Here is a 57,671-nt window from a genome sequence, read left to right on the forward strand (position 1 = left end):
GCTCCGACTAGAAGCTTATACCGAACGTGATCGGTATGAACTGCGTGGTTGCGTCGGACATGATGTGATGGAATCTCGCCTCGACGAACGTATTGAAGCCGCTCAACGGGAACGAGGCGCCGATACCGCCGTTGAAACCGAAATCGGTGATGTTCTTGGCACCGCTTACATCAGGCTTCTGCCCATAGATGCCAGCGCCACCAATGAGATACGGGCGCATGCCAGTTCCCGGGAGAGCGTAAACGATGTTCGCATTCGCGCCGATGATCCTGTAGTCAGGACGTGAGCTCGTGAGATCATCGCGGCCGGAGAAGTTGTTGAACATCCCGTCAATTCGGAATCCGAGGGGCATACCAACCGAATTCAGACCGAGCGAGACGGTACCGTTATATCCGGTCTTGTAAACGTCCCCGAAATCACCGGTCGGGATCGCTGCGCCGAGCGAGACGCCCAGGCTGACCGGCTTCGTGGACTGTGCTGAGCTCGTTGTGCCGAAGACTGCGACGGCGGCTACCGCTGTGAGCGCCAAGGAAATTCGTTTCATGGTGTCTTGCTCCTGCATAAGGTACTGGTTGATCGGGTTAGCCCGATGCTCATGAGCATCCATGAGTACCCGTGATCAGGGCAATTGTTGCACCTGTGGCCGAGTTGGATGATATCTTTTAATTATCCTTTATTGATAGGATAATTTGACGTGCGAGCCTATACCGTTGCGGCTACAGCTGTTACCCTGAAGACGTCTCCCAAATGGGTGGACAACATTTTGTCCCACCACACTGTTCCCGGTGTTTCCAGGGCCCGGCAGGGAGTAATGCGTCGGCTTACCCCTCGTGCCGTCACGACCCTCGAGATCGCTTTGCGGATAGCCCGGTCACTCGCTCTCCCTATGCACCGGGCGCTCTCGATCGCCGGTAACCTGATCGAAACGGGCGGATCCGACGCAAGCCTTCAACTCTCGCCGACAATCCGCGTCGTCGTGAACGTCGACGCGATCATCTCGGAGACCATGGCTCGCCTGGATGAAGCGGTGGAAGTTACGCCCGTGCCCAAGAGGGGACGTCCACGCCGATAAACAAAGAAGGACGCCCCTCGGCGCCCTTCCCATGCTGTAAATCGTGCAACCCTCGCCTCAGCCGCTTTTCGTGACGTTCTCAGCGGCTGGACCCTTCTGTCCTTCCACGATGTCGAACTCCACCGTATCACCTTCGGCGAGAGACTTGAATCCGTTTCCGGAGATCGCGCTGTAATGCACGAAGCAGTCCTTCTGTCCGTTGTCAGGGGTGATGAAGCCAAAGCCCTTCGCATCGTTGAACCACTTTACCTTGCCGGTCGTACGCATTCCTGCTCCTGGTAAAAAATCCCGGTGACGGATAACCCATTACCGAGACAACTGGTGGCGCCGCCCCACTGTGGACCGTCGCCGGTTGAAGCACTCGAGGATCCCTGACAGGGCTCCCAAGGCCGGGTTACTTGGCGAAAGCATACAACGGTCAGGAAATACGGTCAATAGAAGATTGTTCAAGGCTCAACCATCCGCACATTTGTGATGTAATACTCGGTCTCCCCGAAGCACGATGTCGGTACTCCGCGGTGCTGAGCAAATGACAAAGACACCCGCTTGCCGAGGTTGATCTCGAGAATTTTCGCGATCGAATCATTCCGCACGCTGAATCTGAAAATCTCGGGCATTGTTCCAGGAAGGTTCGCCATCGCCAGCTCACCTTCCCACGTCTTGCACAGCCAGCCTTTCTGAGAAAGCTTCTGCGCATATCCCGCTCGCTCTCCCGTCGAGTACGAATAGTTCAACGTTACCCACGTCCAGCCAGCCAACAGCAGCGCCGGAAAGATCAACACCGTGAGGAACGTAAGCAGTTGCCAGTGCCGCCTTTTCCAGGAGGGCGACGATGGTGCGGATGTCTCAGGCATTCAGATGCTCCGTTGAGCCGGTTATCGAACGTGGGCAGCGAGCCGATGCTCACAACTGCATGGCCAGAGCCGCCGAATTAGCTTTATCAGCAGCCCCCTAAGATAACAAGTGACATTCAGCCCACGCAGAAAAACAGTCTCCGTCTCCGTTGGCGGAGTACCCGTCGGATCCTCCCACGCCGTTGTCGTGCAGTCCATGACGAACACCGATACGGCCGACGCAGCCGGCACTGCCGCCCAGGTGGCGCAACTCGCCGCGGCAGGATCCCAGCTCGTCCGGATCACCGTCAATAACGAAGAGGCGGCCGCCGCCGTCCCTGAGATCGCCAGTCGTCTTGCTGACACCGGCGTCGCCGTCCCGCTTATCGGCGACTTTCACTACAACGGGCATCTGCTGCTCGCCAATTATCCCGATTGCGCGCGAATTCTCGCCAAGTACCGCATCAATCCCGGGAACGTCGGAAGCAAGAGGCGGGACGAGAACTTCAGCATCATCGCGCGTATCGCCGCCGAAAACCAGAAGCCCGTGCGCATCGGAGTTAACTGGGGGTCTCTCGACCAGGATCTGCTCACACGAATGATGGACGCCAACGCAGCGAGCGCATATCCGCGTCCGGCGAAGGACGTCTACATAGAAGCCATGCTGGAGAGCGCTCTGCGCTCGGCCGATCTTGCCGAGGAGTGCGGCGTCGCGCACGACGCCATCATAATCTCCGCCAAGGTCTCCGGCGTGCCGGATCTCGTAGAGGTCTACCGCCGGCTTGCTTCCCGCTGCGACTTTCCGCTTCACCTCGGACTCACCGAAGCAGGGATGGGAAGCAAGGGCGTCGTGTCGAGCGCCGCGGCTCTCTCAATCCTTCTCTCCGAAGGAATCGGTGACACCATTCGCGTCTCGCTCACGCCGAAGCCCAGCGGCGATCGCACGGAAGAAGTGCAGATCGCCCAGCAAATCCTGCAATCGCTGGAGCTCAGGCGATTCAATCCGCAGGTGACAGCATGCCCTGGCTGCGGCAGAACAACGTCGACGTTTTTCCAGCACATGGCCGAGGATATCCAGACCTATCTGCGCGAGCAGATGCCGGTGTGGCGCGAGCGCTACCCTGAAGTCACGGATCTCAAGGTCGCCGTCATGGGATGCGTGGTAAACGGCCCTGGAGAATCCAAGCACGCCAACATCGGGATATCTCTGCCTGGAACTTTCGAGGAGCCCAAGGCGCCGGTGTACGTGGATGGCAGGCTCATGGTCACATTGAAGGGCGACAACATAGTTCCCGAGTTCCTGCAGATTCTCGAGGAGTACGTGGCCCGCAAATACGCGGTTCCACTCGAGCCAGTGCCTGCCTAGGGCCGACTCTCGAGATCCGAGACTGCCGCACGGAGCTCGTCCACGATTGGCGCATCGAAGCCAATCTCGTCCAGACGGCTCACAACCCTGCGATACCACTCCACTATTCCCGCCCTTCTTCCGGTAAAGCGTGACCACACCGAGTTTGAATCGATGGTCCGTCGCAGATCGGAGAGAATAGAGTTCGCGTTATGCACGTTGTCCGCCGCGCACACCCAGAGCGCGGATTCGTTCGCGACGCTGAGCCGCTCCAGGTAGTCGTTCTTCCTCTCGTCAGAGGAAAGCTCGACACCGTCGTCGTCCACTCGTCGATAAGTCACACCGAGCACGCTTTCCAGCACGTCGTCGCCGAATTTCTCTCCGATTCTCTGCTCGAGCATGTCACGCGTGTAACCGTCCCGGACACAATCCTCCACGGCATCGTGAAGAATCCCCGCAACTACAGTTTTCTCATCGCGTCCATAGCGCGTCAGGATGATCGCGACGTTTGCCGGATGGGTGAGGTAGGGAAGCCTGGTCCCCTTGCGAACCTGCCGGTCGTGATGTTTTGCGGCGAACGCAAAGGCGTGGTTGATCGTGTCGGAGTATCCGGCCTGCGTCGCCTTCATCCTGCTTTCCTGAACCATTGCATCACTCGCTCGAGGCCTGTGCGATCCTCTTCGGTGAACGCAGACGGCTGTTCAGAGTCGATGTCGAGCACCGCGATCAGCTCTCTGCTTCGGTCGAACACCGGCACCACAATCTCCGATCGCGAGCGCGCATCGCAGGCTATGTGCCCGGGGAAGGCGAACACGTCACCCACGATTATCGTCTTTCCGTCGGCTGCCGCTGTACCGCATACGCCGCGTCCGAATTCGATCTCCATACATCCCAGCGTTCCCTGATACGGGCCGACACGAAGCTTTCGACCCGGCTCCACCACCCTGTAGAATCCGGTCCACAGATGACCGAATCCGTAGTGGATGAGAGCGCTGATAGTCGCCATGGCGGCGACCGGATCGTCTATTCCCTCGAGGACGGCTTCAATTTGTCCATGCAGCTCGTCATATGCTTCAGCGAGCGGCAGCCCACGCAAATCGATTGTCGTTTCAGCCATCTGGTCGTCAGCGAACCCCTGCCAGGTTGGACGCGTCGGAGCTTCTCGCACGACGCGGCTCGTCGGGCTCATCGTGCGCCTCGATCACGGGTAGCTCGTCATCCCAAAGGACGAGACCATGAATCCGAAGATCGAGCGCGCGCAGGCTATCCACTGCCTCGCGCAGACGAGTGATCTTCGTGCGCGTTACCCGTGCACACAATACTACATCCGGACCGGGAATGATGCTCGCTGGCCCCCGCTGGACATAGGCCGTCGGAGCAGCGATCACGATCAGATCATAGCGCCGCTCCATTCTCGCGAAATCGCCCCGGATTCGCTCCGCTATCGCTGCATCGGGCGCACCAGCCCGCCGTGTTCCGCTCGGAAGAACGTCAAGTGCCCGGTCGCGCCCGATTGTCGTCTGCACGACCGAGCCGGCCCAATCTGATTTTCCGGCAATGATTCCCGCCAAGCCGGGATTCGATGCGATGCGGAAGATCTTCGAGATCGTGGACGTCGTCGGATCCACGTCCACCAGCAGCGTGCTCCGCGCCTCATATGCCGCTGCCGCTGCAATGTTCGCCGCTACTGTCGCGACAATGCCCGCATCGTCGCCCGCCACCGTCACGATCGGCACGTTGGCCTCGGTTGCCACAAGATGCAGATACAGGCGGCGATAGCTATCCGATACGACGTCGATCAAAGGCGGTCCCGAGACGTCTGCCTGACGCCTGCTGCGTTCTGCCAGCACTTCCGTCGGCTCTATCACCGACAATACCCGTACCCCCGTCACCTGCTCGGCCTCACGGGCATCGGCAACGCTCGGCTTTCTCAGCTCAAGAAACAACGATGCAGCAAAACCAAGGGTGAGAGCCAGCACGAACGCGGCCGCCAGCATCGCCAGTGGCGGCGCACCGACGTTTGCAAGCTCCCTCGCACGGGAGCTCTCGCGGTCGATACGATCGTTCGCCGCCTTGACCTGCGACAACGCCTGCACCGCACTGGCGTATTCCTGCTGTGCAGCCGCCCTTTGCGCGAGATATCGGGCGGTATCCACACGCACTTGCGCCACGGGTAGCGCTGCTGCAGGACGCAGCAACACAAGTTGCTGGCGCGCTGTGGCTCTCTTCGATTCGGCGATCTCCTGAATCGCTCGGCCAAGTGCAGTTGCCCGCGATGTCAGTGCGACGTAGACCGGGTCGACTCCTCCCACGGTTCCGAACGCGTCGCGCTCCCGCTCGATGTCCACAAGCGAGTCGAGCAGAGCGCGGACAGTCGGGTCATTGATGAGCGTCGGTGCCTGCGCGAACGCACGGTACGACGCGGGGAGAGGCGCGTTGTCCGCACGCTCGATCAGCCGATTGAGCGTGGCGACTTCCTCGGCCAGCACCTGGCGTTGCGCGACCATCTCCGGAGGGAAAGTGTCAGCAACCGGCGCAGGTGCAGGAGCCATCGTACGTCGCGCCACATCGAGCATGAAATCAGCCGATGCGATCAACGCCGTGGCGCGATTTCGGACGGATACCGTTCGATTCGAATCCGGGCGCTCTTCGAGCGTAGCCGATACACGAATCGCTGCCTTGGTGGCCTGACGCGGGACGAGCACGAATGCAATCAGGGCGGCTATGAACACGAGGCCCCCGACGATTCCCATCACAGCGAAGCGACGCGATGCATTTCGCGATCGCGCCGACATCCACCAGTAGCTCGCACCGCTGAATGGCCTGCTCATGCGGCCGACCGGACTCCTGTTCGGATGATGACGTGGATAATGCGCATCGTATATGAATGGTATACCCTGCTACCGACGTAAAGGGAGGAGCCAGGATCATGAAAAGCGGTGCATTCGCCTTACATGCAAGGTGAGCGCCTCTCTCACGCCTGTCTCGGACTCAAAAAAGCGGGGGCATCTTTAGAGGCCCCCGCTTCCACGTCTCAGCTTTCCGTTGACTACTGAACCGTGATCTCGCCCTTCATGCCGAGAGCAAGGTGCGGGGTACAGTGGAAGGGGTACTTGCCAGGCTTGATGTTCGCGAAGGATATCGTGACCGACTCGCCGGCGTTCATCTTAAGAGCGCTGGAAAGCTGGCCCATCTTCTCGGGGATATTGGCATCGAGCTGTGGCTGAACATCGGTCGGGATAGTTGCAGGATCGAACGCGACGTTGTGCGGGCCGCCGCTGATCGTGGTGAACTTGATGCCGTCGCCAGCCTTGACGATGATGTTAGCGGGCTCGAAGCGGTAGCCTGTCGCATCACCAAGCATCTTCACTTCGTGAATCGTGCCGGTGACCGGCGCCATCGTGGCCGTGCCGGCGGCGGCTGGCGTGGTGGTAGCTGCAGGAGCTGACGCGGCAGGCGCCGCGGTGTCCATAGCGACTGCCGTAGTGTCGCCGGCGCTCTTGTCACCACCGGCGCACGCGCCGAGAACCGCCGCGCTCGCTGCGAGCGCAATTCCATAAAACCGCATTTTTCTAGAGGCCTCCAGTGCCGTACTAGTTACAAACTGGTTGAGGGCTTTGGCGCTCACGAGGGCCCTCGTGAGATGTTGTGAATTTATTCACAAAGCGCGGGGAAATCAACGAGAAACAGCGGCCGCGTAGTGGGTCAGTTTCGAGTTGGCAGGATGGAGGCGAGCCGCCCGGCGTGCCACGGAGACACGAAGACACGGTGAAAAACGCCTCAATCTTCGTATGTCGATTCCAGCAATCCCGGTCCAGGATGCCGATGCACTTCTATCGCAGCGCCGATAATACGTTCCGTGAGGCTCTCAGTCTCCTTATGGCTCAGGCTCATGCTCAATGGAGGCCCTCAGCACCGCACTATGCGTGGTCCCGCAGTTCCCCCAACAACCGTTTTCCTCCGTGTGCTTCGTGTCTTGTGGCAAGTGCAGAGACATGGCTAAACTGACCCACTACCCAGCGGCCATGCGTCACGATCTGTGAATCCGTAACTTCGCGGGCTAGAACAACGTGATCAGGTCCCGCCGAAGCCGTGATGGATCGCCGACGTAGGCAAATCGGATTCCTTTCATGTACCTCCGCGCCACGCGACGGACTGCTTCCGGCGTGACACTTCTCAGCTCGTCGACGAACTTCTCCGCAAGCCTGTAATCGCCGCGATACAGTTGCGCTCGCGCCAGAAAGCTGGCCTGGGCATCGTTAGTCTCGTTGTCCAGGAAATACTCGGTCAGAAACTGCTGCTCGAGCCGTTCCAGTCCGCCGGGATCGAGCAAACCCTCCTGGAGCTCACGCACAGCGCTGTACATGAGCTTGAGCGTCGTGTCAGGTACGGTTGTCGAAACGTAAAGGCCGCCCGCGCTCGCCGCGCGATCGAGGAAAGGTGCGTGAACATCGTACGTCAGGTTCTGTCTCGTGCGAATCTCGGAGAACATTCTCCCCGTCAACACAGACGTCGCGATTCGCAGCGCCTGGTAATCCTCGCTGTTGGCAAGCGGACCGCTGTAGTAGCCGACGATGTAGTTCGTTGGCAGGACCCGCTGCTCGACTACGACAGCTGCCTTTCCTTCCGGAAGGCGCGGCGGTGGCGTCCATATGTAGCTCCCCTGCGGCATGGTTGACAGCGTTCCCCGCACGAGTTTTTCGACATGCGCGCGATCGATGTTGCCGACCACCACCAGAAGCATCCGTGATTTCACGAACTGGCTCGTGTGATATTCACGCAGGGATCTGGCGTCGAGCGAAGAGATCGACGCCTCTGTTCCAATGACGGGAATTCCGTAGGGATGTCCGGTAAAAGCGATGCTGTCGGCCAGGTATTCGGCGAGCGCGTCGGGGTCGTCGCGCCTCTGCCGGATCCCGGAGACGAACTGGGTCTTGATGAGCGCGACGTCTTCCGGAGCCAGTGTCGGCCGCATCACCCTGTCGGCGAAAACTGCCCAGGTCGAGTCAAGCACTTCACTGGTGCCGCGAAGACCGAACATCGTCCAGTCGTCGCCTGGCACTGTCACGATCTCGCTCCCGAGCCGGGACATCTTCCGGCGCAGCTCAGCTCTCGGATAGTTCTTCGTGCCGCGATCGGACACCTCAAGCAGCAGTGCCTCGATCCCGGCGTTCGAAGCTGTGACCTGCCGTGAACCGCCGAGCAGATACAGGTTCGCCGCCACTACATTGTTAGCGTCGCTCTGTCTGAGAATGACCTTGATTCCGCCGACGTCAAAGCTCGTCGTCAGGATTGTTATCGCGACGGCCAGTGGGAGAAGCATCATTCTGTTCCCTCGCGCATCAGCTCCATCGTCGTCAGGTTGATCTGCTGCCTCGCGGCGGGGTCAATCAGCACGCCGGTGATGCGCGGCTTCCCTACTATGTATCTTCTCGCATAAGCGCGAAGATCGGCTGTCGTCTGCTTCGCCATGTTGTCCACGTATCCCATGTAATATTCGAGGTCGGCCACGCTCCACCAGAACCCGAGCGTGTGCGCAAAGCCCGACGCGCGCTCCCGGTCAAATGCCGAGGTAACGGCGCGATGCGCTTTCACGGCCTCCAGCTCGCCTGCATCGAAATAGCCGGGATCGTTGAACTTCCTGATCTCCGCTTCCAGGGCGGCAATCGCTTTCCTCAGATTCCCCGGCGACGTCTGGCCACTGATCGTAATCGGCCCGACATTGTTGAGCGTGTAATAGTTGACACCCATGCTTTGCCAGAGCCCGCTGTCCACGAGCCGTTGCTGGAAGTTCGACCCGGGATCGTTCAGTACATCCGAGAAGACGTCGGCTGCGTAGGTCGACTTCGGATCTTTGCCAACGCTCGGCCCCTGCCACTGAAGGAACACGGTAACAGCGCCAACGCCCGCCTCGACGACAACGGCCTCGTTCTTCGTCAGCGCCGGGATCGGAGGAACTGGGTCTGCGACGAATGGATCTGGTCCTCTCTTCCACCCGTTCAGCTCTCGCTCAGCCGTGGCGAATACCCGCGAGGCATCCACGTCACCTGAAACGATCAGCGCAGAGTTGTTCGGTACATAGTACTTACGTTGTATCGCCCGCATCTTTTCCGGCGTCGTCGTTAGAATGACCTGACGGTCTCCGATGATGTTCTTCCGGCTGAAGTTGCCTGGGTAGAGCAGCCTGTCCATCTCCTGGTTCAGCTGAAAGAACGGGCTCGATTCGTTGCGATCGTATTCGCCTATCACGACCTGGCGCTCTCGCTCGAGCTCGTCCTGCCGGAAGAGCGGCGAGAGGAGCGCCGCCGAGAGAAAACGGATGCCCGCATCGAGGCTGTCCGTGGACACCGTCAGGTAGTAGTTGACTCGCTCTTCGGCAGTGGTTCCGTTGAAGACCGCCCCCAGGTCACCGGCCTGCCCGACGAAGGCTTCCGGATCGGGATACTTCGAGTTCGCGCGGAAGAACATGTGCTCGTACATGTGCGCGAGTCCGGCATACTCCGGAGTCTGCGTAAACGAGCCGTTCCTGACGTCCACTTCGATCGTCGCGAGCGGAACTCCGTGGTTCTCCACGACTATGACCTCGAGTCCGTTGGAAAGAACCTTTCGCTTGATGATTTTCTCGAGCTCCGCCCGCTGAGCCGTGAGCAGTGACGGCACAAGGAGCGAGCCCAGAATCATCAGCAGAGTGGCGAGCCGGGCACGAGTGCGATTTCTTTGTGACATGTTGGTCAACAAGGGTCTCGATGATTGATGCTTACGAAATATTAGCCGCTCGGCTGAAGCAGTCACAGCTCAGCCGGGATGAGCCGTTAGCCCAATACACCACTTTCCGTATTGGCGGTCCGGCCGATCTCTTCTATTTCACTCAAACTGCCGAAGATCTCGCCACCGCTGTTCTCGCAGCACGTGAACTGTCCGTCCCCTGGTTTGTGCTCGGCCTCGGCGCGAACATACTCATCGGCGACAAGGGGTTCCGCGGACTGATCATCCGGAATCAGGCTGGCCACTTCACGTTTTCCGATGACGGTATGCTGTGGGTAGAGAGCGGGGCCGTCGTGGCCGACCTGATACCCGAAGCCGTAGAGCGTGGCTGGTCGGGCCTCGAGCATTACGTCGGAATTCCGAGCACAGTCGGTGGTGCCGTCTGGCAGAATCTGCACTTCCTCGAGCCCGAGCCGGAACGTAAGAGAACCATGTTTATCGCTGACGTATTCAGCTCGTGCGACCTGCTGACCGAGGAAGGCGAGCGGAAGACCGTGGACAGCGAATACATGCAGTTCGGCTACGACACGAGCGTTCTGCACCACCGGAGGGACGTCGCGCTTGCCGTCACTTTCCAGCTTCAACGCGGGGACACGGCAGTGATGCACCGCATCATGCAGGAAAACCTGAGCTGGCGCGGCGCACGCCATCCCTGGCTCCAGTTCCATCCCAGCGCCGGATCCATATTCAAAAAGATCGAAGGGATGGGTGCCGGCCGTCTGATAGACCAGTGCGGGCTCAAGGGACTTCGTCAGGGCGATGCCCAGATCTCGCACATTCATGCCAACATCATGGTCAACCTGGGCAAGGCGACAGCACGGGATGTGCGAGAGCTGATCACGATTGCACAGGATGCGGTGGAAGGAAAATTCGGAGTGCGACTGGAGCCGGAGATCAGCTTTATCGGCGAGTTCTAACGAGCGGACGAGGCAGACGCCTCGACTGCTTCCGTAGCTACCGTCCATTCCTCGATAGCCTGATCCAGCCTGCTCTTGAGCCGCTCCAGCTCACTGCCGGACTTAAGCGCGCGCCGTTGTCCATCATCTGTAGTGTAGAGTTCCGGGTTGGCGAGAGTCGAGCTCAGTGCTGCAATTTTCGCTTCGAGCTCGGCGACCGTGCGTTCAGCATCGTCGGCCCTTTTTCTGGCATTACGGGTGGCGTTCCGCTGCTTGTTCTTGTCGTCGTCCCGGCGCTTGGTCTTCTGCCTCTCGTGCACGCGGCGGAGCGCTTCCTCCTCAGCCGCATTGACCGCCGCGGCATGAGCGCGTTCCTGGCTCACAATTTCCCATTCAGCGAATGTCCCCGGGAAGTCGGTGATGCGGCGATCATGCAGGACCCATACACGATCTACCAGCACACGTAGCAGCTCGCGGTCGTGGCTCACCAGCAGAACCGTCCCGTCGTAGTCCTGGAGCGCGTCCTCCAGCGCTTCGATCGATTCAACGTCGAGATGGTTGGTCGGCTCGTCGAGTATGAGAAGGTTCGCCCGCGCGAGGACGATCATCGCCAATCCTACACGCGCTCGCTCTCCACCCGACATGCTGGCTGCAATCCGCTGCACCTCATCTCCGAAGAATCCGAAACGGGCGAGATGGCTTTGCACCTGCCTGCGTTCCCACAGTGGTCTGATGTCGGCAATCACTTCGTACAGCGATTTGTCGAGTGGAACCTGACCCAGGTCCTGACGATAGTAGGCCGCCTTGATCGATCCTCCCAGCCGGAGCTCACCACCAAGCAGCTCATGCTCGCCGAGCAACGCACGAAGGAGTGTAGACTTCCCGGCACCGTTGAGTCCGAGAAGGCCCACGATCTCACCCCGTTTGAGTGCCGTGCTGAAATCCTCGATCAGAACTCGGTCACCTACTCCAATTGACAGATGATCAGCAATCACGACCTGGTCACCGCCGCGGTTGGCGACGTCGAGCCGGAGCGCCATAGATCCATCCAACCCCAGTGGTGCACCCAGCCGTGGTAACCGGGAAAGAAGTTTTCTCCGCCCTTTTGCCTGTCGTGAGTTCTGTCCGGCGAGGTTGCGCCTGACGTAATCTTCCTGGCCGGCGATGAATCTCTGCTGCTTCTCGAACGCCCTTTGTTGTGTGAGCCGCTTTTCTTCGCGCTGTTTGACGAACGATTCGTATCCGCCGCCGTACGCAAACGCGGAATCCCCTTCAAAATGCAGTACATGATCCACGACGTTCGCGAGGAATGCGCGATCGTGGCTTATCAGAAGGAGCGTCTTGTCCGTGGACTGGAGATAGCTCTCGAGCCACTGCGTCGTGTCGAGGTCGAGGTGGTTCGTCGGCTCATCCAGCAGCAGCACGTCGGCTGGACTGACCAGCTGTCGCGCGACACCTAGACGGCCGCGCTCACCGCCACTGAGTTGTGACAGCGGACGTGTTCGTGCTTCGGCTGGATCAAACCCCAGTCCGTGCAACACCGCATCAACTCGTGGCGCGAAAGTGTAGCCTCCTTCCCGCTCGAAGCGCTCAAGATCGCGATCATAGCGCGCGAGCATCGCCGGCGTCGAGGCTTCACCCAGCTCACCGATCTTCACCGCCTGTTCGCCAAGGGATTGCTCGAGTGCCAGGAGATCTGCGAACTGCCCGGCGGCAGCTTCCCATACGGTCGCCGCGGTTCCGAAATCGCGATGCTGCTCAAGCAGCGACACGCGAAGTCCGGGTTGCTTCGCGACACTGCCGACACTTGGCTCCTGTTCTCCGGTGATCAGCCTGAACAGCGTGGTTTTGCCAGTTCCGTTTCGGCCGATGATTCCCCAGCGATCACCCCTGCTCGCCGTGAAAGTAATGTCGCGAAAAAGTGTCGTCGCGCCGAACTGAACCGCGGCCCCGGAAACCGATATCTGCGTCAATCGCGGATTGCCGCCTCGCACGCGGAAAAGCAACCTTCAAGAGTGGACACAGTATGGTCTCCCATGTGCCCTATCCTGAATGTCGAGTCACTGAGCTTGCCGTAGCCGCCACCCACTTGAATCCCGTACGCTTTCACTTTCCCGACGAAGGCCTTGGCGTTTACTGCAGCCGGCAGACGAATGGTGGAAACGGTAGGAGACCTCGATCCGATGCTCACTATGTTTTCCCAGTTTATGCCTAGCCGGTTCGAACTCTCCGTGAGCCAATTGTCGGTGGCGGTTGCCATCAGGTCATGGCGGGCCCAGCGATTCTTGATTCCTTCGCGGTGGATTCCGTCCAGCTGGACATCGAGCGCGTAGAGAAGAGAGAAGGCGGGAGTAGCAGGGACCTGGTTCGCGCGGGCGAAGCGATCCATCTCGACAATGTCGAAATAGACTCCGCGTCCCTCAGCCTGATTGGCGAGAGCCACCATCTCGTCCGACGCGACCGCGAAAGCCAGCCCCGGTGGCAGGGCAAGGGCCTTCTGTGATCCGGTTAGAACATAATCTAATTTCCATTCGTCGAACCTCAGTTCGGCGCCACCCACCCCGCTGACACTGTCTATCATGCACAACACACTCCGCGAATGGGCCACGTCCGAAAGTGCTCGAACAGGATTCAACGCCCCTGTCGAAGTTTCCGAGTGTCCGACGGTGATCGCACGATAGTTTCGCCTTCCAAGATTTTCGTCCAGACGCTCAGGAGAGTGCACCGATCCCCACGGTACCTCGTAACGATCCACCTCGCGCCCGCACATCTCCGCGATATGAGCGAACCGTTCGGAGAAAGCGCCGTTCACGAGGCTGAGGATCGGGCCAGGAGGCAGCGCACGTATTGCGGCTTCCATCAGGCCCGTTCCCGACGAAGCGGCAATGAACACGGGACGGGTGGTCAGAAAGACCCCCCGAAGTCCTTCTTGGAGCCTCGTGAAGAGGGTTTCGAACTCCGCACTTCGATGCGGTATCATGGGGCCGAGCATCGCCGCCAAAACCTCGGGGCGAACCTCTGTCGGCCCAGGAAGGAAGAACGTCCCGAACTGCGGCTGGGTAGGCATGCTCCAACCTAGCGCGGATGTGCCGCTTTCCAAACGACCGGACTTATTTTCCAGCCCAATCCTTCCACACTGATTCGGCCAGCCCGATTGTCAGCTGATTGCCGTTCCGAACGAGCGGAACCTTCAGTAGCAGTGGCTCCTCCGACAATTTCCCGAGCCAGCTCTCATCCGACATTCGCGCATGCCTGAGTCCAAGACCCTGGAACGTGGTGGACTCGACATCTATGAGCGCTTCCACGCCGAATTTCTGCGCAAATCGCCTCAGCTCGCCCAGTGAAGCCGCTCGCTCGTTGAGATCTACGAAGTGAGTCTTGATCCGTCGCTCGGAGAAAAAACGCAGGGCCTTCCGGGTATCGGCACTCTTCCGCACACCAAAAATCTGTACTTCCATTGTAATTTCAGAGTGAAGGCTGTGAAGTTGATGTACAATTCAGCTCTCGGATTCCGTTCATTTGTCCGACTCCCAACTCCCGTTCCCAAACCCATCCATGTTTGAAGCAGCCTGGTGGCTGCCCGGTGCACACACACAGACCCTCTAGGGAAAATTCTTCCGGCGACGATACCTGCACCACACCCGCGTGGAAAGGCTCGACACCCCAGACGGCGACTTTCTGGACATCCATCACCTCGATGCCCCTCATGGAGCCCCAACCCTCGTCGTCCTCCATGGGCTCGAAGGCACGATCCGCTCCCATTATATCCAGGCGTTGCTCGTCGAAGCCAGCCGGCGGGGATGGCGGGTCTCGGTTCTCATGTTCAGATCGTGCGGGGAAGAGCCCAACCGTGTCCGGCGATTCTATCACTCCGGTGAGACGACCGATCTCGCATTTGCGCTTCGGCACATTCGCGGCGCTTTCCCCGAAACGTCGCTTTTGCTTACCGGAATTTCACTTGGCGGCAACGTTCTCCTCAAATACCTTGGCGAGCTCGGCAAAGAGGTTCCCCGCGAGATCAGAGGAGCGGTAGCCGTATCCGTTTCCTTCGATCTGGGCCGTGCCTCGAGATACATCGACAGGGGATTCTCGAAGCTCTATCAGCGGAGCTTCATCTGCTCGCTCAGACGGAAAGCAAACGCAAAGCTCAAGATCTTTCCGGATCTGGTATCGAGAGATGCCCTCCAGTCGGCAGCCACGATGTTTGACTTCGACAACTGCTTCACTGCTCCCGTTCATGGCTTTCGCAACGCCGAGGACTATTACACACGCTCAAGCTGGATTTCACGTTGCATGGAGGTCACGTCGGATTTGTCGGGGGGCACAATCCGTTCGATCCCTTCTACTACATGGAAAGACACGCGGGTGATTTTCTTGCACGACAACTGCAGCTGAAACCGATCGATACCTGACCCCGGCCTTGGAGACACTACCGATGCACGAGCGAAATCTTCGACATATCCCGTTGCTCATAATTGCCATCCTGGCCGCATGCACGACAACTACCCGCATGAGCGGTGGTGATGAGCATTCGGGCCACGATTCGGTTTCGCCGTCGGGGTCAGTCTCTGTTGCGACCAGTTCCGGCTTACCGGCCGACGCAGAGAGTGCGCGAGCTCGTCTCGAGACGTCGTCCCGGCACGGAGAGTGGGTCATGATTTCCGCAGGGATGGACAGTGTTCGTGCATGGATTGTGTATCCCGAGCGAAAGACCAAGGCTCCGGTCGTTGTGGTCGTGCATGAGATCTATGGCCTTACGCCATGGGTTCGGTCGATCGCGGATCAGCTCGCAGCCGAAGGGTTCATCGCCATTGCACCTGATCTGCTGACCACGAAAAATCTTCCAAACGCCACTGACAGCGTTCCCAGCCAGCTTGCCACCGCGGCGATCAAAACGCTCGACCCTGCGGATGTTCATCGGCAGATCAGCGCAGCGGCCAGGTACGGCATGGCGCTGCCCTCTGCGCTCCCCCGCTACGGCATCGTAGGATACTGCTGGGGTGGAGGCGTCTCCTTCGAGCACGCGGTTCGCTCGCCTGACCTTGGCGCAGCTGTGGTTTATTACGGAACGTCGCCAAAGAGCGAAACGCTTTCGTCCATCAAGGCTCCGGTGCTTGGGCTCTACGGAGAAAACGACGCGCGTGTGAACGCCACCATCTCACCCGTGGACTCTGTCATGACCACGCTTCGAAAAACGTATACACACAATATCTACGAAGGCGCAGGCCATGGCTTTCTGCGGCAGCAGAACGGGCAGAACGGAGCCAATCTCGCCGCAACCCAGCAGGCATGGCCGGCTACCGTTGCCTGGTTCCGCCGCTATCTCGGTGCCTGATTACAGATGATCTGGAAGACTGTTTATCTGGCGGTATTTGCCGGAGGGTTGGCACTCGCTGTTCATGCTATGCTGCATGGCGCTGAGCGCTGGCGGCGGCAACGCTCAGCGAAACCTTCACCGATGTTCAATCCTCCCACCGTGGCCGCGCTCGCGGCTGGATTCGGCTCAGGGGGATACCTCCTGTACACCCGGACCGGACTGGGGCCGGTTGTAATACTCCTGCTCGCCGTCTGCGTCGGGACTGCCGCTTATTCAGGAATGTCGGTACTGATGGCAAAGTGGGCATTGCGGTATCCCGCCACTCCAGGCGAGGGCGAGGAAATCAACGGACAGGTGGCCACGGTGACCCGCACGATAGGCGAATACGAATCAGGCGAAATCACCTACTTCGCCTGGGACCAGAGACACACTCTTCCCGCGCGAGCCGTTGATGGCTCCGAAATACCAATCGGTACCGAGGTCGTCATCGACACTGTCGAAGATGGCGTCGCCCAAGTCGAGCTCTGGTCGGTGGTGGAGCAGCGTCTCTAGGCTCGCATCACGTAGAGACTGAGCCATTCCGGCCAGTTTCCGCTCAGCTCGAAGAAATCGTCGTAGTAGGAAATGCCCTTCGTTTCCAGATACTCGACCAGAGGACCGACTGTTTCATCCGATGGAAGCGGACCGATTGCTATCAGGCTTCCCTCGATCCTGAACTCCGCATCGGTCAGATTGAAACGCAGATCGATATCCGAGCGGGTGAGGCCGGTGCGTTCGAATGATTCCTTTCTGACGAATATCGTTGGCAACTCTGCCGATACCTGAAGCGGCATTCCTGGTCTCTCTGCGGTAATGACGCTGACAATCTCCACAACAGCATCGCTAATTTCAATCTAATGTCCGCATCTGATTCCCTGCGCTCCACAGAAGCCCGCTTTGACGTCATCGTGGTTGGCGCGGGTCACGCTGGCACCGAAGCCGCTGTCGCCGCTGCCCGAACCGGTGCCAGCGTCGGATTGATAACGAGCTCTCTTGAAACCATCGGTCAGATGTCGTGCAACCCCGCGATCGGCGGAGTTGCCAAAGGTACGGTAGTACGCGAAGTGGATGCCCTTGGCGGAATCATGGGCCGGGCAACCGATCTCGCTACTGTACAGTTCCGCATGCTCAACCGCAGTAAGGGGCCTGCAGTATGGGCACCGCGCGCGCAGTGTGACCGCGGCCTTTATCGGCGCGCAGCTCGCTCGCTAATCGAAGAGCAAAACCGACTTCAGACGATTCAGGGAACCGTCGCTCGGCTGCTGCTCAACGCGTCGGGCACCCACGTCCAGGGAGTAGAGACGCTCGAAGGCCGTGCCTTCGCCAGTCGCTGCGTCATCATCACCACGGGCACTTTTCTGCGCGGCAGAATACATATCGGCACGGACACCAGCATCGCCGGCGGACGCGCCGGCGAATCATCGGCGACACACCTGGCAGAGCAGCTCGAAAGCGCCGGTCTGACCGTGTCTCGCTTCAAGACGGGCACGCCACCACGGATCGACGGCAGGTCGGTGAATTACTCGAAGCTTCAGCGACAGGAGAGCGAGATCGATCAGTTCGATTACTCGTGGTCTCACTTCTGGCGCACGTCACGCAGCGATAACGGCCTTTCACGCCATCCGTTACAGCTCCCTTGCTGGATCACATATCTCGAAGCGCCGGCGAAGGAGATCATTCAGGAGAACATCGGTAAATCGGCGATGTACGGCGGTGCGATCACAGCACGTGGTCCGAGGTATTGTCCGTCGGTGGAGGACAAGGTGGTTCGCTTCCCGCATGCAGAGCGCCACCAGCTCTTCCTCGAGCCCGAGGGGCATGACACCGCTGAGCTCTACGTCAACGGCCTGTCCACCTCTCTTCCGGCTTCGGTTCAGCTTGACATCATGCGGACGGTTCCCGGCCTCGAGAATGTTCGAATGAACCGCGCCGGATATGCAATCGAGTACGACTATTATCCGCCCACTCAGCTCGACGCGACGCTCCAGGTAAAAGCGATTGGTGGTCTCTACTTCGCTGGCCAGATCAACGGCACCACCGGTTACGAAGAAGCAGCCGGCCAAGGAGCGCTCGCTGGAATCAACGCCGGCCTTTCCGTTCGAGAACGTGACCCTCTCATACTCGGTCGCGAGACTTCGTATATCGGAGTACTTGCCGATGATCTCGTGACATGCGGCGTCGACGAACCGTACCGTCTCTTCACGTCGCGATCCGAGTTTCGTCTCACCATCCGGCAGGACAATGCGTTGCAGCGGCTGGGCCCGATCGGGCTCAAGCTGGGCCTTTACGACGAGAGCGAGAAAGGAATTCTGGAACGAAAGCTCGATGAGGGACGGCGTATTCATGAAGTCGCAGGGGCAACCAGCATCAGTCCCGCGCAAGCCGGTTCGCTGCTTGATTCCGCGAATACAGCCGCTATCGCGCACCCGGTCAAGATTGTCGAGCTTGCCCGGCGGCACGGTGTCTCGTTGGGCGCATTACTCGAAGCAGCTGGTGTCGAGTCCACGTTTACGTCAGAATCACTTCTCTCTGCAGATCTCGAGATCAAATACTCGGGTTACTTCGAGCGCGAGCGCGCGCAGGCGGAAAGAATGCGCGTGATGGGAAACTTTTCGATTCCCGGCGATTTGCCCTACGCCAAGATGCAGTCGCTTTCGTACGAAGCACGTCAGAAGCTTGAGGCAATTCAACCGCGCACTCTTGCACAGGCGTCGCGCATTCCCGGTGTGAGCCCGAGCGACATCCAGAATCTGGTGATAGAAATCGAAAAAAAACGCTCACACGCCTTGCTTCACTAGCGCAGCGGATCCGCAACAGGACTTTCTCTGCCGGTCCACTGAAGCAGAAGAACTGCACTGGCGATCATTGCGCCGCCTGCAAGTGTGCCTCGCGTTAACGACTCACCGAGAAGCAGAACCCCTAGCGTCACAGTGAAGAAGGGCTCGATCGTAGCGATGATAGAAGTGCGTACCGGGCCGAGAACGCGAAGACCGGCAATCAGAGTAGCGAACGCGAGCACCGTACTGACCATGGAGAGTAGAACGAGGTACTTCCATATGGTCAACGATGCAGGAACCTGTAACTCATGCATAAAGACACTGCCTGCGAGAAACGCGATCAGTACGCCAGTTACGAGATAAAACGTCGAAACCATTGCCGGCACGCCTTCCTGCACTTTCTGCAGCGCCGGCAGATAGAGCGCGTACAGGAATGCAGTTCCGAGAGCGATAACGACACCCACCGGAGCGAGCGAAGCAGCATCGGGGGCACCCACCATCACAACGATTCCTGCCATCGCGATAACCAGGGCGAGCAGACGCCACAAAGTGACCTCCTCACGCCCCGTTACTGCAGCGATCAGGGCAACCCAGGCAGGATACGTATAAAAGAGAAACGCAAGTGGGCCAACCGGGAGATAATCCAGCGCGCGCAAGGAGAGATAGGTAATGACGCCCTGGCCAAAGCCACCAACCAAAACAAGCCGTAATGCCTGTTGCCGGGTTACCTCCCTGTAGGCGGCGCCACGCAACACCACTACCAGAAATGCCGCCGCAAGAAAGTAGCGCCAGAACATTGCAGGGAGCAGCGGCAAGCCCGCGCGTGTCGTGAAGAGTGTCAGCGTGCTGAGTGATCCGAAACCGCAAGCGGAAAGCACGATTAGAAGCGTTGCACGTCCTGCTCCTCGGTCATTCGTCGTCAGCATGCCTCAATCTACGATCATTGAATACGAGACTCGTCGACGATTGCTAGCTCGCCGGGTTACACCGTCGCCATTTTTCCCCGACTCAAGCAAGGATACGCACAATGACGAGCAGAATGGTTGAGCTCCATGCTAACGGACGCATCGCTTACGGGTAGCGCCCTGAGATCTACCGCCGGGATGCTACGGCCCTTGCAATGGACTCGTGCATCCACCTTTGCAGAGCCCCCACTTGGCCTGAGCCAATTCAATAACGAGTCGGGCAACAATCCACATCCATGGAAACGAGAATACGATCATGCGAAAAGTAATTCTTGGCGTATTGACATTGTTTTCAACGCCAGCAATAGCGCAGCAACCAGACAGTAATGCGTCAATTCCACAAATTGGCGTTAGCGCCCGCGGAGAGGTAAAAGTTGTGCCAGACCGTGCCACTATTCAGATCAGCGTTCAGACCAAGGCGGAGACTGCTGCGGCAGCTGCCACTGTGAATGCGCGGAAGCAGAAGGCTGTGATTGACGCGCTGCGAGCTCTTGGCATTGGCTCGAGCGACATTGCGACGATCAGTTACAGCGTTTACCCCGAGCAGCGTTATGAGCCTAACAGAGAGCCGGTGGTAGTTGGCTACAACGTGACGAATACGCTCTCGGTCGAGCTCAAGTCACTGACGCTGCTTGGTCCTGCGATCGATGCGGCTCTGGCGAAGGGAGCGAACATGATCACTTCGCTTCAATTCTACGCCTCAAATACCGAGGCTGCTCGCCAGGAAGCCATCGCCTTGGCTGTACGCAAGGCGGCGGTCGGACGCCGAGTCGGCCGCTAGGGCGGCGGGTGGGTCCATTACAGGGCTGCTCGAGGTGAGTATCGGGGCTTATTTCCCTCCACCCCCACGTTCGTTCGAACTCAAGGCGCGTGGTACGGTCGCATCTGTAGAGTCTGATACGCCCATTTCACCCGGGGATCAAACCGTGGCTGTGGACATCACCACGCGTTGGAGGTTCGCTCCCTCGGGACGCTAAGGCTGTTTCCACGTGGCACATTGAATCCCTAAGGCCGATTTTTCACGTGAAACAACTTTTAAGGCTGGCGCCCCTGCCAAGGGGCCGCCGACCTTCGTACATTCCGGCACAATTCTACATCACGGGTGCCGGTGGGTCGAGTAATAGCGGTTGCCAATCAGAAAGGCGGTGTCGGAAAGACCACGACAACTGTAAATCTGGCTGCGAGCCTCGCGGCGGCAGAGCAAAAAACCCTGATGATCGATGGAGATCCCCAGGGCAATGCCACCAGCGGGATAGGCCTCTCCGCTGCTGATCTCGATGTCACTCTGTATGACGTCCTCATAGGAGCCGCCCCCATCGGCGAGTCACTTCACAGGAAAGTCCACTTCGATCTCCTCGACGTCGTGCCGGCCACACCTGACTTAGCTGGGGCCGAGGTGGAGCTCATCGACAAGGAGCGCCGGGGAATGGCAATGCGCGAAGCGTTGGAGCCAATTCGCGACGACTACGACTTCGTTCTGATCGATTGCCCGCCATCGCTTGGGCTGATAACGCTAAATATGCTGGCTGCCGCAGACGCTGTGCTTATTCCATTGCAATGCGAGTACTATGCGCTCGAGGGGCTTTCTCAACTTTTGAACACCGTACATCGCATCCAGCACGGAGTAAACGAGTCCCTTGGCATCACAGGCGTATTGCTAACCATGTATGACGCGCGTCTCAATCTTTCCAGGCAGGTCGCCGCTGATACCCGCGACTACTTCGGGGAAATGGTTTTCGACACGGTGATTCCCAGGAATGTGCGACTTGCCGAGGCACCAGGTTTCGGAAAGCCGATAATCCTCTATGATATCAGCTCCGTCGGCGCAAAAGCCTACATGAGCGTCGCCCGCGAGCTGATTGCGCGGACTCTCCAAGGAAACGGACAACATGACACCTGAAAAATCGACGCGAAGGCTGGGACGCGGGCTCGATGCCCTCTTTAACCCGACCGGTGGACAAGCCCAGGGCGCACGCGAGCAGAGCGCCCTTCGCAACATCCCGCTTGCCCAGATTCAACCCAATCCATTTCAGCCAAGAAAAAACTTCGGACCTGTAGAACTCAAGGAGCTACAGGAGAGCCTGCATGCGAACGGCCTGCTGCAGCCTGTGACAGTTCGCTCAGCGCCAAAACGAAGCGGATACCAATTGATAGCAGGCGAACGGCGACTGCGCGCAGCGATAAATCTCGGATGGACTGAGATTCCCGCGCTCGTGAAGGAGCTGAGCGATCAGGAGATACTGACACTTTCGCTAGTTGAAAATCTTCAGAGAACCGACCTCAACCCCATCGAAGAAGCCGAAGGCTACGATCAACTTATCAGAGAATTCGGGTATACTCAGCAAACCGTGGCTGGTATCGTCGGAAAGGACCGATCCACGGTTGCGAACGTCCTCAGAATTCTCCAGCTGCCTCAGTCGGTGCGGGCATTTATTCAGGAAGGACACTTGTCGGCGGGACAGGCAAGACCTCTTCTGGCTCTGGATGACGGAGCCAGAATTACCGCCTTTGCGAGACAGGCCGTACAACATGGCTGGAGCGCGCGGGAAGTGGAGCGTAGGGTACGGGAGGCTGCAGCAGGGGATTCGGCCACCCGGAGGGGACGTCCAAGAAAGACTGACGACCGACCGGCAGAAATTCGAAGCCTTGAACAACGCTTACGCAAATACCTTCAGACAGATGTAGTGATCTCTCTCAAGCCCGGCAATCGTGGATCCCTTGTGATTGACTTCTATTCCCCGGAAGATCTTGACCGAGTCATTGACATCATTGGGTTAACAAACCATCCACGTTGATTTCAACAATTGGTCTAAGTCCTTGCCCTTAAATAAGTTACTCAACACACTATGAGCTTTGTTCGCTTGTTATCCACAGCCATAGTGACGATTATCGCAATCACGTTGGGGGCCTGTTCGGGGCACGACGCAGCCACAGCCAGGAAGCCGAAGGCCACATTCAAAGTAGCTCTTCTCACGCCCGGTCCAATCTCAGACAAGTCCTGGAATGCAGGCGCCTACGCCGGGCTCATGGCAATCCGAGACAGTCTCGGCGCCGAGGTCAGTCACATTCAGACCAGAACGCCAGCTGAATTCGATGAGAACTTCCGCCAGTATGGAGCAAAAGGATTCAACCTCGTATTCGGTCATGGGTTTGAGTTTCAGGACGCTGCCTTACGGGTTGCGCCAAACTTTCCAAATACGGTCTACGTCACGACTTCCGGGACAAGTGTAGCCAAGAACGTCGCAGGAGCCGAGTTCGGGTTCGAGGAGGCTTCATACCTCGCCGGGATGATTGCAGGACACGTAACAAAATCGAACATCCTCGGCGTAATCGGAGGAACCGAGCTCCCGCCGGTCGCAAAGAGCTTCGCAGCTTTCGGGCAAGGAGCAAGATCCGTAAATCCAAAAGTCAGAATCGTAGTTTCGTATATCGGAAATTGGGACGACGTCAGTGCAGGAAAAGAGCAGGCAATTGCACAGATATCGCGCGGAGTGGACGTGATCTTCCAAAACGCCGACGCTGCTGGTCTTGGAATATTTCAAGCGGTAAAGGAAGCAAAAGGCGTTTACATCATTGGCTCAAACTCGAACCAGAACGACATCACTCCACAGCAGACCCTTGGCAGTGTAGTCATAGATCTCCCGCACGCATTCCTGCTGATCGCAAGAGAAGTAAAGAAGGCCAATTTCACCGGGCATGTATTCTCCCTCGGCATTCATGATGATGTCGTGAACTTCGTTCTCAATTCGCGTATCGCAAACACGATACCGGCGGATGTGCTCGCAGCAGTTGATTCCGCGGAGAGGCAAATGATCATCGGATCCTTTCGCACCAGGCCGCTTCCCGATTCGCTCCGGGGGGCTACAAGCCAGTGATAGAGATCGTCAGGTACCTCGATACGCTCCTTGAAACGAGCACCATTCCCGATTATCCGAACGCCATCAACGGTCTACAGCTCGCAAACGGCGGAGCCATTCGCAAGATCGCTGCATGTGTGGATTTCTCGACACGAACCATTTCACACGCAATCGAGGAAAAGGCGAATCTCCTGCTCGTGCACCATGGAATGTTCTGGGGCGGTCTGAGGCCGATCACGGGTCCCGCTTACGAGAGACTGAGAATGCTGCTGGAAAACGACATCGCCGTGTACGCATCACATTTGCCCCTCGACCGGCACCCTATCTTTGGTAACAATGTGCTACTATCCAGACAGCTTGGACTCGGGGCGTCCGGCGAGTTCGCTCAATACAAGGGCATCGCCATTGGAGTGAGCGGCAATGCCGACATCGCCACCAACGAGTTGCTGGAACGCGCGAGACGCTTCGCACAGACTCATGGCGGTGATGTTGTCACGACAGTCATCCCGGAAGGCCGACGCACTTTGCGATGGGCTATCTGCACCGGAGGCGGAGCATCCGCAGACACGCTGCAGGAGGCGGCCGAGACTGGTGTGGACACTCTGATCGTCGGGGAGGGGCCGCACTGGACAGCGGTAGAAGCAGCCGAGCTTGACATTATCATCATTTACGCCGGCCATTACGCGACAGAGACGCTCGGAGTAGGCGCACTCGCTCAGCATCTGGCAGAGAAATTCAATCTCGAATGGACGATGATTCACGCGCCCACGGGTCTTTGATCACGCATCAGCAATTCCCAACAACGCGAGCCGGATCCGCATGAGAGTGGTCTTGCCGGCGCTCGAGCTGCATGAGATAACCAGACGATTCGGAACACTGACCGCACTCGACAACGTTTCTCTCATCATCCGTCCGGGCACGATCCACGCCTTGCTCGGTGAGAACGGTGCCGGCAAGACCACTCTCATGCGCATCGCATTCGGAATGATCCCACCGGATACCGGATGGATTGTAGTCGCAGGTGTCAGGCGTCGGCTTTCTTCTCCCGCCGAAGCGATTGCCGCAGGCATTGGGATGGTGCATCAGCACTTTTCGCTGGTTCCCGCAATGACAGTGGCGGAAAATGTTGCCCTGGGCGGAAGAGGACTGTATCGCTTCGATGAAGCGGCGAAACGAATTGCCGAAGTAGGAAAGCAAACAGGCCTCAAGCTCGATCCATCTTCCAGGGTCTCGGATCTCGCTACAGCAGACCGGCAGAAGCTCGAGATCGTGCGAACTTTGGCACACGGCGCGTCTGTGCTGATTCTCGACGAGCCAACAGCCGTACTCACTCCGAGGGATACCAGTGAGTTGTTCGGACAGTTGAGACTGTTTGCCGAATCCGGAGGGAGCGTAGTGCTCATTACGCACAGGCTGCAGGACGTTCTCGATCACGCGGATGAAGTAACCGTACTCAGGCGTGGCCGCTTCGTGATGAACGCTCCCGTAAGCGATGTAACACGATCCACGCTTGCGATTGCCATGATCGGCTTATCCGATATGCAATCTCAGGAAACACGGAAGCCGGTGACCCGGACTGACGTCGTTGCGCAAATACACTCGGTACCCTTACCGGATCACCGTGGTATCTGCTCGGATTCTGAAGTAAGCCTGGAGCTGTTCGCAGGCGAGATTCTTGGGGTTGCTGCGCTCGAGGGAGCGGCAAACGGCCTGCTGCGAATACTGGCAGGAAGACTTGCCCCGAAATCGGGGCAGATTGAGCTTCCGTCTCACGTCGGGTTCGTTCCCGAAAACCGTCAGCAGGACGCGATCGTTCCAGAGTTCTCTCTTACCGAGAACTTCGCACTAAAGGGGGCAGGTAAAAGGAAAGGCTTGCTACGATGGAAGGACCTGCGCAATCGAACGGCTGCGATCGTCCGCGAGTTCGATGTACGCGCCGACAGCCCCGACATGGCAGCACAACAGCTCTCGGGCGGAAACCAGCAACGCTTTGTGCTCGGTCGTGAGCTGGCCGACAACCCTTCGCTGCTGGTTCTCGATAATCCGACCCAGGGACTCGACGTAAGCGCTGCCGCATCAATTCATGCAAAAATGAGAAGCGCGTGCAACAGCGGAGCTGCAGTCATTTTCTTTTCCAGCGACCTGGATGAAATTGTCGAGCTTTCGGACCGTGTCGCTGTGATCAATAACCGCCGCATCACAATGGCCCGGCCCGACCGCGATGAAATCGGCAGGATTCTTCTCGCCACCGATATTGCAACCGGTACCAGTGGCTGAGCTGTCTCTGCTGGCTGATGCGCTCGTCCGAGCCACTCCGCTCATCATAGCCGGTCTCGCCGTCGCACTCGCGTTTCGCGGTGGCGTCTTCAACATTGGCGCTGAGGGCCAGCTGTTGATGGGAGCAACAGCTTCTACTGCGGTGACGCTCGCATTCGGTCCTGCTCTTGGCAGAGGTGTGATCGTTGTCGCTCTGCTTGCCGGGTTGCTTGCCGGTGCGTTGTGGGCCGGAATCGCAGCAGAGCTGAAGAGACGGTTTCATGTGCTGGAAATCATCAGCACGATAATGCTCAACTTCATCGCCATTCATCTGGTCTCTTATCTCGTACGAGGTCCGCTTCAGGAGCCAAGCCACATTTACCCGCAGACAAAATCAATTACAGGCATCGGGCAGCTTCCGATCATTCTGCCACCAACCCGGTTGCATCTAGGGTTCGCAATTGCGGTGGCACTTGGGCTCCTCACTGCCTGGGTGTTCCGACGTACCGTGGCAGGGTTCCGAATTCGTGCAACCGGCGCTTCTCCTGACGCTGCGTGGAGCGTTGGTCAGATAAACGTCGAACGAACATCGGTTATTGTATTCCTCGTGAGCGGTGCGCTTGCCGGACTGGCCGGCAGCATCGAGGTGACTGGAGTGACTTTCGCTCTTTACGAGAACATCTCCCCTGGTTACGGCTATACCGCAATTGCAGTCGCGCTGATCGCGGGACTGAACCCACTGGGCGTTATTGCGTCTGGAATCTTCTTCGGAGTCCTCGAGACTGGGGCGATCGCGCTGCAGCGTGAGCTGGCAATTCCGTCTTCGCTCGCATCAGTGGCCGAGGCGGCATTCATTCTTGCGGCGCTCACAATTGCCAGCGTACGCGGCCGCGTTTTGTTCGCCGCGAGAAGGGTCACCACTTCGTGATCGCTTTCGAGACGTTCCTGGAAGGAACCATTCGCACCGCGACACCCCTCGCATTTGCCGCACTGGGGGAAACCGTCGCTGAAAGATCTGGCGTTATCAATATCGGCCTCGAGGGCGCTATCATCGCCGGTGCATTTGGAGGCTTCGTCGCAGCTGGATCAGGAAGCGTGTGGATCGGGTTCGTCGGGGCTGCTATCGCCGGCACATTGATCAGCACGCTATTCGCGTTCTTCACTGTGCGTATTCGCGCAGATCAGATCATCGCTGGAACCGCTGTCAGCCTCTTGAGCCTTGGTCTGACAGCGACGATGTACCGGCAGGTCTATGGCGCAGCCGGTGCAGCGCTCAGCATTCCAACGATGGGCGTGACCGAAGTGCCAGGCCTTTCATCCATTCCTGTCATCGGACGCGCGTTATTTGCGCAGCCATCCATCACGTATCTACTATACCTGCTCGTCCCGGCCGTCTGGTGGTGGATGTATCACACCCACACCGGCCTTGGGCTTCGCGCAACCGGAGAAGACCCGAGGGCTGCAACAGCTGCAGGTATTTCGACCCGCAAGGTACAGACTGCGGCAGTATTGTTCGGCGGAACGTTGGGAGGAATCGCGGGCGGTGTGCTGGTTATCGCTCAGGCAGGATCCTTTGCCGAAGGGATGTCAGCGGGACGCGGGTTCATCGCCGTTGCAATCGTAGTGCTGGGTCGCTGGCACCCCCTTGGGGTTGCCGCTGCTGCAGTTGTATTCGGAGCTGCCAGCGCTTTGCAGTATCTCTTTCAGGCAATGGGGTGGTTATTACCATACCAGGCCTTTCTGGCACTTCCATACGTCTTAACGCTACTCGGCCTAGCCGGCATCGCAGGAAAAACCTCCGCTCCGGCCAGTCTTGGCAAATGGCACGACCAGTCCTGAACCGCAACCACCACCCGGTTCAGCATCCCGCGTAAGCGCTTCGCCACGTGATCTTCCACTGCGTGTCGGCAACTCTATCGAGCAGGATGATCCTCCCGCCGTCCTCGTACTCGAAGCTTACCACTACAGCAAGTCGGTTCGTGCGAACGAAGCGTACGGCCCCGAGCACATCATTCGTGCGTACAAGATCTTCCGAGCCTGTCGCGCGACTCTGAAATGCTACGACATATTTGCCGTCTGTAGACGGAGAACGCTCAGCAATCAAAAGAAGGTTCTCTTCACGCGGGTTCGCTTCTTCATTGATCTTCCGCAGAACGTTTCCGACGACGACAGACGTGGCGCCCATCGAGAACCGATAAGCTTTTCTAATGGAGAACGGTAGCCCGCGAAACGCCGGGTCAGCGCCTTCAGCCACAGCCGATGCCAATCGTGCAAGCTCAGTCGAGATCAGCGAAGAGTCGCTCGAGTTCATTCCTTCAAGCGAATCGAGCGGTAGCGGCTGGGCAACGCCCTTGCGAAAACCCACACGCCAGGAACGCTCCAGAGATCCGAAAAGAGAAGCCACAGGCCACGACGGGCACTCCATATTCGATTTCTGCGACACAACGAGCAACGTCCCCGAAGCAATTGCACCCGAAGGACCGAACAGGTCGACTGGCAGGTTTGCAAGTGAGTCGAGTTGAAAGGCCGAGGCATGAGACAGAGTACTGTCAGTCAAGTACGGGAGAACCACCGCGGCACGAGCGCCACTGTCTGACACAGGGACCAGTATCACCGGGCCTGCAACAGCTTCATCCCACCCCGTATTGGCAACTGGCGACGGAAGCTGAGCAGCAGGAAGGTGGGCTGCCAATGCCGAATCTGTCCGAGGTGAGGCTTTCTCACCACTGCACGCACTGGCGATCACAAGAAGGTAGACGGGCAGAGAAATCAGGGGGCGTTGCCGTATCATAGGTGATAATTTGCAGCCCCTCGAACCAGTCCGTCGAGTTGCGAGCAGATATGTCCCCCATGCAACAAGCGTAAGAATGACAGAAACCGCCACCGGAACTCCTCAATGTCGCATGCTGAACACACGCAGCCGGTCATTACGGACACAGGTGATGTAATAGCCGTCAGGGCTCCGGCGAGAGAGAGGTGGAGCTGGGCTCTTTACGACTTCTCCAATACCATCTTCTCGATGAACATCGCGACGCTGTTTTTCGCGGTGTGGCTGGTCAGGGACGTAGGGACATCGAATACCATGGCTGCTGTTGCGAGTAGCGTATCGTCCCTTCTGGTGGTGATATCGATTCCCATTTTTGGGGCGATCTCCGATGCAACCCAGCGACGTAAGCCCTGGGTCGTCGGGTTCACCATCATCGCGGTCGCGATGACCATGGTAATGGGCATCATTGGACAGACCATGGTTCCGTTGATTGGAGAGGCTGTCAGAGATCCCTCGGTTGCCTCGTACACGCTTGCCGGTCTTCCCGCCGTTGCCATTCTAACCGCGTTCATTGTTGCGAACTGGGCGTACCAGGGAGCAATGCCATTCTACAACGCGATGATGTTCGAGCTTGTGCCGCCGAACGAGCTCGGTCGTTTGTCCGGAGCAGGAACCGCTCTCGGATATGTAGGCTCGATCGTAGGCGTGCTTCTGGTCTCTCCGTTCTTCAACGGCGTAATGCCGGTAGTTGGAGCTCTGCCTGCCGAAGTGATTGGGTTTCTCCGCGCGGGCATCCCGTTCACCGGGCATGCAGGTCGAGTGTCAACTTTCGTACCTACAGCAATTTTGTTCCTGCTTTTTTCTCTTCCGCTATTTCTGTTTTGCAAAGATCACAACGCAAAGACAGGGAAACAGAGAATTGCATGGAAGGAAGCATTCCAGGGTGTCATCGACACGCTTCGTGATTCCAGAAAATACCCGGGTGCGTTGCGCTTCCTGCTCGCGTCGTTTCTCTACCAGGACGCAATCGGTACGATCGTGCAGTACATGGCACTGTATGCTGTGATGGCCATGGGATTCGAGAAGGGCCAGGAAGTCACACTTTTCGTGGTTCTCACTGTGCCTGCCGTGATCGGCAGTTATCTCATCGGGCTGGTTGTGGACAGGATAGGGCCGAAGAAGAGTCTGGTATTCGTGATCGCCGGTTGGGTCGTGCTCCTGATAGCGATGATAGTGGTGCCCAGCAAGTTTTCGTTCTGGATAGTCGGCGCAGCCATAGGACTGATCTTCGGCGGGGTGGCGACAGCGGAGCGGCCGTTGCTTCTTACCCTCGTTCCTGATATCGAGGCGGCGAGATTCTTCAGCCTGATGGTCCTGTCTTCTCGCGCCGCGGCAATTGCTGGTCCGCTGATCTGGGGATGGACCGTTGATGGCCTGTTGCCCTCGTTCGGCACCGGTGTGGCATATCGAGCAGCAGTCATGACTGTCGCCATCGGGATGTTGTTGTCGCTTGTCCTGCTCTGGAAAGTTCCAGACAAGTGGCACGTGCAGAGCGGGGCGTGATCTACGGACTGCTGCGCTGGTTCACGGGAATAGCGCTTCATTGGTTTTACTCAAGTATTCAAGTCGTTGGTAGGGAGCGCCTTCCCGCTAACGGCCCGGTTCTTCTCGCGGCAAGCCATCACAACGCACTTGTGGATGCACTCATCGCAGGCTGGGTCGCTCCTCGAAGGCTTACGCTCACCGCCAAGGCGACATTGATGGACAACGTATTTCTCGCCTGGCTGTTTCCGATCCTCGGTGTCGTACCATTGCGAAGAGCGAGCGACGAGAGGAACCGCGTTAAAAGCAGCACTTCGCATAAGGCGCGTAACACGGGTGCGTTCGAGAGCATTCTGGACGTCCTCGAAGGAAACGGAATGGTTCTCATCTTTCCAGAAGGAAGAAGTCACAGCGAGGCGGCGCTGGCTCCACTCAAGACAGGGGTATCCAGGATTGCGCTGGCAGCACGCGACGAAAGAGGTATTCGCGGATTGCGGATCGTGCCGCTCGGCTTGAGCTTCGAGGACAAGGGCAAGCCGGGAACTGCGGTTCTCGCAGAAGTCGGCGATCCCGTGTTGATGGACAGTCTCGGACCAACAGGAGTTGACGATCTGACCGCAAACGTCGCGCAGAGACTTGCCGCGGTGTCGCTGAAAACACCGGAGCCATCGCCAGATCGTGATTCGATCAGGAGAAAGAGAGGAATTCGTCCCCTGGCATCACCGCTTGCCGCATGGGGTGAGCTCACCCATCGCTACATCATCAACTACGCACGCGATCTCGCCATCCGTCAGAGCCGATCACCTGACGATCCGGCGATGCTGACGATTATTTTCGCGCTCATCTTCATACTCGCATCGTACATCGTGCAGTTCGCGATTGCCTGGGCCTTAGCCGGCTTGTGGTGGGCGGTGTTTTATGTCGCAATGCTTCCCGTGGGAGCTTATTGGGCTGCGTTCAGATACCATTCGAGGCCGGACAGAGAGCCCATTATTCGCTGAATCATCACTTTGTCTCAAGCCAATTAATGCCTGTTCCCGTCTCTACCACCAGTGGAACGGAGAGGCTGGCGGCGTGCTCCATCTCATATTTGACAAGCGACCGAACTGCTTCAAGCTCCTCCACTGGAAGCTCGAACACAAGCTCATCGTGAACCTGGAGAAGCATTTTCGCTGAATGTCGAGCAGTTTTGAGCGAATCGTCAATCCGGATCATGGCAATCTTGATCAGGTCAGCGGCAGATCCCTGTATCGGAGAGTTTGCGGCAGTTCTCTCTCCGAATGCGCGGATGTTGAAGTTGCGCTCGCGTAGCTCAGGTATGTAGCGGCGCCGGCCGAAGATGGTAGTAACATATCCATGCTCGCGCGCGAACTCGACACTCGAATCAAGATATTTCCTGATCCCGCTGAACCTCTCGAAGTAGCGAAGGATAAACTCCTTGGCCTCCGCGTGCTCGATCTTCAGCTGGCGCGAAAGCGCATGAGCTCCCTGTCCATAGATCGTTGCGAAGTTGATCGTCTTCGCACGAGCGCGCATTTCGGCTGTGACCTGATCCACACCGACATCGAAGATGATTGCTGCGGTCTGACGATGAATGTCTCCGCCCGCATTGAATGCTTCCACAAAAGCAGGATCGCCGGATAGGTGCGCAAGGAGACGTAGCTCTATCTGCGAGTAGTCAGCAGTAAGCAGAATCCATCCTGGACGGGGGATAAATCCACGTCGGATATCGCGTCCGAGCTCCCGCCTGATCGGAATGTTCTGAAGGTTCGGATCGCTGGATGAGAGACGCCCGGTTGCGGCAACTGTCTGGTTGAAGGAAGTGTGCAGGCGACCCGTTTCAGGGTTCACCATGGCCGGCAAGGCATCCAGGTACGTGTTCTCGAGCTTGGCGAGCTCGCGATATTCCATGAGCAGGCCAGGGAGCAGATGTCCCGCATCGGCCAGCTCCTGAAGAACACTCGCATCGGTTGAAGGTCCAGTGCTTGTCTTCTTAAGCGTCGGAAGCCCGAGCCTGGTAAAGAGGATCTCCCGCAACTGGGGGTTCGAGTTGATGTTGAACTCGGTACCGGCGGCAGCATAGATCTGCTTTTCCACAGCTTCTCTTTCGCGCCGGAAGCGCTCTTTGAGAGAGCGAAACCACGACACGTCTATGGATATTCCCGTCCACTCGATGTCGGCAAGCACGCCCACTAAAGGAATCTCGATATTCTCCAGAAGAGGACGGACTTCCGAGCTGTCGAGCTGCGGTTCGAATATGCTCCGGAGCCGAAGGGTCATGTCGGTGTCCTCGCACGAATAGTCACGTGCTGCTTCAACCGGACATTCGTCGAATGGAATTGCCGATCTTCCTTTGCCGCACAGGTCTGTATACGACATCATCGAGTACTCGAGAAACTCGAGGGCCAGTACATCGAGACCATGTGATCTTCTACCGGGATCAAGAACGTAGCTGGCAAGCATCGTGTCGAAATCCAGACCCCGAAGACCTACTCCGGCACGACGAAGCACGAGCACGTCATATTTGGCATTCTGGGCCGTTTTCTTCACCGCTGGATCTTCGAGCAGATCCCTCAAGGGTCTCATCTCATCCGAGCTGATGGATGGCAGGTTTCTCACGGCGCTGGCGGCGTTTCCTGGCTGCTGCTTCTCCTGAAGCGTGACTCCGCCTGTGCCAGCCGAAGCCGTTGCCCTCCTTGCCTTGGAGCCGCTGGTCAGCGGCTCATCACCACCTCTGATCAGGCCTCTGTCCTCAGGGGCGTCTGTCGCCGAACGATCGCCAGCGGCGTCAATTAGGAGCTCTCCCTGCAATCCTTGTCCTGTCGAATGGCGGAGAGGCAGGTAGTACGCCTCTCCGGGCGCGACAGCGATGGCGATTGACACGAGGGTGGACCTCATCGGGTCAACCTTGAGTGGACTATCGGGATTTACTACCGTTTCCGTAGCCAGTGCGATCATACCTGCATCACGTGCACGAGCCACGAGAGCAGTCACCTTTTCGACGTCGTCCACGATCGTGTACGAGACCTTTTCGACGACAGGATCGTTCGCTTCAATCTTTACGGATTCAGCAGAAGCCGGGCTTTGTGCGGCAAGCGCACCGACCGTCTTTGCCAATGAGTGGAACTCGAGATCCATATAAAGATCCCGAAGCCTTGCATAGTCCGGCTCGTGCAGGCGCATTCGCTCACCGTCAAACGATACGGATAAATCGTCTCGTATCGTTACTAATTCCTTGGAAAGTCTGGCATTGTCGGCGTACTGCAGCAGCGCCTCACGGGGACGCTTCTTCGGGATCTCGTTCGCGTGCTCCAGGATGGACTCCAGGGTGCCATACAGGTCTACGAGTTCGCAGGCAGTCTTGTCGCCGATACCACGGACCCCGGGAATGTTATCCGAAGAATCTCCGACCAGCGCCAGGTAGTCGGTGACATGATGCGGCGGAACGCCAAGGCGTTCGCTCGCGTTTTCCATTCCGACCCAATGTTCCTCCACTCCCGCTGGACCACCACGCCCGGGGTTTAACAGCCACACTCCCGGCTTTACGAGCTGCTGGAAGTCCTTATCCCCAGAGACTATAACGATGTTCAGCTTCTGCTCGAGGCCCTTGGCCACGAGCGTGCCGATAACGTCATCGGCCTCATAACCGGGGAGCGTCACGACCGGGATACGATACGCCTCGAGAAGCTGGCATATCCTGTCCATTCCGCGATCAAAGTCCGCCTGGAGTTCCTCCGTCAGTTTTTCGCGAGTCGCCTTGTACGCCGGATAGACTTCATGCCGGAAAGAAAGGCCCGAGTCATGGACCCATGCCAGGTAGTCCGGCTTGTGCCTGTCGAGCAGCCTCTGGAGGAAATTCGAGATCCCCCATACTGCTGATGTATTCTCACCCTTGCTCGTGGTGAGAGGACGCGAAATCAGGGCGTAGAAGGCGCGGTAGATCAGCGCGTATCCATCTACCAGAAAGAGACGAGGGGATTCCGGAAGCTGCATCACTGAATATAAGGCGCCCCCGTCGGGGTTCCGCAGACAGGGGCCGTCAGGACCTTCAGTTCTTGAGCCGTTCCGGCGTTAGACCGGGACCATCGTGTGAACGTTGGTCGCGTGCAGGCCCTTGTTGCCGGTCTCGATGTCGAACTCCACCTGCTGTCCCTCTGCCAGCGTCTTGAACCCTTCCATCGAGATCGCAGAGAAGTGAACGAACACGTCTTCTCCACCGTCCTGTTCGATGAAGCCATATCCCTTGGCGTCATTGAACCACTTCACCTTTCCCTTTGCCATTTGAACCGCCTCCGGCATGTGATTCGGGTGCGCGCCTATATAGAATCGAGCCGGATTTTTGTCAAGTCGCTAATAATCCGCGCCTGTGCATCCACTTCAGTGAATCAGGAGACGTGCGTTTATGTTCTGGAACTCCGTCTCGCTGATCGGCGTCAGTCGCCATCTGCTCGAGCCGGATTCATCATAAAAAATGAGCCTGACCCGATACTGGCCATACTCCCAGTACTGGAGCCGGCCGCGTTGCGACACGGACGTGCGAGTTACCGGACTGTTCGTAGTCTGCTCGTAGAGCTGATCGGGCTCTCCCAATACGACAAAGACTCGTGCGCGGTCGGCAAGCCATCCCGAGCGGGCGCTGCCATCGTCCCGGAAACGAATGCCAGCTAGCCGCAATCGGGCAAAGTATGTCTGCAAGCCTTCGTGCTCCGGGGTGGCGGGAGCGGGGTCGCTAGCCCGGAGGAACGCCGCCCACGCTTGTCCCCGCTGCTCCACCGGAGCCTCCCGCAACATTTTCAGCCGTTCCGGCGATACGTAGTACCGCAGCTGGCTCATTAGATCTTCGTAGGAGAGAAGCGGTATGTCGCTGCCGAAGCTGACGAAGACCGGAGTCCTTACCGTATCGGTCGCGTCGGCATGTGTGAAAGTGACGTTCGCAATGCCTATCCCGACGCGGGATATTGGAATTGTTACCACTCCACTCAGCAGTCCGCCCGTCCTCTCCAGAACAGTCGTGTCGCGCCAGGTAACCGCCCCACGATCGTTCTGAACGACAAACGAGACAGGAAGCCGTGCCTGTTGGCCATATGCTTCCAGATAGACGGAAACCGTACTGTCCTGTCCGAATACCGCGCTGGAGCGCGGGCTTGCCAGAACCCGCGGTAGTGAATCGAGCGTTGACCGATGGCTCGCCTCGTAGACGAGAACTGGAGTCGAGAGACGCCCTTGAATAAGACGAGGAACGGTGATGGCGCCTTCCTGTGCTGCGCTCCTGTTGCTGGCGGCGTCCCTTACCAGGAATGAGATCGTATACTTACCCGGGGGTACTTCGAAATAGTTCTGAAAGATTACGCTCTCGTCGGTGCGATTCACTTCCTTGAACGTGGCTACCCGCACAATCTCGAGGGCGTCAACCGTCTTGATCTCGGTATTGCCCTGGCTCAGCTTGAGCCTCACCTCGTAGGACGCACGGTAAGTGTCTCCATCCCGAACGAAGCTGAGCGTCCGGTTGGAAATCGAGACACTCGCGAGAACTATCGTCATCTCCGGACTGCGTGCGGCGAAATAAGCGATCTTGCCCACGTACGAGAGGGGACTCCCGGTAGCAATGAGGCCCATCTGATTGTAAATGGTGGTCGGATCGCGGCCCTGCTCCACGGATCCGGTAACGACCGGAGCCGGAACAGAACCGGGGGAGGCGCCCTGTTGCTGCCGGCTGCACGCGGCACCAGCGAGAAACGGGAGATATACAAGGGCTGATCGACGAAGCATGAAAGCGCACATTGTTGGATTTACCCTATCTACCTAAAACGGTTTCTGTTACTTTCGCACGCGTGTCTCATCAGAGCTTGATCGGCTCAAAGATAGCCGGCTACACCATACAGGGTGAGGTTGGGGAGGGCGGTACATCGGCAGTGTACAGGGCCCAGCACCCTATCAATGGTACCGTCGCCCTCAAGGTGCTCAGAGAAAAGCTTCGCCATGACCGAACTGCCGTTGCCCGTTTCGTGCGGGAGGCGCAGTACGGAACCCGTGTACGGCACCCTAACGTCGTGCGCACAATCGAGATTGGCGAGTCCGAGACGGGCCTGCATTTTCTCGCCATCGAGTGGGCAGGTGGTGAGCTTCTCGAGAAGTACGCAAAGCAGCACGCCCCGCTGTCTTGTGAGGAAACCGCGATAATCATCACACAGATCGGTGCTGCTGTACACGCTTCACACGCAGCGAGAATTGTCCATAGAGATCTGAAACCCGAAAATGTGATGTATGATCCCGAGACCCAGCAAGTCAAGTTGCTCGACTTCGGGATTGCCACAGATGTCCAGGCGGCCGCCGATGAAAGGCTCACTCGGGCCGGTTTCTTCGTCGGATCGCTCATGTACATCGCGCCGGAGGCACTTTCCGGTGAGCTGGTAACCCCTGCGGCAGATCAATACAGCCTCGCTACTATCGCCTACTACCTTCTCACACGGGCATTGCCATACACGGCCAAGGCGCCTCGGGAGATGTTCACTCAGTTGTTAACCCTTCCGCCAATCCCCCTCAACGCAGCGAAAGAAAGACTCAAGTTCCAGCTGGCTCTCGAGAAGGTCGTTATGAAGGCGCTTTCCAAAGAGCCGGCGAACCGCTATCCGGACGTCATGGCTTTCACTGCGGCCTTTCAGGAGGCCGTATCAAGCCCGGCTTCGAAACAAGCTGAACTGGTTGAAGCCGAAGGCGGCGGAATGTTAGCCAGGATGCGCGGAATCCTTCGCCGTAACCCCTGATTCAGATTCGTTAACAGGAAGCCATAGCGTAAACGTCGATCCTTTTCCAGGTTCGCTTGCCACCAGAAGGTCCCCTCCCAGAAGTCGCGCAAGACGTCTCGAGATAGTCAAGCCAAGCCCGGTTCCCCGACGGGGTGAATCAGTTCGCGGGCCTGCTTCTACCTGCTCGAACTCTTCGAAAACTCGTTCCTGATCGGTTATCGCGATTCCGATTCCCGAATCGATTACCTGAATGGCAAGCCAGGAGATCGCCCCATCGTGTGCCATCGCAACCACCTGCGGCAGTCCCTCGTCAAGCCCGCTTTTACCCGGAAAGACACGGGTCTTTACCACTATCGATCCAGTATCCATGTATTTGATGGCGTTCCCGATTAGGTTCACGAGAATTTGCCGTACGTGCGTAGGATCGCTTCGAATCCTCGGCAGTGCTCCACCCATGACCAGGGAAAGGCTCAGGTTCTTCTCGTTGAGAAGAGACTCCACCTCGCTTGCCACGTCGAGGATGAATGGTCGAATGTCAAAGGATTCCGTATGCACGTCCAGTCTGCCCGCAGCCATCTTCGCCAAGTCAAGAATCTGATCGACAAGGTGACGCAAATGATTCGCAGATGCTTCAATCCGCTCGACCGGCTTTGCCTGCCTTGGACTTAGCTCTCCGTAGACCCCCTCTCGCAAGAGATCTACAAAGCCGACAATGGCATTAAGCGGAGTACGCAGTTCATGCGATACATTGGCGAGAAAATCGTTCTTCATGCGATTGGCACGAAGGAGCTCGGAGGAAAGCCGCTCCAGCTCTCTCGAGCGCTCGACTAGACGTGCAGCCTGATGACGCTCATGTTGCAGAAGAAACACGAGTCCGATCACGATAGCGGCGACAAACAGATAAACGAGCGGTTGCATCTACCTCCTTACGACAACAGGTGCAAATCCACGTGCCACCGCGTCTCACATCATACCGACGCCATGATACCAACTGCATATCCGGAACGCTATGAGCAACTTAGACACGCTTAGGCAGCTTCTTGTGGCACGCTCAGTAAAAACCGGAAGTTTTACTCTTGCTTCCGGAAAGTCTTCCAACGTTTACATAGATGCCCAGCTCACAACGCTCAGCCCAGAGGGAATGGTCCTGATAGGATCCGTCGGGCTTTCCCGTATTGAGGCGCAAGGATGGAGACCGGATTCAATCGGTGGGCTGACCATGGGAGCTGACCCGATTGCATTTGCAATCGCCCGTACAAGTGCTGACCGATCTAATCCGTTGAGAGCATTCACGGTCCGAAAGGAGCCGAAGTCCCACGGCACCAGTAACCTCATTGAAGGACCGTTCAGACCAGCCGACAGCGTCGTCATCATCGAGGACGTCATCACAACCGGCACATCAGCTATCCAGGCAATCGGTGCGATCGAGAATGCCGGGGGAAAGGTTCTTGGCGTTCTCGCACTTGTAGATCGCGAAGATGGCGGACGAGAAGCAGTTCGAGCGAGAGGATACGACGTTATATCGCTCACAACAATTACCGAGCTTATCAATTGAGCCCCGCTCTTTACTCACTTGGTCGTTGATCCAGTATTGTTTTGCTCATAATTTCGCTGGCGTGTAATCCAGCCGGGCGAGGTGGCTGCCGGCCGAAAGGACCGAAGAACGCCGGCATAGGGCAGAATCACTTCACTTCGAAAATACTGAAGCATCCCCGCGCCATCGTAGGACTCCCGGAATGCCACCGGTGACATCTTCATAATGGTTCGTACGTGGCGTCCGAAGCTCTGGGGTGAAGAGTAATCGAGATAGTTCGCGACACTAGCCACAGAGAGACCAGGGTTCTCGAACAGTTTCGCGGCTCGAATCAGACGCGCCAACGCCAGATATCTCTTCGGAGGAGGAAGCTTCGCCCGAAAGAATCGACTCATCAAAGTACTCGGTAGAATATGCAGCTGACGGGAAAGTTGCCGAATCGTATGAATCTGTGGAGTGTGGCTGAAAAGCAACTCGAAGAACCTCCAGCAGTCACTCGGCGCTCCAGAGAGATCAGCGCTCAACTGTCCGAGCGCTGTACGTTGAAGATCACTCGACTTTTCAGCCGCAAGTATCTCACGAAGCATTTGCCACCCGGAGGGATGGCGGGCATCAATCAGGATACGCACCCCCAGCTGTCCAAGATCCAGAAGGTTCTGTGGCGTCGAATACTGGGTTTCAGTCAACAGCGCCATCGCCGGAATACGTGGAAACTCGCGCACCATGGCTGCCATTCTTGCGCTGCTCTGTAACCCATAGCAGGCAATCGAGATCAGAACAGCTCCTGCTCTTCGCTCCCTCAGATCCGCCATGACTTCATCGAACGATTCGCGATGAAGAGCCGAATACAGTCCCTCAGCTGCTGCGTCCACGCGTTGTCGCTCGCCTGGAGTGAGGATAGTCGATACCGGCATCAGCTTGGACAATGGTTTCGATTCGCGCGACATGGCCGGCTCTCCCTGGCTGGAAAGGTTAATTCGTCAATGCCGGTCATTATAAAGGCACTGCGTCACACCCCCGTCACCGACAAAACACAAAACCACACCTGATTAGCCCATTTCCGTCAGCGCCCTGCATATATTTCAAGGTTATAGGAGATCGGTTGGACGGTCGCGCATTAGTATCCTCGCGATACTAATTCGAGGAAAGTCCGGGCTCCGTGGGTAGGGCTGCCAGGTAATGCCTGGGCATGGCGGGAAACTGCTGTGACGGAAAGTGCCACAGAAAACAAACCGCCTCTCCGGAGGTAAGGGTGAAAAGGTGGGGTAAGAGCCCACCGCGTCCATGGCAACATGGACGGCACGGTAAACCCCGGCTGGAGCAAGGCCAAGTAAGCGGCGAGAGTGCCCACCTCGATAAAGACGCCGCGGGTAGGCTGCTAGAGAGCACGAGCGATCGTGCTCCGAGAGAAATGATCGTCACGGTGGCTAGACCATCGAACAGAACCCGGCTTATAGACCGATCGCTTGATCTACAGCAGCCCTTTGCGGAGCTTTCCGTAGAGGGTTGTTGTTTTTTCCAGCGAATACGAACATGGAACATAAATGTTACACCGGTATAAGCTCACACTCTTGCTGACCATGATCGCTGGTTGTACGAGAGCGGTTCCAGCTTCGGGGCCTGTACCAAGGCCTGCAAATTCGACACACCCTTTATCCGCCACTGAATGGAGGATTATCCCGACTACCGAGCCGCAGGAATATCGCTCAATCGTCAACACAACCCTTGAGCTTGATTCGGCTTCAACCAGAATCCGTGACACTGTCACCGTTCACGCCCGCTTTACCCTGTCACTCAGGCGATTTCCGACACTAGTGGTAGTTTCAGGAAGTGTCGAGGCCTTCTCGATCGAAGCCGGTAGCAGGATAGGAGCCCCAGTTCGCTTAACCACGCTTCCTCTTTCTTTCGCCGGCCGGGTTACTACCAAGGGATTAACGCTCGAACCAGTAGGCGGACAAACCAAAGATCAAACTACTGACTGCGCAAACCCAGAACTGACCGCACTTGGTATTGTTGAGCGAAGCCTTATGGTAATACCAGAAGAGCTTCAACAGGGCGTCAGCTGGACTGATAGCAGCTCAATGACCGGATGCACTGGATCCGTTCCGGTTACGGTTATATCAATCCGGACTTACGAGGTTCTCGGCGAAACAGACTATGCCGGTACGATCGTAATTGCTCTCAAGAGAACTGACAGAAAATACTTCGGTGGTGAAGGTACCCAGGGTCAGCACAGGGTCATCATGAAAGCTGAAGGGTCTGGATCAGGTGTCGTTTACGTGAACCGGATCACCGGAACAATGGTCTATTACGAAGGGGAGCAGAACGCCATCGTTACCGTGACATCGTCCGGCCTAAACTACCGATTCATCCAGACCCTGAAAGAAAAGACAGCAGCGGTTCACTAAGCATTGCCTCAGTCAACAAGCCTGAGTGGCATTACGAGGCAGAAATACGAAGCTGGATCGGACCACCCTTCGGGCTCGAGTGTCGCAGCACGCTCAGGTGCCTTCAGGGTAATACGCACATCATCCGTCGGGATATACCGCAGGATTTCCAGCAGATAGCTTGCATTAAAACCGATATCCAGCTGATCACCAGTGTACCGAACTGGCAACTCATCCTGGGCTTCACCCAAATCTGGCGTCTGAACACTGAACTTCAGCATCCCCGAGTTAAAGGAGAGACGAATTCTGTGAGTCTGGTCGGACGCAACAACAGACATCCGCCTCAGCGCACTTACCAGTGCCACCTTATCAACCACCGCAATTCTATCATTATCCTTTGGGATTACCTGCTCATAGTTCGGATACGGCCCTTCAATCAATCGGGTATAGACGGCGGTAAAAGGAGAACGGAATCCAATATGATTTTCGCCGCGTCCGATTTCCAGTTCCTCTTCGGCTGGAAAAAGTCTACGAACCTGCTCCAACGCTTTTGGCGGAACAATAAGATCGTTGGATGGGGCCGAGTCCGAAGCAATCGGAACATCCATCTTAGCCAGCCGATGGCCATTTGTTGCTACCATGCTCATACGGTCAGGCCGAAGCTCCCATAAAACCCCATTGAGAATCGGCCTGCTTTCCTCTGTTGATACAGCAAAGGCCGTATGAGAAATAAGCTTCTGCAAATCTCCTGACTTGATTCGCCAGCTCTCGTCGAACTTGACCAAAGGAAACGTCGGAAACTCATCCCGAGGCAAACCAAGCAACTTAAACCGAGAACGTCCGCACTCCAGAGTAATCCGTTGTTCCCCGATCGCTGCAATCCTAACCGGAGCGGGCGGCAATTCCTTGGCAATCTCCGAAAGTTTCTTGGCTGGAATTGTTACCGCGCCCGACACCTCTACGTCTGCAGCGACCTCCGTACTGACTGCAATGTCCAGATCCGTCCCCGACAGCTTAATACCTCGGTCTGTCGTCTCAACCAGGATATTGGCCAGAACAGGTAACGTTGTTTTGCTCGGGATGCTCGCAGTAACGGCATTCAGGCCTTCCTGAAGCTTCTCTCGAGAGATTGTAAAACGCATCCCGTATCCTTCCTGTGTGGATAGTTTTGTTTGTTCTACTATAACTGTTCTAATAAAGACAAAAACAGTAGTCGTAGTAGAGGCTGTGGAGATGTTGATAGAAGGGCAGAAGTTATTGCATCTGCAGGAGTTCCGCCATTGAGGGCCATGTGGATTCTAGCGTGAAGGCAGGTTGTTTGTGCGCCAGTATCCTCGCGGATATGTGATATGAGTCAAGCGCGCAGTGATTCCAACATGGACCTGGCTTTATCAACGCGGCCTTTTAACACGGGATCAGCAGCGGTTGCCTTAGCAATCTTGTCAATACTGTGTATGACGGTCGAGTGATCTCGGCCTCCAAAAGCATGCCCGATTTCGATTAATTGGGTGCCAAGGAGCTCGCGCGCGAGGAACATGGCAATCTGGCGAGGCAGGGTAAGGGTCTTTGTACGAGTCTTGGAACGTAAGCCATCAGGAGTTACTCCCCACTCACGAGCGATGATTTGTTGAATGGTTAATATGGAGAGTACGAGCTGGCCAGCCTGAATTGTATTTTCACTTCCGCGAAGCTTATCACGTAGAGCCTCGCGTGCGACGTCAAGAGATATATCCCTATGCTTGAGTGAAGCATAGGCGAGGAGCTTGATGATGGACCCTTCGAGTTCTCTAACGCTTGAGCGTACGTTTTCTGCGATAAACCGAATGACGTCATCGGGTATTGTATGTTCGAGGTGGTCGAGATGTGCTTTCTGTTTTAGAATTGCGACGCGATGCTCAAAGTCAGGCAGTTCGATATCAGCGACCATTCCCCACTGGAAACGGCTAATTAATCGCCCTTCAAGACCGGCGATTTCGGAGGGTGCTCTGTCGCTTGTGAGTACGATCTGTCTTCCTGCTTCGTAAAGGGCATTAAAAGTGTGGAAGAACTCCTCCTGAGTTGCTTCCTTGCCTTTTAGAAAATGGACATCATCCAACAGCAGTAGGTCGGTCTCTCGATATTGGCGCCTGAAACCCGCATTAGTCCTGGTCTGAATCGCTGAGACGAGCTCATTTGTGAATTGCTCGGTTCCGACAAAAGTGATTCGAGTTTGTGGGCTTCTTTCAAGAATATCGTGGGCAATTGCCTGCATAAGATGAGTTTTGCCCAACCCGGTGTTACCATAGATGAACAAGGGGTTGTAGACCTTTCCTGGAGCCTGGGCGACAGCATGAGCAGCAGCCGCAGCGAGCTCATTTGACTTTCCTATGACAAAGTGGTCAAATGTGTATCGTTCGCTTAACTGTGCGGCACTGGCACCATGCTGGGCTTTTACTGTTGCGTTAGTGCTGGGAGGTGGTGCTACAAAAAAATCCATCTGAGATCGTTTTTTCCGCTCTTCATGAACGCGAAATATGACTTTGATCGGATGTCCAAGGGCAATCGGCGCATAGGCGGAGAAGAGCTCAGCATGTTTGGATTCGTTCCAGTCGGCGGCAAATTGATCTGGAACCCCCACTGAAATGATGTTGCCATCAATGCTGAGTGCTTCGGTTGGCTCGAGCCAAGTGCGGAAAGTCTGTTCAGGAATGTCTTGGCGAGCCCGGTCGAGAAGGCGCTTCCAAGTTTCAGCGGGAGTGAGTGACATAGGGGACGCAAACCGTAGCGTATCATTGTGGAAAAGTCAATTAGCATCACCATAGCCTGACTCAAGGTGACTTGCCGTATCTTCCACCAGGAGTTAGGTTTAGGGTTGTTTTCGTTTTAGTTCATATCGGCAATTTTGGAGCATTAATGGGCAAGCCAACCTACCGTCCTCGAAATAAGCGTCGTGTTCGTACGCACGGGTTTCGGGAGAGAATGTCAACCCGGTGGGGTCGCGAGGTATTGAGCCGCCGTCGGAAGAAGGGGAGAAAGCAGCTGAGCGTAAGGTTGCCGAGCAAGTACGCCGGCGCGTAAGCGGTTTGGCTATCCGCGTAGTTACAGGCTTACGCGGGAATCAGATCTAGAGCTGGTGAAAAAGGCAGGGAGACGGCTGTGTACCGAGCATCTTGATGTTCGGGCAACCGACTCCCTGTTTTCTCACGCAAGGGTGGCGGTAATCGTGGCGAAATATGGCCATACGATCGTTGAGAGAAACCAGCTTAGACGACGATTGCGTGAACTTGCCCGAACGAAGCTGATTCCATCCTCTGGCCGAGTGGATGTTGTCATTCGATCTCTTCCTTCTGCCTATGCAGCGAGTTTCGACAGGCTGCTGGATGAGGTGGAGATGATTGCCAGAAAGTTGTCTCCCGAGTTTGGGAGTTCATGAGAACCGCGCTGGTGCTGTTCATACGCGGCTATCAGCTGTGGATCTCTCCACTGTTTCCGGCTGCATGCCGCTATTATCCAACCTGCTCATCGTATGCGATTGAAGCAATCGAGAAGCATGGTACAGTTTCAGGTGGCTGGCTGGCGATCCGTCGGATCGCGCGATGTCACCCCTTCCGGCTGGGTGGTTACGACCCGGTCCCGTAAATGGACAAAAGACTCTCAATCGCCCTGCTTCTTACCGCCATAATCGTGGCGGTCACTCCGGTTCTATTTCCAACGTCTCGTCGCCCACCACCGGCGACCAGTGCTGTTACTCCGACACGGAACGCTGAACCGGCAACACCAGAACGCTCTCTGCCAGTCACCAGCCCGACGGTTCCCTTCGTAGTGGGCTCGGTGATTGATACGAGCGTCACCTCCCCTTCGATGCAGCCGGTGGTGCCGCCGCGGTCGGAAGTCACGACAGTGTTGACGGCGACAACTGAATATCAGTTTACGAATGTTGGCGCTGCGCCTGTGTCGGCAGTCTTTCGCGAGTATAAGAATCTCGGCCCGGCAAAAGGACCTGTCGATCTCAGGATTCCTGGGCGCCCGCTTCTCCGGTATTCCCTAGTATCGAAAGGAGACACGGTCCCGCTCTATGCGACTGCCTTTAAGCTCTTGAGCTCACAGGGCTCCGGCGGGAACAAGGTCCTGACCTATAGAGCTTCTGTAAATGGCCTGGGTGTCGTCGTCTCCTACGAGATAGCTCCTGACAAGTACTCCATAGCCATCAACGGGAGGATTGAGGGCGCAGCCGGGTCCACCTATCTGTTGGTGGATCTTCCGTCGAGTCTCCCGACGACGGAAGCGGACACCCTTAGCGACCTTCGTACGTTGTCCTATTCGTTTAAGCCGTCTCGTGATCATGCTCGAGGGGTTCCATTCAGTAAGCTGGATCCGGGGGAGAAAAGGCTGGAAGCAGGCCCTCTTACCTGGGCGGCAGTACGCAACAAGTACTTCGTCATCGGGCTGGTTAATCCTGAGGGCAGCGCGTTTGAAGAAATGACGCTCACTGGTGGTGTGCGCACGTCGAAGATTGCCACAACCGCTTCGGCCACCGCGGTCAAGGCGGTGAAAGGCGGCGCTTTCGCTTTCGACATGTACATCGGACCTCAACAGTCCACGCAGCTGCTTGCGATGGGGCGGGATTTCGATAACGTGAACCCCTATGGATGGAGCGCTCTTCAGCCAGTCGTAAACCCGATCGCGGCGCTCTGTATCAAGCTGTTGCTCTGGATGCACAAGCACCTGAATCTAAGCTATGGATGGGTCCTCGTAATCTTCGGAGTAGTCATCCGAGTAGCGCTATGGCCGCTCAATCAGAGTGCCATGCGATCGAGCATGAAAATGCAGGAAATTCAGCCACGGCTTGCTGAAGTTCAGAAGAAGTACAAGGACAAGCCGGAAAGGCAGCGCGAAGAAATGATGAAGACCTACAAAGAAGCGGGTGCAAGCCCATTCACGGCATTGTCCGGTTGTCTCCCGATGCTGATACCAATGCCGGTCTTGTTCGCGCTCTTCTTTGTATTTCAGAATACGATCGAATTCCGCGGTGTTCCGTTTCTGTGGCTGACGGACATCTCCATTAAGGATCCGATCTACATCCTTCCGGTCCTCATGGGCATCTCGATGTATCTGCTTTCGTGGATCGGACTGAGAAATGCACCGCCGAACCCCCAGGCAAAAATGATGAGCTACATGTTCCCCGTGATGATGACGTTTGTCCTCGCGAACATGGCCTCGGGGCTCAATCTCTACTACACGGCGCAGAATATCGCAGCGTTGCCACAGCAGTGGATGCTGGCAAGGGAGCGGCAGAAGGCGCGCCGCACGGGATAGCAGGTAAGGAAAGCGGCTGTGCGAATTACTTACATTGGTCACGCAACGCTACTAATTGAGATCGGTGGAAAGACATTTCTCACCGACCCCAACTTCGATCCAGCTCTGGGCAAGTTGCTACCCAGGGTAAGCGCGCCTGGTATTCTGCTTCAGAATCTTCCGCCAATCGACGCGGTATTCATTACACATGCACACGCCGACCATCTATCATTCAAATCCCTTGATGGTCTTCAGGACGGCGTGCCAGTGTTCTCTCCGCCAGTGATTGCCAGGTGGCTCAGCCGACGCGGCTACCGGAATGTTGTCGGGATCAATCCGGGTGAAACGATTAATACCGGGGACGTGGGTGTTTCCGCTGCATCGGCTACTCACAAGGGCTACCGTTATGGAATCGATCGGTGGCGCGGCGCGGCGAATATGTATCTATTTGATACTAACGCTGTCTCTTGCTTTTTCGCTGGCGATACTGGGCTCACGCCGGACAGCACGAAGATGATAGACGAGCGCCTCGTGCCCCACGGAAGGAAGCTCGACATGGCGCTCCTTCCCATAGGGCACGCGCCGTGGTGGAAACCGGGATTCCGGAAGGGGCATCTCACCAGTGCGGACGCCCTCACTCTGTTCGACCGGCTGGAGGCGAGGTATCTGATTCCCTATCACTGGGGTACGTTCGATCATGTCACGTCCAGGGCGCACGATGCAATCGAGCGCCTGAGAGAACAACTTCCGGGACACGCCAGGCAAGCCGATGTCCGGATTCTCGAACCAGGAATGTCTTTCGAGTTGCACTCAGAGCCAGGATGACGGTCGACCCTGAGCTGGCGGGGAGCCTCACCGGCGGGCGGGATACAATCGTCGCCCTCGCCACGCCACCTGGGCGAGGAGCGATCTCGATCGTGCGAATGAGCGGGCCTGATGCTCTCCGAATTGCGGAACGAGTGATAGATCCATGGCCGCTGGAGCCGCGCCGGGTTACGCTTTGCAGAGTCTCCGATGCTGATCAGGGACAGGTGCTCGATCAGGCCCTGATCACGGCGTTCATCGGGCCTGATTCCTTCACCGGGGAAAACCTGGTGGAAATATCGGGGCACGGTGGCCACTACGTACCAGCGTTGTTGGTGGAGACACTTATCTCATGTGGGGCCAGGCCGGCATTGGCAGGCGAGTTTACTCGTCGTGCCGTATTGAACGGCAAGCTGGACATGACGCAGGCGGAGGCTATCGGGGATCTGGTGGACGCCAGATCGCAGGCAATGCATCGCGCCGCATTAGGACAGCTTGACGGAGGATTATCCCGTCGGATTGCGGTTATACGAAGCAATCTCATATCCGTCGAGTCATTGATTGCCTACGATATCGATTTTCCTGAAGAGGATGATGGACCAATCTCCCGCAACAGGATTGGAATGGATGTAGAAGTCCTGCTCACCTCCCTCGACGTCCTGCTAGCAACGGTGCCCGTGGGGGAAATGATCCGTGAGGGGGCGATTGTGGTGATCGCTGGCAGGCCGAATGTCGGGAAATCGTCGCTCTTCAATGCGCTCTTGGGCCAATCGCGTGCGATTGTGACAGATACTCCCGGCACGACTCGCGATGCAATAGAAAGCTTTCTCGAGACGAAGAAGTGGCCTCTTCGTCTCGTTGATACGGCCGGATTGCGTGAGACCATAAACACGGTCGAGCGCATCGGCATCGAAGTGAGCGAGCGATATTTGAGCAGGGCGAATGCAGTACTTGCCTGCGGCGACAGTGATGAATCGCTGTCGGCAACGCTCGAAGCGCTCGAGGGCAGGACAGAATCTCCGATCATCAGGGTGAAAACGAAGGGTGATCTTGGGAGGAGAACTGCCAGCGGACAATTATTATCGTCCACGGCCGACGTTACTGTCAGCGCGGAAACCGGTGAAGGGCTCGCTAGTCTGATGGCCCTGGTGGATGGCGTTCTTTCTTCAAAGGTCGGTGCGGTCATCGCTGACGTTCCGATACTTACGAGAAGCCGTCATATTCAGGCGATACGGCAGGCACGCGCTGAGGTCGCGTCCTTCGGGGAGGCATGGCAGAACGAGATGCTGCCGGCCCCGGTTGCGGCTGTTCATCTACGGGCGGCCGCCACAGCTCTCGAGACACTCATCGGTGCGGTCAGTGCCGATGATGTACTAGACCGCGTGTTCAGCTCATTCTGTGTGGGGAAGTAGCGAGTTTAGGCGGTAGCTGCGGTTTCGCCCGAAATGGAGGCAATCTCCAACGCGCTGGCGCGGACCGTCCACGCGACACCCCTGGTTGCCATTGCCTGTTCGACCATTCGTGCGCCGATGTAGTAGCCACACCGGTCAGGTATCACGTAGTCACCGACGCGCCGGGCATCTTCGCTCATTCCATCGGACAGATATTTCAGGCGCAGGCCCAACCCGGACTTGTCGAAATTCCCGATGAGAGAGCGAGCGACGACAGGCCCCATCTCACGGATGCGGGCGTATTCTCTCCGGTCATATCCGTAGTACTCCCAGGCAGCATGACCGGGGCTGATCATGCGGGAAATCTGGACGGCAATCCCCTCGTTGATGAGGAGCTCTCGGAGGGTCGCTCGCTTGCCGGTCTCCCAATAGGAGTAGCTCCCGTTCATCTCGTCGATGATGGTCCGCATTTCACTCCGGCTTCCCGGCGAGGTATAACGCACCCCGTGGGCAATCTCGTGAGAGAGCCAGAGTGGAATCAGCTCGGGGTCCAGGCCCAGTCCACGTGTTTCCGGGTTGGCTATGCTGGTGAAGTGCTCGAGGCATACGAAAGCCACTCCCCGACCGTTCACGACGAGCTCTCCAGCGTTTGCCGCTCCGACACCGATCATGAGAACGACGTCAATATCGGAATCAATCTCGAGAAGGGTACGACATTGATCTTCGGTGTTCCGGGCCAGGGTGACTACATCCATCCTTTCGAGCATCGTCCGTAAATCGGTGCGTCCCGCCAATGCCGCCGATTTCACGACTTCGGAGAAATGCGGACTATCGGGCTCGACGACGTAGTTGGACCAGTAGGCTTCGAGGAGACTGCGGTGGTTATCGAAGTAGCGGAGGTATGCCGCGATGCGATCGGTGCTGTTCAGGACTGCGAAGAAGTCAGGCAGCAGGTTGATCAGCATCAACAACCAGGTCATGAGTGAGATGAGAGCGCGGCGCGCTCGAAGGATGCGAGAAAATACTCTGACTGGAAATTTCCAACAAGAGCGATAATCCTTCGCAGCGAAAATAAAACATGGCACAAGAATTCCTTTACGCGCCACCCGGTGCTATGAGGACGAAGGTGACATCGAGGTGGAGCCAGGTCACCACCACCGCCGAGCAGCAGAGGACCGATCCGAAGGAATGGTTCGGCTAGTGAAGCGTCACGTACGGCAGCGTCCTGTCTAGCGTGTTCCGAACAACCTGTCCCCTGCGTCGCCGAGGCCGGGGAGAATGTAGCCCTGGGAGTTCAACTCGCGGTCGAGCGCGGCGCAGTATATCTGAACGTCAGGATGATCTGTCGCCAGTTTCCGAACTCCAGCCGGAGCGGCGACTAGGCAGAGGAATCTGATCCGCGTTGCACCCGCTCTCTTGAGGGAACTGACAGCCGCTGCCGCGCTCCCTCCGGTGGCAAGCATCGGATCGAGCACGAAGAAATCTCGCTCGGCGACATCACCCGGGATCTTGAAGTAATAGTCCACCGGCTGAAGGGTATCGTGGTCGCGATATAATCCGATATGTCCGACGCGAGCGGCTGGAACGAGGCGGAGAATACCCTCCACCATGCCAAGTCCCGCGCGAAGTATGGGAACGAGAGTGAGCTTCTTTCCGCTGATATGTCGCCCGACGGTAGCCTCGAGCGGAGTCCTGACGTCCAACGGCTCGACAGTGAGATCGATCGTGGCCTCATACGCCATGAGCATTGCGATCTCATCGACGAGCTCCTTGAAGATCTTCGTCGGAGTATCGCGATTTCGCAGTATCGTCAGCTTGTGCTGGACGAGTGGATGCCGGATAATTGTGAGCGTCGGAAACTCAGCGATCGGTTCAATCATTTACGGTACTGTTTACCCCGTGAATTCACTGGCATGACCGCCTGAAGATACGAATTATCCGACTCTAACATATCTTCATCTCCCGTTTGTATGAAAGAATACCAGGCCGTTGTGGTCAAGCTCACCAGACACACCCGTGAAGACGAGGACACCCTGACGGACCTTCTCAACGAGCGAAGCCGGGGCGGGTGGGAGCCGGCTCTCATGTCGCAGGACGAGCAGCGTCTGACGATCCTCTTTCAGCGTAGCGCCATCGCCGAGGGCTGAGACCAATTGGAAATCACATTCGCAGGCGCAGCCCGGGAGGTCACAGGGTCGTGTCATCTGCTGCACGTGAGCAATCACACGGTGGTTCTGGATTGCGGGATGTTCCAGGGGAGGCGGAGGGAGTCAGCGGAGAAGAACAAGACACTGCCGTTACCCATCACTGACATCGATGCCGTAGTCCTCTCGCACGCGCACATCGACCATGCAGGGCGTCTTCCGTTTCTCGTTTCTCGGGGATACGGAAAGGCGATCTGGGCTACATCTGCGACCCGTGACCTTAGCGCTCTGATGCTTGCCGACTCGGCGCATATACAGGAAAAGGACGCTGAGTTTCTGGCAAGGAAGAACAAGGATTTCGTCGAGCCCTTGTATGGGATGCTGGACGCCACCCGTACAATGGATTTGATGATTGGTGTTCCGTACAACAAGCCATTCGACGTGGTGCCCGGCGTGAGAGGGACATACGTGGATGCCGGCCACATCCTTGGCTCTGCTTCAGTGATTCTCGACTGCACGGAAGGAGGCGTGACAAGGCGCCTTGTGTTTTCAGGTGATATCGGCAGGTCCGGACTGGCGATAATACGCGATCCGGTAGCTCCAGCTAACGCCGACGCAGTCATCATGGAATCCACCTATGGTAATTGCGACCATGAATCGATTGATGGGGCGCGTGCGCATCTGGCGCGGGTAGTCAGGGCGACAGCGGCGAGAGGCGGAAGGGTGCTGATACCGGCCTTTGCAGTCGGGCGGACGCAGGAGCTGCTCTATAGCCTGCATTCACTGTTGCGAGAGGGAGCCATTCCGTCGATCCCGGTCTATATGGATAGCCCTCTCGCGATCGATACGACGACCGTGTTCGAGATGCATCCGGAGACCTTTGACCAGTCCGAGGACATGGTGAAGCGGGTCAAGGAGCTGTTCGAATTTCCGCTTCTTCATTTTACGCGTGATGTGGAAGAATCGAAGGCGATCAACCATGCTAAGGGTCCGATGATTGTCATTGCAGCATCCGGCATGTGCGAAGCAGGACGTATACTTCATCATCTGGCAAATGAAGCCAGCGATCCGAGAAACACGATCCTTATTGTCGGGTTCCAGGCGGAGCACACGCTTGGTAGGCGAATTGTCGAAAAGCAGCCGATGCTGAAGATATTCGGGGACGAGGTTCCACTGAGGGCTCAGATCGAAGTGATCAACGGGTACAGCGCGCATGCGGATCGCACGGAACTGATGATGTGGATAGACAGAGTCAAAGCGGCCTCACCCCGGCTCGGTCCCATCTGGCTTGTGCATGGTGAGGCCGAAGTCCAGGACGAGTTCAGGACGAGCCTTACGTCCAAGGGCTATTCCGTGAGCTGTCCGGAGCCCCACACACGGGTTGCCTTCTAGGTAATTTCAGGGATGGGCTGGGCATTGAGGGCACTGGGTCGAATTGTAGTGAGCCTTCTTCTCGGCGTTGCAGTGTTTTGGGCCGGGTGGATGGCGGCTGTTCTGGTGTGGAGCTCAATGGACCAAGCCCGCCCGGCTGGATCCATCGTCGTGCTGGGCGCGGCGCAATATGACGGCAAGCCGTCACCGGTTCTGAGAGCCAGGCTTGACCACGGGATAGATCTGTGGAATAAGGGGATGGGGAAGGTCCTGGTTCTGACCGGTGGCCGCGGATACGGGGATACCACGAGTGAAGCTGCGGTCGGCAGAGAGTATGCACGGAAGCATGGTGTGCCGGACGAGGTGATTCTTCTCGAGGACAAGGGGCGAACTACCCGCGAGTCCATGCTGGGCGTTGCGGGAATTCTCAGCAGCCAGGGTATCAGGACCGTAATCCTGGTGAGCGATCCATTCCACATGCTGAGGCTGTCCATAATTGGAAGGCGATTCGGGCTCACGACCTACACTTCCCCCACCCGGACGAGTCCAATATCGCCAAACAGGGAGAAGCGCTGGAGATACATGCTGGGCGAATCGATCAAGGCACCACTGGCATTCCTATTCGAGAGGAAAAAGTGAGACGAGCACTATTAATAGCGATTAGCGTCTTAATCACCACAACGACTGCAATAATTGCAGGGGCTCAGGTAATTCCGAAGATCAAGTTCGAGAAGTACGCGCTTCCAAACGGGCTGGAGGTGATTCTGCACGAAGACCATTCGACGCCGATCGTCACGGTCAATACATGGTATAAGGTTGGTTCCGGCGACGAAAAGATCGGCCGGACCGGGTTCGCGCACCTGTTCGAGCACATCATGTTTATGGGATCGGAACATGTGCCTGTCGGCATGTTCGACAAGGAGCTCGAGGCAGCAGGTGCGGATAACAATGGCTCGACTACCGAAGACCGGACCAACTACTACGAAAACTTTCCCTCGAACGCGCTGCCACTTGCGCTCTGGCTCGACTCGGACAGGATGGGATTCCTTCTTTCCACGATGGATAGGGCAAAGCTCGACCTGCAGCGCGAGGTGGTGAAGAACGAACGCCGGGAGAGGGTGGATAACGTCCCCTACGGACGTGGAGACGAAATGATCCTCGCGGCGCTTTATCCGAAGGGTCATCCATATTCATGGTCGGTGATCGGGTCCATGGCCGATCTGGGTGCGGCGTCGCTCGAGGATGTCAAGAATTTTTTCCGTACTTACTACGCTCCGAATAACGCGACGCTTACAATAGCCGGAGATTTTAATCCGGCTAATGCGAAGCAGCTGGTGCAGCTGTATTTCGGAAGTATCCCGAGGGGACCGACGCTTCCCACCCGGCCGAAGGTAGCTCCCGTTGTGCTTGCGAAAGACACGTTCATGGTACTGGAAGACCGCGTGCAACTCCCGAGGGTGTTCTACGATTGGCCAACGGTGAAGGTGTTCGAGAAGGACGATGCGGCCCTCGATGTTCTTGCGTCAGTATTGGCAAATGGAAAGAATTCGCGACTGTACAAGAGACTTGTTTATGACATGCAAGTGGCGCAGAACGTCTTCGCCTCACAGCAATCGAGCAAGCTGGCCGGCCGATTTGAGATTGACATCACCCCGAAGCCGGGCCAGAGCCTGGCAGCCATCGACAAGGTGGTGAAGGAAGAGCTGCAAAGGCTGATGAACGAGCCGGTCACCCAGCGCGAGCTACAGCGAGTCCAGAACTCATTCCGTTCGAGCTTTCTGAATCGTCTTTCCGGAGTGCTCGGCAAGTCCGAAACACTCAACTCGTACAACTATCTCGCCGGCAACCCCGACTATGTACGGCAGGACGCTGCGCGCTACGATCATGTCACCCGTGCCGACGTGCAGCGAGTGGCGAAAACGTATCTCGGCCGGCACAAGGTCGTGCTCACGGTAGTTCCAGAGGGAAAGCGCGAGATGATGCTTACAGCAAACGGAGGTGACCGATGAGACCGCGCAGCACATGTGCGAGAATAGCGCTCGCGGCCTCAGTGACACTGCTTGTCGTGCCGTCACTGGCAACGTCACAGCGCACGATCGACCGATCCAAGGTGCCAACTCTCGGACTGCCTCCGAAGGTGTCTCTGCCTCCAATCGTGACGCGGCAGCTACCGAACGGATTGAAGCTCATGATTGTCGAGCAGCACGAGCTGCCGCTCGCCGATTTCGTTCTTGTGACGGGAGGAGGGGGCACGACGGACCCTGCCACCAAAGGGGGCGTTGCAAACCTTACTTCGGCGATGCTAACCGAGGGCACTATGACGCGAAATAGCCTCCAGATCGCGGATCAGATAGCGTTTCTGGGTGTCGGTCTTTCGGCCGGGAGTAACTGGGACGCAAACACGGTGAGCCTTCACACTCCGACATCTCAGCTCGACAGTGCGTTGGCACTGTTCTCGGACGTGGTGCTTCAGCCTTCATTTCCCGCAGAAGACTTCGAGCGTGTCAAAAAGAACCGGCTTACGAGTCTCATTCAGCTCAAGGACCGTCCTACGGCGATCGCCGATCAGGCATACGCATCCATTCTCTATGGCGCAGCTCATCCCTATGGCCACAACCTCATAGGGTCTGAGGCCTCCATCAGCGCGATGTCAATAGCCGACTTGCAAGCGTTCTATAGCGCCAACTTCATTCCGAACAACTCGATACTGATCATCGTAGGGGACGTGATCCCGGCGCAGATCGAAAACAAGATCGGCTCCCTATTCGGAGGGTGGCAAGGTGGAACGGTGACACCGGTCATATTCGGTGAGGCGCCAAGGGCTGGAGTGACCATGGTCTATCTGATCGACAAACCGGGAGCCGCTCAGTCATCGTTCCGGATCGGCTTGATCGGTGTTCCTCGCTCGACGAAGGATTACTTCGCCTTGAACGTGATGAACACCATCCTCGGTGGCTCTTTCACGAGCAGGCTAAACCAGAATCTCCGCGAGACCCATGGTTACACCTATGGAGCCCGGTCGAGGTTTGACATGCGCCGTTCCGCAGGCCCGTTCATCGCTTCGGCTGAGATAGTGGCGGCGAAAACAGATTCAGGACTGATCGAGTTCATGAAAGAGCTGACAGCGATCCGGGATACAGTGCCAGCGACAGAGCTTCGGAAGTCGAAGAGGCTGCTGCAACTCGGAATGCCAGGCGACTTTGAAACTACGCAGCAGATTGCCAGCCAGCTGGTGCCGGTTGCCCTGTATGATCTGCCGCTCGACTACTACAACAACTATGTGTCAAGTATCGAGGGTGTGACTCAGGCCGATGTCCAACAAGTAGCGAGACGGTACATAGATCCAGCATCGCTCGCGATCGTCATCGTGGGAGACCGCAAGAGCATCGAGTCCGGGCTCAAGGCGGTCAACGCCGGTCCAATCACGATTCGTGACTTCTTTGGCCAGCCAATCTTACCCTGAGTGTCTGGCTGTCGCGGCGAGCAGAAAGGGTCCATACACTCCGGGCCCTTTTTACTTGAATGAAGTGATGATCGGATCAAGCGCCTCGACCACCCATCTCCAATAGCCCTCTCCTCCCTTTATTCTTACGTCGTTGTGTAATGCATCCGGCACGAGGAGCCACCGACCTTGCGTCCTTGCTGCGGCGAATACATGGCTGCCCATCCAAAGCGGGATCAGTCGGTCACTACCTCCGTGGACAACGGAGACTGGGATGTCCAGTTGCGCCACTTTGGCGCCAGTATCGAAATGGAGTCGTGATACTATCCTCCAGATGACACCTGGAGTCCATCTGATGATCAATCCAGCCATATCGCGGGCCGATGTAAACGGTGACTCGAGTAGTAATGCCGCGGGCGGATGGCCGACTGCAAGCTCAACGGCTATGGCGCTACCGAGCGAATGTCCGAAGAACGCGATCTTTTCCGGGGGTACGCCAATGCTGTGTCTCATGAAGAGATACGCCGCTTCGGAATCCAGCTTCGATCCGGCATATGTCGGCCGGCCGGCGAGACCCATGTATCCACGGTACTCTGCGAGCATCACTGTCATGCCGGTTCTGCGAACGGCTTCGTTTGCCCATTCCACCTGGCGTACGGCAAGGTCGGCGTTTCCGTGGAATGCCAGCAGAATTCCGCGCGGCGCTTGCTGATTGCCAATCAGATATGCGAACAAACGCTTGCCATCTGACGCCGAGTAACCAACTCGGTGTATTCCCGCATCGTCGGGATACGGAGGACGTGGAGGCTGGAAGGCAATCCGCTCCTGAAAGCTCCAGGCGAAGATCACCGCTACAACGAAAAGAGCGAGCAGCGAGCTCGCGATGAGAGCTATCTGTGTCATTACCCGGCTGCGAGCGATTGAGACCATGACGGCATTGGGTTACTCTGCCTTGCAAGGACAATCAATCTATCGGCATGCGAATACCAATCGAGTCATTTTGCCTGGACAACGGGCTTGTGGTAACTCTGTCGCGGGACAATACAGCCCCAATCGTCGCCGTGAATCTCTGGTACCACGTTGGCTCTGCCAACGAACGAGTCGGCAGAACGGGCTTCGCCCACCTGTTTGAGCACATGTTGTTTCAGGGGTCCGAACATGTAGGTGCCAATGAGCACTTCGAGCTGGTACAACGGGCCGGAGGCACGCTCAATGGTAGTACATGGCTGGAGCGGACCAACTACTTCGAGACGGTGCCGTCAAACCAACTGGCGCTTGCATTATGGCTTGAGGCTGACAGGATGGGAGCGCTACTTCCAGCGATGACGCAGAAGAAGCTGGACACACAGCGCGACGTTGTGAAGAATGAGCGTCGGTGGTCGGTGGACAATCAGCCGTACGGAACATGGTGGGAGAGGCTACCTGCCCTCGTGTTCCCGGAATCGCATCCCTTTCATCACTCGCTGATCGGATCGATGGAAGATCTCTCGGAAGCTTCACTTGAAGATGTCGAGCAGTTCTTCAGAACGTACTACACGCCCGATAACGCAGTTTTATCAATAGCCGGAGACTTTGATTCCGCAGAAGCCCGCAATCTGGTGGAGCAGTATTTCGGATCCGTTCCGCGTGGAGCGGGGAAACCGCCTCTGGAAGGAATGGAGCTACCGGAAAAATTTGGTGAAACACTTCGCCTCGTAGTGGAAGACGACGTAAGCCTTCCACGTCTCTATATGGCGTTCCGGTCGCCTGTTTTCGGCAGCGAGGGATACTACATAGCAAGCGTATGCGGCGCGATACTCGGCATGCGCCGCGGGAGCAGGTTGTACCGCTCCCTTGTCAGGGAGAAGCAGGTCGCGGCAGATACGACGGCCTTCACGTTCGATCTGGCCAAAGGAAGCGATCTTCTCATAGTGGATGTCACGGCACGTCCGGAGATTACGGTCGACCGTCTGCAGGAAGAAGTCGAGCACGAAATCGACATTCTGGTGAGCGACGGCGTGACACAGGAAGAAGTAGAACGTGCGGTTGCGCTGATTCAGACAGACATGATCACCGCCCTACAGTCTGCCAGCGAGCGGGCCGACCGGCTCTCGATGTTTGCAACGCTGCTGGGTGATCCTTCGCTCATCAATGAACAAGCTGACCGA

57 protein-coding genes and 1 other RNA gene (1 of these 58 running past the window's edge) are annotated in these 57,671 nt (G+C 57.1%); 33 read left to right on the forward strand and 25 right to left on the reverse strand.

Annotated features, from left to right (window positions below; all coding sequences use genetic code 11):
- Positions 1-7: 7 nt before the first annotated feature.
- Positions 8-544, reverse strand: a complete 537-nt coding sequence (locus Q7S20_07555; GenBank protein ID MDO8501684.1) for a hypothetical protein — start codon at positions 542-544, stop codon at positions 8-10.
- A 267-nt stretch (positions 545-811) separates the two neighbouring features.
- Between Q7S20_07555 and Q7S20_07560 the strand changes: the two genes are divergently transcribed.
- Positions 812-1,072, forward strand: coding sequence for a hypothetical protein (locus Q7S20_07560; GenBank protein ID MDO8501685.1), 261 nt, complete (start codon positions 812-814; stop codon positions 1,070-1,072).
- Between the two features lie 57 nt (positions 1,073-1,129).
- Here Q7S20_07560 and Q7S20_07565 read toward each other — a convergent pair whose 3' ends face one another.
- Together Q7S20_07565 and Q7S20_07570 are read right to left on the reverse strand one after the other, a co-directional pair.
- Positions 1,130-1,339: a cold shock domain-containing protein gene (locus tag Q7S20_07565; GenBank protein MDO8501686.1), complete on the reverse strand. Its 210-nt coding sequence runs from the start codon at positions 1,337-1,339 to the stop codon at positions 1,130-1,132.
- A gap of 179 nt (positions 1,340-1,518) precedes the next feature.
- Positions 1,519-1,926 carry a hypothetical protein gene (locus Q7S20_07570; GenBank protein MDO8501687.1) on the reverse strand — a complete coding sequence of 136 codons (408 nt, stop codon included), beginning with the start codon at positions 1,924-1,926 and terminating at the stop codon, positions 1,519-1,521.
- A gap of 109 nt (positions 1,927-2,035) precedes the next feature.
- On the opposite strand from Q7S20_07570, the gene ispG reads away from it, so the two are divergent.
- Positions 2,036-3,271 carry a flavodoxin-dependent (E)-4-hydroxy-3-methylbut-2-enyl-diphosphate synthase gene (ispG, locus tag Q7S20_07575; GenBank protein ID MDO8501688.1) on the forward strand — a complete coding sequence of 412 codons (1,236 nt, stop codon included), beginning with the start codon at positions 2,036-2,038 and terminating at the stop codon, positions 3,269-3,271.
- On the opposite strand, the gene Q7S20_07580 is transcribed toward ispG, so the two are convergent.
- From Q7S20_07580 to Q7S20_07605, 6 genes are all read right to left on the reverse strand, one after another.
- Positions 3,268-3,879, reverse strand: a complete 612-nt coding sequence (locus Q7S20_07580) for an HD domain-containing protein (GenBank protein ID MDO8501689.1) — start codon at positions 3,877-3,879, stop codon at positions 3,268-3,270. The two genes, ispG and Q7S20_07580, sit on opposite strands and share 4 nt — an antisense overlap.
- The gene (locus tag Q7S20_07585) at positions 3,876-4,367 is read right to left on the reverse strand and encodes a GAF domain-containing protein (GenBank protein MDO8501690.1); all 492 of its coding nucleotides are present in this window, start codon (positions 4,365-4,367) and stop codon (positions 3,876-3,878) included. Before Q7S20_07585 ends, Q7S20_07580 begins: the two co-directional genes overlap by 4 nt.
- A 7-nt stretch (positions 4,368-4,374) precedes the next feature.
- Positions 4,375-6,081: a hypothetical protein gene (locus tag Q7S20_07590; GenBank protein ID MDO8501691.1), complete on the reverse strand. Its 1,707-nt coding sequence runs from the start codon at positions 6,079-6,081 to the stop codon at positions 4,375-4,377.
- Positions 6,082-6,299: 218 nt separating this feature from the next.
- Positions 6,300-6,878, reverse strand: a complete 579-nt coding sequence (locus Q7S20_07595) for a plastocyanin/azurin family copper-binding protein (GenBank protein MDO8501692.1) — start codon at positions 6,876-6,878, stop codon at positions 6,300-6,302.
- A gap of 432 nt (positions 6,879-7,310) precedes the next feature.
- Positions 7,311-8,576 carry a pitrilysin family protein gene (locus Q7S20_07600; GenBank protein ID MDO8501693.1) on the reverse strand — a complete coding sequence of 422 codons (1,266 nt, stop codon included), beginning with the start codon at positions 8,574-8,576 and terminating at the stop codon, positions 7,311-7,313.
- On the reverse strand, positions 8,573-9,976 hold the full coding sequence (locus Q7S20_07605) for a pitrilysin family protein (GenBank protein MDO8501694.1): 1,404 nt from the start codon (positions 9,974-9,976) through the stop codon (positions 8,573-8,575). The genes Q7S20_07600 and Q7S20_07605 overlap by 4 nt, the downstream gene beginning before the upstream one ends.
- Before the next feature lie 20 nt (positions 9,977-9,996).
- Here Q7S20_07605 and murB point away from each other — a divergent pair, with 20 nt between their 5' ends.
- Positions 9,997-10,932, forward strand: coding sequence for a UDP-N-acetylmuramate dehydrogenase (gene murB, locus Q7S20_07610; protein MDO8501695.1), 936 nt, complete (start codon positions 9,997-9,999; stop codon positions 10,930-10,932).
- On the opposite strand, the gene Q7S20_07615 is transcribed toward murB, so the two are convergent.
- The 3 genes from Q7S20_07615 to Q7S20_07625 form a co-directional block, all read right to left on the reverse strand.
- The gene (locus Q7S20_07615) at positions 10,929-12,884 is read right to left on the reverse strand and encodes an ABC-F family ATP-binding cassette domain-containing protein (protein ID MDO8501696.1); all 1,956 of its coding nucleotides are present in this window, start codon (positions 12,882-12,884) and stop codon (positions 10,929-10,931) included. The genes murB and Q7S20_07615 overlap by 4 nt on opposite strands.
- A complete protein-coding gene (locus tag Q7S20_07620; GenBank protein ID MDO8501697.1) occupies positions 12,881-13,891 on the reverse strand; it encodes an aminotransferase class V-fold PLP-dependent enzyme in 1,011 nt (336 codons plus the stop codon). The genes Q7S20_07615 and Q7S20_07620 overlap by 4 nt, the downstream gene beginning before the upstream one ends.
- Positions 13,892-14,021: 130 nt before the next feature.
- On the reverse strand, positions 14,022-14,369 hold the full coding sequence (locus Q7S20_07625; protein ID MDO8501698.1) for an ArsC/Spx/MgsR family protein: 348 nt from the start codon (positions 14,367-14,369) through the stop codon (positions 14,022-14,024).
- A gap of 187 nt (positions 14,370-14,556) precedes the next feature.
- On the opposite strand from Q7S20_07625, the gene Q7S20_07630 reads away from it, so the two are divergent.
- The 3 genes from Q7S20_07630 to Q7S20_07640 all read left to right on the forward strand — a co-directional run bounded on the left by Q7S20_07630 (position 14,557) and on the right by Q7S20_07640 (position 16,780).
- Positions 14,557-15,306, forward strand: a complete 750-nt coding sequence (locus tag Q7S20_07630) for an alpha/beta fold hydrolase (GenBank protein MDO8501699.1) — start codon at positions 14,557-14,559, stop codon at positions 15,304-15,306.
- Between the two features lie 259 nt (positions 15,307-15,565).
- On the forward strand, positions 15,566-16,246 hold the full coding sequence (locus tag Q7S20_07635) for a dienelactone hydrolase family protein (GenBank protein ID MDO8501700.1): 681 nt from the start codon (positions 15,566-15,568) through the stop codon (positions 16,244-16,246).
- 123 nt (positions 16,247-16,369) lie between these two features.
- The gene (locus tag Q7S20_07640; GenBank protein ID MDO8501701.1) at positions 16,370-16,780 is read left to right on the forward strand and encodes a hypothetical protein; all 411 of its coding nucleotides are present in this window, start codon (positions 16,370-16,372) and stop codon (positions 16,778-16,780) included.
- Here Q7S20_07640 and Q7S20_07645 read toward each other — a convergent pair.
- The gene (locus tag Q7S20_07645; GenBank protein ID MDO8501702.1) at positions 16,777-17,037 is read right to left on the reverse strand and encodes a hypothetical protein; all 261 of its coding nucleotides are present in this window, start codon (positions 17,035-17,037) and stop codon (positions 16,777-16,779) included. The two genes, Q7S20_07640 and Q7S20_07645, sit on opposite strands and share 4 nt — an antisense overlap.
- 87 nt (positions 17,038-17,124) lie before the next feature.
- On the opposite strand from Q7S20_07645, the gene mnmG reads away from it, so the two are divergent.
- Positions 17,125-19,065, forward strand: a complete 1,941-nt coding sequence (gene mnmG / locus Q7S20_07650) for a tRNA uridine-5-carboxymethylaminomethyl(34) synthesis enzyme MnmG (GenBank protein MDO8501703.1) — start codon at positions 17,125-17,127, stop codon at positions 19,063-19,065.
- Here mnmG and Q7S20_07655 read toward each other — a convergent pair.
- A complete protein-coding gene (locus Q7S20_07655) occupies positions 19,062-19,970 on the reverse strand; it encodes a DMT family transporter (protein ID MDO8501704.1) in 909 nt (302 codons plus the stop codon). The two genes, mnmG and Q7S20_07655, sit on opposite strands and share 4 nt — an antisense overlap.
- A gap of 295 nt (positions 19,971-20,265) precedes the next feature.
- On the opposite strand from Q7S20_07655, the gene Q7S20_07660 reads away from it, so the two are divergent.
- From Q7S20_07660 to Q7S20_07695, 8 genes are all read left to right on the forward strand, one after another.
- The gene (locus tag Q7S20_07660; GenBank protein ID MDO8501705.1) at positions 20,266-20,790 is read left to right on the forward strand and encodes an SIMPL domain-containing protein; all 525 of its coding nucleotides are present in this window, start codon (positions 20,266-20,268) and stop codon (positions 20,788-20,790) included.
- Positions 20,791-21,117: 327 nt separating this feature from the next.
- Positions 21,118-21,909: an AAA family ATPase gene (locus Q7S20_07665; protein MDO8501706.1), complete on the forward strand. Its 792-nt coding sequence runs from the start codon at positions 21,118-21,120 to the stop codon at positions 21,907-21,909.
- Positions 21,899-22,804: a ParB/RepB/Spo0J family partition protein gene (locus Q7S20_07670; protein MDO8501707.1), complete on the forward strand. Its 906-nt coding sequence runs from the start codon at positions 21,899-21,901 to the stop codon at positions 22,802-22,804. Before Q7S20_07665 ends, Q7S20_07670 begins: the two co-directional genes overlap by 11 nt.
- Before the next feature lie 84 nt (positions 22,805-22,888).
- Entirely contained in the window at positions 22,889-23,884 is a 996-nt protein-coding gene (locus Q7S20_07675; protein ID MDO8501708.1) for a BMP family protein, read from the forward strand.
- Complete coding sequence (locus tag Q7S20_07680) at positions 23,881-24,645, forward strand: Nif3-like dinuclear metal center hexameric protein (GenBank protein ID MDO8501709.1); 765 nt, start codon at positions 23,881-23,883, stop codon at positions 24,643-24,645. The genes Q7S20_07675 and Q7S20_07680 overlap by 4 nt, the downstream gene beginning before the upstream one ends.
- Before the next feature lie 52 nt (positions 24,646-24,697).
- On the forward strand, positions 24,698-26,143 hold the full coding sequence (locus tag Q7S20_07685) for an ABC transporter ATP-binding protein (protein MDO8501710.1): 1,446 nt from the start codon (positions 24,698-24,700) through the stop codon (positions 26,141-26,143).
- Positions 26,136-27,050 carry an ABC transporter permease gene (locus Q7S20_07690; GenBank protein ID MDO8501711.1) on the forward strand — a complete coding sequence of 305 codons (915 nt, stop codon included), beginning with the start codon at positions 26,136-26,138 and terminating at the stop codon, positions 27,048-27,050. The genes Q7S20_07685 and Q7S20_07690 overlap by 8 nt, the downstream gene beginning before the upstream one ends.
- A complete protein-coding gene (locus Q7S20_07695; GenBank protein MDO8501712.1) occupies positions 27,047-27,961 on the forward strand; it encodes an ABC transporter permease in 915 nt (304 codons plus the stop codon). The genes Q7S20_07690 and Q7S20_07695 overlap by 4 nt, the downstream gene beginning before the upstream one ends.
- Before the next feature lie 19 nt (positions 27,962-27,980).
- Here Q7S20_07695 and Q7S20_07700 read toward each other — a convergent pair whose 3' ends face one another.
- On the reverse strand, positions 27,981-28,679 hold the full coding sequence (locus Q7S20_07700) for a hypothetical protein (protein MDO8501713.1): 699 nt from the start codon (positions 28,677-28,679) through the stop codon (positions 27,981-27,983).
- Positions 28,680-29,018: 339 nt separating this feature from the next.
- On the opposite strand from Q7S20_07700, the gene Q7S20_07705 reads away from it, so the two are divergent.
- Positions 29,019-30,452, forward strand: coding sequence for an MFS transporter (locus Q7S20_07705; GenBank protein ID MDO8501714.1), 1,434 nt, complete (start codon positions 29,019-29,021; stop codon positions 30,450-30,452).
- The gene (locus tag Q7S20_07710) at positions 30,449-31,432 is read left to right on the forward strand and encodes a 1-acyl-sn-glycerol-3-phosphate acyltransferase (protein MDO8501715.1); all 984 of its coding nucleotides are present in this window, start codon (positions 30,449-30,451) and stop codon (positions 31,430-31,432) included. The genes Q7S20_07705 and Q7S20_07710 overlap by 4 nt, the downstream gene beginning before the upstream one ends.
- 4 nt (positions 31,433-31,436) lie before the next feature.
- Here the strand turns inward: Q7S20_07710 and polA are convergent, their stop codons facing one another.
- The 3 genes from polA to Q7S20_07725 all read right to left on the reverse strand — a co-directional run bounded on the left by polA (position 31,437) and on the right by Q7S20_07725 (position 36,086).
- Entirely contained in the window at positions 31,437-34,424 is a 2,988-nt protein-coding gene (gene polA, locus Q7S20_07715; protein MDO8501716.1) for a DNA polymerase I, read from the reverse strand.
- A 78-nt stretch (positions 34,425-34,502) separates the two neighbouring features.
- On the reverse strand, positions 34,503-34,712 hold the full coding sequence (locus Q7S20_07720; protein MDO8501717.1) for a cold-shock protein: 210 nt from the start codon (positions 34,710-34,712) through the stop codon (positions 34,503-34,505).
- 96 nt (positions 34,713-34,808) lie between these two features.
- Positions 34,809-36,086 carry a GWxTD domain-containing protein gene (locus tag Q7S20_07725; protein ID MDO8501718.1) on the reverse strand — a complete coding sequence of 426 codons (1,278 nt, stop codon included), beginning with the start codon at positions 36,084-36,086 and terminating at the stop codon, positions 34,809-34,811.
- Positions 36,087-36,277: 191 nt separating this feature from the next.
- Between Q7S20_07725 and Q7S20_07730 the strand changes: the two genes are divergently transcribed.
- Positions 36,278-37,195, forward strand: coding sequence for a serine/threonine-protein kinase (locus tag Q7S20_07730; protein ID MDO8501719.1), 918 nt, complete (start codon positions 36,278-36,280; stop codon positions 37,193-37,195).
- Here Q7S20_07730 and Q7S20_07735 read toward each other — a convergent pair.
- Positions 37,157-38,095: a HAMP domain-containing sensor histidine kinase gene (locus Q7S20_07735; GenBank protein MDO8501720.1), complete on the reverse strand. Its 939-nt coding sequence runs from the start codon at positions 38,093-38,095 to the stop codon at positions 37,157-37,159. The two genes, Q7S20_07730 and Q7S20_07735, sit on opposite strands and share 39 nt — an antisense overlap.
- A gap of 91 nt (positions 38,096-38,186) precedes the next feature.
- Between Q7S20_07735 and pyrE the strand changes: the two genes are divergently transcribed.
- On the forward strand, positions 38,187-38,732 hold the full coding sequence (gene pyrE, locus Q7S20_07740; protein MDO8501721.1) for an orotate phosphoribosyltransferase: 546 nt from the start codon (positions 38,187-38,189) through the stop codon (positions 38,730-38,732).
- Between the two features lie 14 nt (positions 38,733-38,746).
- On the opposite strand, the gene Q7S20_07745 is transcribed toward pyrE, so the two are convergent.
- Complete coding sequence (locus Q7S20_07745; GenBank protein ID MDO8501722.1) at positions 38,747-39,658, reverse strand: helix-turn-helix domain-containing protein; 912 nt, start codon at positions 39,656-39,658, stop codon at positions 38,747-38,749.
- A gap of 147 nt (positions 39,659-39,805) precedes the next feature.
- Here Q7S20_07745 and rnpB point away from each other — a divergent pair.
- Positions 39,806-40,181: RNase P RNA component class A (gene rnpB, locus Q7S20_07750), an RNA gene on the forward strand.
- 344 nt (positions 40,182-40,525) lie between these two features.
- Positions 40,526-41,119 carry a hypothetical protein gene (locus Q7S20_07755; GenBank protein ID MDO8501723.1) on the forward strand — a complete coding sequence of 198 codons (594 nt, stop codon included), beginning with the start codon at positions 40,526-40,528 and terminating at the stop codon, positions 41,117-41,119.
- 8 nt (positions 41,120-41,127) lie between these two features.
- Here Q7S20_07755 and dnaN read toward each other — a convergent pair whose 3' ends face one another.
- Complete coding sequence (gene dnaN / locus Q7S20_07760) at positions 41,128-42,240, reverse strand: DNA polymerase III subunit beta (protein ID MDO8501724.1); 1,113 nt, start codon at positions 42,238-42,240, stop codon at positions 41,128-41,130.
- A gap of 212 nt (positions 42,241-42,452) precedes the next feature.
- Complete coding sequence (dnaA, locus tag Q7S20_07765; protein MDO8501725.1) at positions 42,453-43,844, reverse strand: chromosomal replication initiator protein DnaA; 1,392 nt, start codon at positions 43,842-43,844, stop codon at positions 42,453-42,455.
- Positions 43,845-43,990: 146 nt separating this feature from the next.
- On the opposite strand from dnaA, the gene rpmH reads away from it, so the two are divergent.
- From rpmH to mnmE, 5 genes are all read left to right on the forward strand, one after another.
- Positions 43,991-44,155, forward strand: a complete 165-nt coding sequence (gene rpmH / locus Q7S20_07770) for a 50S ribosomal protein L34 (GenBank protein ID MDO8501726.1) — start codon at positions 43,991-43,993, stop codon at positions 44,153-44,155.
- 351 nt (positions 44,156-44,506) lie between these two features.
- Positions 44,507-44,716, forward strand: coding sequence for a membrane protein insertion efficiency factor YidD (gene yidD, locus Q7S20_07775; GenBank protein ID MDO8501727.1), 210 nt, complete (start codon positions 44,507-44,509; stop codon positions 44,714-44,716).
- Entirely contained in the window at positions 44,717-46,393 is a 1,677-nt protein-coding gene (gene yidC / locus Q7S20_07780) for a membrane protein insertase YidC (GenBank protein MDO8501728.1), read from the forward strand.
- An 18-nt stretch (positions 46,394-46,411) separates the two neighbouring features.
- Positions 46,412-47,197, forward strand: coding sequence for an MBL fold metallo-hydrolase (locus tag Q7S20_07785; GenBank protein ID MDO8501729.1), 786 nt, complete (start codon positions 46,412-46,414; stop codon positions 47,195-47,197).
- Positions 47,194-48,588 (forward strand): tRNA uridine-5-carboxymethylaminomethyl(34) synthesis GTPase MnmE, encoded by a 1,395-nt coding sequence (mnmE, locus tag Q7S20_07790; GenBank protein MDO8501730.1) that lies wholly within the window; start codon positions 47,194-47,196, stop codon positions 48,586-48,588. The genes Q7S20_07785 and mnmE overlap by 4 nt, the downstream gene beginning before the upstream one ends.
- Before the next feature lie 5 nt (positions 48,589-48,593).
- On the opposite strand, the gene Q7S20_07795 is transcribed toward mnmE, so the two are convergent.
- Positions 48,594-49,547 carry a hypothetical protein gene (locus tag Q7S20_07795; protein ID MDO8501731.1) on the reverse strand — a complete coding sequence of 318 codons (954 nt, stop codon included), beginning with the start codon at positions 49,545-49,547 and terminating at the stop codon, positions 48,594-48,596.
- 98 nt (positions 49,548-49,645) lie between these two features.
- Between Q7S20_07795 and Q7S20_07800 the strand changes: the two genes are divergently transcribed.
- Positions 49,646-49,768, forward strand: coding sequence for a hypothetical protein (locus Q7S20_07800; protein MDO8501732.1), 123 nt, complete (start codon positions 49,646-49,648; stop codon positions 49,766-49,768).
- A 28-nt stretch (positions 49,769-49,796) separates the two neighbouring features.
- Here Q7S20_07800 and upp read toward each other — a convergent pair whose 3' ends face one another.
- Positions 49,797-50,447 (reverse strand): uracil phosphoribosyltransferase, encoded by a 651-nt coding sequence (gene upp, locus Q7S20_07805; protein ID MDO8501733.1) that lies wholly within the window; start codon positions 50,445-50,447, stop codon positions 49,797-49,799.
- Between the two features lie 90 nt (positions 50,448-50,537).
- Between upp and Q7S20_07810 the strand changes: the two genes are divergently transcribed.
- From Q7S20_07810 to Q7S20_07830, 5 genes are all read left to right on the forward strand, one after another.
- The gene (locus Q7S20_07810; GenBank protein MDO8501734.1) at positions 50,538-50,714 is read left to right on the forward strand and encodes a hypothetical protein; all 177 of its coding nucleotides are present in this window, start codon (positions 50,538-50,540) and stop codon (positions 50,712-50,714) included.
- Positions 50,715-50,720: 6 nt separating this feature from the next.
- Positions 50,721-52,103 (forward strand): MBL fold metallo-hydrolase, encoded by a 1,383-nt coding sequence (locus Q7S20_07815; protein ID MDO8501735.1) that lies wholly within the window; start codon positions 50,721-50,723, stop codon positions 52,101-52,103.
- A gap of 117 nt (positions 52,104-52,220) precedes the next feature.
- A complete protein-coding gene (locus tag Q7S20_07820; protein ID MDO8501736.1) occupies positions 52,221-52,721 on the forward strand; it encodes a YdcF family protein in 501 nt (166 codons plus the stop codon).
- Positions 52,718-54,091: a pitrilysin family protein gene (locus tag Q7S20_07825; GenBank protein MDO8501737.1), complete on the forward strand. Its 1,374-nt coding sequence runs from the start codon at positions 52,718-52,720 to the stop codon at positions 54,089-54,091. The genes Q7S20_07820 and Q7S20_07825 overlap by 4 nt, the downstream gene beginning before the upstream one ends.
- Positions 54,088-55,545 (forward strand): pitrilysin family protein, encoded by a 1,458-nt coding sequence (locus Q7S20_07830; protein ID MDO8501738.1) that lies wholly within the window; start codon positions 54,088-54,090, stop codon positions 55,543-55,545. Before Q7S20_07825 ends, Q7S20_07830 begins: the two co-directional genes overlap by 4 nt.
- Before the next feature lie 51 nt (positions 55,546-55,596).
- On the opposite strand, the gene Q7S20_07835 is transcribed toward Q7S20_07830, so the two are convergent.
- On the reverse strand, positions 55,597-56,427 hold the full coding sequence (locus Q7S20_07835; GenBank protein MDO8501739.1) for an alpha/beta hydrolase: 831 nt from the start codon (positions 56,425-56,427) through the stop codon (positions 55,597-55,599).
- Positions 56,428-56,501: 74 nt separating this feature from the next.
- On the opposite strand from Q7S20_07835, the gene Q7S20_07840 reads away from it, so the two are divergent.
- Positions 56,502-57,671, forward strand: the 5' portion of a protein-coding gene (locus Q7S20_07840; protein ID MDO8501740.1) for a pitrilysin family protein. It continues 144 nt past the right edge of the window; 1,170 of the gene's 1,314 nt are visible here — the first part of the coding sequence; the start codon lies at positions 56,502-56,504; its stop codon lies beyond the right edge, outside the window.

The organism is Gemmatimonadaceae bacterium (assembly GCA_030647905.1).
Taxonomy (GTDB): domain Bacteria; phylum Gemmatimonadota; class Gemmatimonadetes; order Gemmatimonadales; family Gemmatimonadaceae; genus UBA4720.

Coding starts and splice junctions, on each gene's coding strand:
- Q7S20_07555 (MDO8501684.1), bottom strand. CDS start 544: ATGAAACGAATTTCCTTGGCGCTCACAGCGGTAGCCGCCGTCGCAGTC.
- Q7S20_07560 (MDO8501685.1), top strand. CDS start 812: ATGCGTCGGCTTACCCCTCGTGCCGTCACGACCCTCGAGATCGCTTTG.
- Q7S20_07565 (MDO8501686.1), bottom strand. CDS start 1,339: ATGCGTACGACCGGCAAGGTAAAGTGGTTCAACGATGCGAAGGGCTTT.
- Q7S20_07570 (MDO8501687.1), bottom strand. CDS start 1,926: ATGCCTGAGACATCCGCACCATCGTCGCCCTCCTGGAAAAGGCGGCAC.
- Q7S20_07580 (MDO8501689.1), bottom strand. CDS start 3,879: ATGAAGGCGACGCAGGCCGGATACTCCGACACGATCAACCACGCCTTT.
- Q7S20_07585 (MDO8501690.1), bottom strand. CDS start 4,367: ATGGCTGAAACGACAATCGATTTGCGTGGGCTGCCGCTCGCTGAAGCA.
- Q7S20_07590 (MDO8501691.1), bottom strand. CDS start 6,081: ATGAGCAGGCCATTCAGCGGTGCGAGCTACTGGTGGATGTCGGCGCGA.
- Q7S20_07600 (MDO8501693.1), bottom strand. CDS start 8,576: ATGATGCTTCTCCCACTGGCCGTCGCGATAACAATCCTGACGACGAGC.
- Q7S20_07605 (MDO8501694.1), bottom strand. CDS start 9,976: ATGTCACAAAGAAATCGCACTCGTGCCCGGCTCGCCACTCTGCTGATG.
- murB (MDO8501695.1), top strand. CDS start 9,997: ATGATTGATGCTTACGAAATATTAGCCGCTCGGCTGAAGCAGTCACAG.
- Q7S20_07620 (MDO8501697.1), bottom strand. CDS start 13,891: ATGATACCGCATCGAAGTGCGGAGTTCGAAACCCTCTTCACGAGGCTC.
- Q7S20_07625 (MDO8501698.1), bottom strand. CDS start 14,369: ATGGAAGTACAGATTTTTGGTGTGCGGAAGAGTGCCGATACCCGGAAG.
- Q7S20_07635 (MDO8501700.1), top strand. CDS start 15,566: ATGATTTCCGCAGGGATGGACAGTGTTCGTGCATGGATTGTGTATCCC.
- Q7S20_07640 (MDO8501701.1), top strand. CDS start 16,370: ATGTTCAATCCTCCCACCGTGGCCGCGCTCGCGGCTGGATTCGGCTCA.
- mnmG (MDO8501703.1), top strand. CDS start 17,125: ATGTCCGCATCTGATTCCCTGCGCTCCACAGAAGCCCGCTTTGACGTC.
- Q7S20_07655 (MDO8501704.1), bottom strand. CDS start 19,970: ATGCTGACGACGAATGACCGAGGAGCAGGACGTGCAACGCTTCTAATC.
- Q7S20_07660 (MDO8501705.1), top strand. CDS start 20,266: ATGCGAAAAGTAATTCTTGGCGTATTGACATTGTTTTCAACGCCAGCA.
- Q7S20_07670 (MDO8501707.1), top strand. CDS start 21,899: ATGACACCTGAAAAATCGACGCGAAGGCTGGGACGCGGGCTCGATGCC.
- Q7S20_07705 (MDO8501714.1), top strand. CDS start 29,019: ATGTCGCATGCTGAACACACGCAGCCGGTCATTACGGACACAGGTGAT.
- polA (MDO8501716.1), bottom strand. CDS start 34,424: ATGCAGCTTCCGGAATCCCCTCGTCTCTTTCTGGTAGATGGATACGCG.
- Q7S20_07720 (MDO8501717.1), bottom strand. CDS start 34,712: ATGGCAAAGGGAAAGGTGAAGTGGTTCAATGACGCCAAGGGATATGGC.
- Q7S20_07735 (MDO8501720.1), bottom strand. CDS start 38,095: ATGCAACCGCTCGTTTATCTGTTTGTCGCCGCTATCGTGATCGGACTC.
- pyrE (MDO8501721.1), top strand. CDS start 38,187: ATGAGCAACTTAGACACGCTTAGGCAGCTTCTTGTGGCACGCTCAGTA.
- Q7S20_07745 (MDO8501722.1), bottom strand. CDS start 39,658: ATGTCGCGCGAATCGAAACCATTGTCCAAGCTGATGCCGGTATCGACT.
- dnaN (MDO8501724.1), bottom strand. CDS start 42,240: ATGCGTTTTACAATCTCTCGAGAGAAGCTTCAGGAAGGCCTGAATGCC.
- dnaA (MDO8501725.1), bottom strand. CDS start 43,844: ATGTCACTCACTCCCGCTGAAACTTGGAAGCGCCTTCTCGACCGGGCT.
- rpmH (MDO8501726.1), top strand. CDS start 43,991: ATGGGCAAGCCAACCTACCGTCCTCGAAATAAGCGTCGTGTTCGTACG.
- yidD (MDO8501727.1), top strand. CDS start 44,507: ATGAGAACCGCGCTGGTGCTGTTCATACGCGGCTATCAGCTGTGGATC.
- yidC (MDO8501728.1), top strand. CDS start 44,717: ATGGACAAAAGACTCTCAATCGCCCTGCTTCTTACCGCCATAATCGTG.
- mnmE (MDO8501730.1), top strand. CDS start 47,194: ATGACGGTCGACCCTGAGCTGGCGGGGAGCCTCACCGGCGGGCGGGAT.
- Q7S20_07795 (MDO8501731.1), bottom strand. CDS start 49,547: ATGACCTGGTTGTTGATGCTGATCAACCTGCTGCCTGACTTCTTCGCA.
- Q7S20_07800 (MDO8501732.1), top strand. CDS start 49,646: ATGGCACAAGAATTCCTTTACGCGCCACCCGGTGCTATGAGGACGAAG.
- upp (MDO8501733.1), bottom strand. CDS start 50,447: ATGATTGAACCGATCGCTGAGTTTCCGACGCTCACAATTATCCGGCAT.
- Q7S20_07810 (MDO8501734.1), top strand. CDS start 50,538: ATGAAAGAATACCAGGCCGTTGTGGTCAAGCTCACCAGACACACCCGT.
- Q7S20_07820 (MDO8501736.1), top strand. CDS start 52,221: ATGGACCAAGCCCGCCCGGCTGGATCCATCGTCGTGCTGGGCGCGGCG.
- Q7S20_07830 (MDO8501738.1), top strand. CDS start 54,088: ATGAGACCGCGCAGCACATGTGCGAGAATAGCGCTCGCGGCCTCAGTG.
- Q7S20_07835 (MDO8501739.1), bottom strand. CDS start 56,427: ATGACACAGATAGCTCTCATCGCGAGCTCGCTGCTCGCTCTTTTCGTT.